The following is a 46,114-nucleotide window of genomic DNA, read 5'->3' as shown; positions in this document are numbered from 1 at the left end:
GCAGGTGCCAGAGTTCGTCGGGTGAGGTGATGCCGCCGGGGAGTCGGCAGGCCATCCCGACCACGGCGATCGGCTCCCGGGAGTCGGCGGGCCCACCGGTCCGCCCCGACGCCGCACCGGTGGCCACCGTGGCGTCAGCGCCCACAAGCCGTTCCAGCAGGTGGCCGACGAGCCGGTCCGCGGTGGGATGGTCGAACAGGATGCCCGCGGGCAGCCGCTGTCCGGTCACCGCGGCGAGCCGGTTACGCAGCTCCACCGACAGATGCGAGTCGAGCCCGAGATCCTTGAAGGTCCGGGTCAGGTCGGTCGCTTCCCCACCGCCGAGGACCGCCTCCACCTCGGCGCGGACCAGCCGCAGCAGATGGGCGTGCCGGTCGCCGCGGGGCAGCGCCGCGACCTGCGCCGCCAGCGAGTCGTCCGCCGGCGGATCGGCTACCGGCCCGCGGTCGGCGTCGACCGTCGCGGCTGTGCTGGCCGCGGGTGTGCTGGCCGGCGCGGTGCCGGGTGGCGCCGACGCGGCGTTGGTGGGCACGGCGGCGTCCAACCAGTGCCGGCGTCGCTGGAAGGCGTAGGTGGGCAGGTCGACGGGTCGCACGGGATGGCCGGCGAACGCCGGCTGCCAGTCCACGGTCAGGCCGGCGGCGAACGCGTCGCCCACCGCGCCGTGCCAGCGGGTCAGATCGCCGTCGTTGCGGCGCAGGGTCGCGAACGCGCGGCCGTCCACCCCGGCGTCGTCGAGGGTGTCCTGGACGGCGACGGTCAGCACGGGATGGGTGCTGGACTCGATGAACAGCCGATGCCCGTCGCGGGCGAGCGCACCGACAGCGTCGTGGAAACGCACGGCCTGGCGCAGGTTGGTGTACCAGTAGTCGGCGGTCAGGGTGGTGGTGTCGGCGATCAGGTCCCCGGTGACGGTCGAGTAGAAGGGCACCTGGGCCGGCTGGGCGGTGATGTCCGCCAGCGCCGCCAGCATGGGCTCACGGACGGGCTCGACGAACCGCGAATGCGAGGGATAGGCGATCGGGACCAGCCGGACGAAGATCCCGTCGGCCTGGGCGCGGGCGATCAGTGCCTGCAGCGCGTCGGGTGGGCCGGCCACGACGCAGGACCGGGGACCGTTGACGGCGGCGAGGGTCAGCTGGCCGTCCCACCGGGCGACGTACTCGGTCGCGTCGGCGGCGGGCAGTCCCAGGGTGGCCATGCCACCCAGTCCGACCAGCGTGGTCAGCGCCTTCCCGCGCAGCGCGACGACCTTCGCCGAGTCCGCCAGCGACAGGACGCCGGCCAGGTGTGCGGCGGCGATCTCACCCTGGGAGTGGCCGACCACCGCCGCGGGGATCACGCCGTAGGACTCCCAGAGCCTCGCCAGGGAGATCATCGCGGCCCAGAGCAGCGGCTGGACCACATCGCTGCGTTCCAGCAGCCGCGGGTCGTCGATCGCCTCGTCCGGGGACCAGTCCAGGTAGGGGGCCAACGCCTCCAGGCAACGGTCCCAGGCCGCGCGGAACCGGTCAGACCGTGCGCGCAGCTGCCGGGTCATGCCGACCCACTGCGAGCCCTGGCCTGGAAAGACGAGCACCGGACGGTCGGCGCCGGCCAGCGGCGGGCCGAAACCCGCGATCGTGCGGCCCTCGGCCAACGCGGCGAGCTCCGTGCGAAGCGTGTCACGGTCCGCCGTGACGATCGCGGCCCGATGTTCGAACGTCCGCCGGGTGGCGGCCAGCGAGTAGGCGACGTCGGCGAGGCCGGCGTCCGGGTGCGCCGCGAGATGCTCGTGCAGCCGAGCGGCCTGCCCGCGCAGCGCCTGGCGGCTGCGGCCCGACAGGGTGAACACCAGCGCGTCCGAGCCCGCCTCGGTGGCACCGCTGGTCGGCGCGGTCGACGGGGGTGCCTCGCCCAGCACCAGATGGCAGTTGGTGCCGCCCATGCCGAACGAGCTGACCCCCGCGATCAGGGGGCGTCCGGCCGTTCGGATCGGCTGGGTGCGGACGTTGACCCGCAGGTTCAGCTCGTCCAACGGGATGCGCGGGTTCGGGGACTCGAAGTGCAGGCTGGCCGGCAGCGTCCCGGCCGCGACGCTGAGAACCGCCTTGAGCAGCCCGGCGATGCCGGCGGCGCCCTCGAGATGACCGATGTTCGTCTTGACCGAACCGACGAGCAGAGGCTCGTCCTGGCCACGGTCGCGGCCAAGGACGGCGCCCAGCGCGGCGGCCTCGATCGGGTCGCCGACCGGGGTCCCGGTGCCGTGCAGCTCGACGAACCGGGCCGCGGATGGTGCTACCGCGGCGCGGGCGTAGGCGGCGTGCAGCACCTCCTCCTGCGCACCCTGACGGGGGACCGTCAGCCCCTGACCGCCGGCGTCGTTGTTCACGGCGCTGCCGCGGATGACCGCGTGGATCCGGTCGCCGTCGGCGATCGCGTCCCGCAGCGCCTTGAGGGCGACCAGGCCGCCGCCTTCGCCGCGGACGTACCCGTCGGCGCGGGCGTCGAAGGTGTGGCAGCGCCCGGTGGGCGACAACGCGCCGAACTTCTCGGCGGTCCGGAAGCCGGTGGCGTCCAGGTGCAGGTCGATGCCGCCGGCCAGGGCGAGCCGGCTCTCCCCGCGGCGGATGCTCTCGCAGGCGAGGTGCACGGCGACCAGGGACGAGGACTGGCCGGAGTCGACGACCAGGCTCGGCCCGGACAGCCCCAGCAGGTAGGAGACCCGGTTGGCCAGCAGACCGCGGCTCTGACCGGTCAGGGTGTGCGGGCCCACGGCGGCCTCGCCCTGGCCGAGGGCGAGGCGGGCGTAGTCGTCCGCGATCGCACCGAGGTACACCCCGACCGGGCCCACCGGCGCCGCCGGCGGCTGGGAGCGGGTGTCCTCCAGCACCTCCCAGGCCAGCTCCAGGGCGAGCCGCTGCTGCGGGTCGAGGCTTGCGGCCTCCCGGGCGGAGATGCCGAAGAAGTCGGCGTCGAACGTGTCCACCTCGGCCAGGAAGCCACCGCGCAGGGGCCAGCCGCCGCTCGCTCGAGCCGGCAGCGGGCCGGCCGGTGCCACCCGGGCCGCCGGGATGTCACCGACCGCCTCGACCTCGTCGACCAGCAGCCGCCAGAACGCCTCCGGCGAGGCGGCACCCGGCAGCCGGCAGGCCAGCCCGATGACGGCCACCGCCTCGTCGGCCACCGAGCGGTCGGCCACCGAGCGGTCGGTCACTGTCCTGTCGGTCACTGTTCTGTCGGGCACCGTCGACTCGGACGGCGGCCGCGGCGTGCTGGTGGGGTGTTCGATGCTCATCGCTGTCCCTTCGGGACGAGCCGGACCGGAAGGTCGACGACCACTGCGTGCTTGTTGCTCGGGGTCCAGGCCACCGGCCCGGTCAGCTCGATCCGCTCGACCCGGTCCAGCAGTTCCTCCAGCAGGACGCGCAGCTCCAGCCGGGCGAGTTCACCGGCGAGACAGCTGTGCTCACCGGCGCCGAAGCTCAGGTGCGGGTTCGGGTCGCGGCGCACGTCGAACCGGTCCGCGTGCGGGAACACGGACTCGTCCCGGTTCGCCGAGGCCCACCACAGGGTGACCTTCTGGCCGGCGCGGATGTGTGTGCCACCGAAGTCGACGTCGCGTCGGGCGGTGCGCCGGTTGTAGGGGTTCGGTGGGGCCCAGCGCAGGATCTCCTCGATCGCGCGGGGCAGCAGCGACCGGTCCGCACGCAGCAGGTTCCACTGGTCGGGATGCTCGGCCAGGGCCAGCACGCCGCTGGCGGCGGTGTTGCGCGGCTGTTCCACACCGGTCAGGAACAGCAGGTTGAGGTTCGCCGCCCGGTCGTACTCCGTCAGCGGTCGATCGGCCGCTCCCGCCGCGGCCGCCGCCGGCGTGCCGTCGGTCGCCAGCTCGCCGTTGGCCAGCCGCGAGACGACGTCGGCGCCGGGACATCCCCGCCGGCCGACCAGCAGCGTGCCGCAGTATTCGCCGACGCTGAGGCCGATGGCCTTGGACTGGTCGTCGACGACACCGGTGGTGCGGTTGACCAGTCCGGCCACCGCGTGTGTCCATCCGGTCAGGGTGGGCCAGTCGGTGCGGGGCGCGTCGAACAGCAGGCCCACGACCTCGGTCGCGAACGGTCCGGCGACCTCGGTCGCGAAGTTGCCCGTCTCACGTTCGACCGCCGCGTCCAGCAGCGCCGCCGCCCGTGCGCGGATCTCCGGTTCCAGTGCCCGCGCCGCCTCATGATCGAAAGCCGGCTGTAGCAGGTCGCGTAGCCGGGCATGGCGAGGATCGTCGGTCATCCCGATCAGGACGCCGGGGTGGACGCCCAGGGGCAGGTCGTCGAGATGGGTGCCGCCGCCGGAACGGCCACCGCCGCCCTGCGAGGAGAACACCGGGTCGGCGGCGACCGCGGCGATGTCGGCGTACCGGGTCAGGACCCAGAAGGCCTCCCCGTCCACCGAGGATCCCGGGGGGTGCAGCAGGATCGGTGCTTCGGCGCGCAGCCGGGCGAGCAGGTCGTAGGGGATGCCGTCGGCGAACCTGGTCCCATCGGTGAGATCGAGGTCGCCAGGCGTCGCCGGTGGTCCCGCGACCCCTGCGCCGCCGGGCGCGGACAGGGCGGTGGCGGTCGGTGCGCCCGTGCTGGGGGCGAGGTGTGCAGGTGTGCTCACGGGGCGAGCTCCTTCGGTCTGGGTCCGGGCAGCCGCAACCGGAGTGGTTCGCCTGCGCGGCTGGGCCGCCGTAACGCCGTGGGGGAGCGGCGCGGGAAAACAACGAGGGCCATGGTGCAGGCGATCAGCCGGACGAGCTGTGTGTGATCGGCGAACTGTGCGTGGGATCAGTGCGTCCGGTCCGTGCTGCGATCCCGACCCGCATTGCCAGAATGAGAATGCCGCCGCCAACGGTCATCATTGCCGTAGCTGCCAGCCGGATACGACGTTAGTCGGGGTACACCCCTAGCGCCAACCCCAAGAGGCCCGGATGGCACCCCTGTGACCTGGGGTCTATTAGGGTCGCCAGGCCGACACTGTCGTGTTCCTGAAACAATCTCGCCGAAGTTCGCTGGGGTGTGTGCCGTATCACAGAAGAGTCGGTTTCCGCCCTGAGTAGGTGCGGTTAAGCTCTGTGAACTGCCTGGCAGGCGGGGTTTCCCACCGCACCCTGACGCCTCGGCTCCGGCTTCGGAGACTCGGCTGTCACTCGTTTCCCGGTTTTTTCTGTGCTGCATTTCCGTGTCTCTGGAGCAGATGTATGCGCTTTTCTCGAAGTCGCCGTCGAATTTCGCTGTCCTTCGTTGTCGCCGCGACGCTGCTGGCCGCCTGCAGTTCAGGCGGTGGTTCGACCGTGGACCGGGCGACCACCCCGGTCCACGGTGGTTCCCTGACGTTCGCGACCGACACCGAGCCGATCAATTTCGACATCCACGTCAGTCCGCAGGACGTCACGGCGCTGATCCAGCGCAACGTGTTCGACTCACTCGTCTACCAGGACGCCAAGGGGGCCCTGCGGCCGTGGCTCGCCAGCTCCTGGGAGATCTCCCCGGACGTCCGCAGCTACACCTTCCACCTGCGCCAGGGCGTGAAGTTCAGCGACGGGACCAGCTTTGACGCGGCCGCGGTCAAGGCGAACTTCGACCACGTCGTGGCGAAGTCGACCAAGTCGCAGTACGCCGCCAGCCTGCTGGGCCCGTACGCGGGCACCGAGGTGATCGACCCACAGACGGTGAAGATCAGCTTCACCCGGGCGTTCGCCCCGTTCCTCCAGGCGGCCAGCACCGCCTACCTGGGTTTCTACTCACCCAGAACGCTCGCGGCCAATGCCGCCAAGCTCAGCGCCGGCGGGCCGACATCCGTCGGGACCGGGCCGTTCGTGTTCACCAGCTACACCAAGGGCCAGAGCGTGGTCCTCACCCGTAACCCGGCCTACGCCTGGGCCCCGCAGGGCGCCGGGCACACCGGCCCCGCCTACCTGAACACGCTGACCATCCGCTTCCTGCGGGAGAACTCCGTCCGGGTCGGCGCGCTGACCAGCGGGCAGATCGATGTGGCCGGCTCCCTGCCACCGGCGAACGTGCGGACCGTGAGCGCCAACAGCGGCCTGCAGGTCCTGCGCCGCGACGCGGCGGGCGGCAACTACAACATCTACCCGAACATCTCCCGCGCCCCGCTGAACGACGAGAAGCTGCGCAAGGCGCTGCAGCTGGGCATCAACCTGTCCACCGATGTGCAGACCGTGTACTTCGGCCAGTACAAGCGTGCGTGGAGCCCGATCGGGGCCCTCACCCCGTCCTATTCCTCGGCGGTCGAGAACAGCTGGCCCTACGACGCGGCCAGGGCCAACCAGCTGCTCGACCAGGCCGGCTGGACCGGGCACGACTCGGCCGGCTATCGGACGAAGGACGGTAAGCGACTCACCCTGCGCTGGCCGATCGTGCCGTCGCTGATCCGCGAGCAGCGTGACGTTCTCGGCCAGGCCATCCAGGCGGACCTGCGCAGGATCGGTGTCGAGGTGGTGCGGCCAAGCCTGGACCCGGGCACGTACATCGACGCCATCTACTCCGGTGACTACGACCTGCTCGACCTGAGCTGGGCCCGTTACGAACCGGACGTGCTGCGGCTCGCCTTCCACTCGAAGAGCACCGCCGCGAGCGGTGGGCAGAACATCTCCTTCCTGAACGATCCGCAGGTCGACACGTGGACCGAGACCGGCGAGGGAACGTTCGACCAGAAGGTGCGTGACCAGGTCTACGCGCAGACCCAGCAGCGGGTGATCGAACAGGCCGCGGTCATCCCGGTGTACACGCCGACCTACATCGTGGGGGCGGCGAAGTACGTGCGGGACCTGGGCTTCGACACGAACGCCTGGCCTCGTTTCTACGACGTGTGGCGGGACAAGAAGTGACTGCCCGGCTGCTGCTGTTCGGCTCCAGGCGACTGGCGGCCGCGCTGGTGGTGATGCTGGGGGCGGCGACGCTCGCCTTCGGCGCCCTGCATCTGATCCCCGGCGACCAGGTGGCGATCCTGCTGGGCCCGAACTCGGCGGCCTCGCCCGAGATCCGGGCCCAGATCAGGGCTGACTACGGCTTCGACCAGCCGGTCGTGGTGCAGTACGTCCACTATCTGGGCGATGTGGTCCGGGGTGACCTGGGGCAGTCGTACCAGCAGCAGCAGCCGGTGACCGCCCTGATCGGCGACCAGTTGTGGCCCACCGTCCAACTGGCGCTGGCCGCACTGGGCCTGGCCGTCCTGTTCGCGGTGGCCTCCGCGGTGCTGACAGCCGGACGGCGGCCGCCACTGCGCTCGGTGGCCTCGGCCTGGGAGCTGGTCGCGGTCTCCACACCGCCGTTCTGGATCGGCCTGCTGTTGCTGACCGCGTTCTCCTTCCAGCTCTCGCTGTTCCCGGTCGCCGGTGCCGGCGACCTGCGGTCGCTGGTGCTGCCGGCCCTGGCCCTGGCCCTGTCGCTGGCCGGGGTGCTCGGCCAGGTGCTGCGCGAGGGGCTGGAGGCCACGCTCACCCAGCCGTTCGTGATGACCGCACGGGCCCGCGGCCTGAGCCAGCTGGGGGTCACCACCCGGCATTCGCTGCGTCACGCCACGGTCCCGTTGCTCACCCTCGCCGGCTGGCTGACCGGCACGTTGATCGGTGGAGTGGTGCCCGTGGAGACGGTGTTCGGCCGGCCGGGGATCGGCGCGCTGATCCTTCAGGCGGTGTCGACCAAGGACATGCCGGTGGTGATGGGAGTGGTGCTGTTGTGCGCGCTGGCCTTCGTGGTCATCTCCACCCTGGTCGACCTGCTCGCGCTGGTGGTTGACCCCCGGCTGCGGGCCGAGGCGGTGGCGGTATGACCGTCCTGGACGCCACCGGGGCCGAGCGTTCCGGCCGGCTGCGCCGCGGTGCCGGTGCCGGCGCCGCCCGGGCCGCCCGGGCAGCCCGGTCCGGGCTCACCGGCGCGCCGGTGCCGGTGCTGATCGCCGCCGCGGTGCTGGTGCTGGCGGCCCTGCTGGTCGTGGCGCCGGGGCTGGTCGCCGGCTCGCCGACGCAGACGGACCCGGCCGCGGCGCTGCGCGGCCCGACCCCGCACCACCTGTTCGGCACCGACCAGCTTGGCCGGGACGTGTTCAGCCGGGTGGTGCACGGGGCCCGGCCCTCACTGCTGCTCGGCTGCGGCGCGACCGTCATCTCGGTGCTCGGTGGGGCGCTGCTCGGCCTGGTCGCCGGCCTCGGCGGCCGGTACGGCGACCAGGTCCTGATGCGGGTGATGGACATGTTGCTGGCCCTGCCCCCGCTGCTGGTCGCCCTGGTGGTGATCTCGGTGCTGGGTTCCGGCACGGTCAACGTGCTGATCGCGATCGGGGTGGCGTTCATCCCGCCCTACAGCCGGCTGGTGCGGGCGGAGGCGCTGCTGGTGCGGCGCTCCGGCTACCTGGAGGCGGCGGTGGGACTCGGCCTGTCACGCCGGGTGCTGACGGTGCGCCATGTGCTGCCGAACGCGCTCGGCCCGCTGCTGGTGCTGGCCAGCGTCGGTTTCGGTACGTCGCTGATCTACGCCTCGTCGCTGAGCTTCCTTGGCCTCGGCACCCGCCCACCGGCACCGGAATGGGGGGCGATGCTCTCCGACGGCCGTGACTTCCTGCAGACGTCCTGGTGGATCGCGCTCTTCCCGGGACTCGCGGTCACCGTGTCGGTGGTGTCCATCAACCTGGTCGGCCGCCACCTCCAGGGCCGCTACACCGGACGGACCGGCCGATGACCACCACCAGCGCATCCGACCCGTCCCTGACCGCCCGGACCGCCGCCGTCGGCGAGCCTCCCTCCGGCGGGGACAGCCGTGGCCTGGTCGTCGACGGGCTCGCGGTCACCTTCGACACCGGCGGGCAGTCGGTGCCGGCCGTGCGCGGGGTGTCGTTCGGCATCGAGGCCGGCCAGACCCTGGCGCTGGTGGGCGAATCCGGGTCGGGCAAGAGCGTCGTCGCCCGCACGATCATCGGACTGACCGGTGGACGCTCCACCGTCGCCGTGCGGGAACTGTCGTTCGACGGGCAGGACCTGACCGCGCTGCGTGAGGCGCAGTGGCGCACGGTCCGCGGCGGGCGGATCGCGCTGATCCTCCAGGACGCGCTGGTCTCCCTGGACCCGATGCGCACCATCGCGGCGGAGATCACCGAGGTGTTGCGCCTGCACCGCACGGTGCGGCGCGACCAGTACGACGAGCGGGTGCGCCAGCTGCTGGCCGACGTCGGCATCCCCGACCCGCGGCGGCGGGCCCGCCAGCGTCCGCACGAACTCTCCGGCGGGCTGCGGCAACGAGCACTGATCGCCGCCGCCCTCGCCGCCGGCCCGCGGCTGCTCATCGCGGACGAACCGACCACGGCCCTGGACGTCACACTGCAGGTGCAGGTGCTCGACCTGCTGGGCCGGCTGACCGACACCGGCCTGTCGCTGCTGCTGATCAGCCACGACCTGACCGTCGTCGCGCGCCTCGCCGACCGGATCGCCGTCATGTACGCCGGGCGGATCGTGGAGCACGGGCCGGCGGACCAGGTGCTCGGGGACGCCCGCCATCCCTACACCCGCGCCCTGCTCGGTGCCGTCCCCTCCGCCCGCACCCGGGGCACCCGGCTGTCGGTGGGCCGGGCGACGGACCTGACCCTCGCCGGGCCGGGCTGCCCCTACGCCGTCCGCTGCCCCGCGGCTGATGATCATTGCGGCACACACGAGCCGGCGCTGACCGAGATCGCCCCCGGACAGTCGGTGGCCTGCTGGCATCCGACGCCCGGTACGGCGCACCCGCCGCTCGTCGGGCTCCCCGCGCCGGCCGTCCCCGCGGCCTCCCCGCCGTCCCCGCCGTCCCCGCCCGCGCTGCCCTCGTCGCGGCCGGCCGTCCCAGCGGCTGTGGCGGCGACGGTGCCGCGTCCGGTTCCCACGGGGGAGGAGCCGTTGCTGCGCGCGGACGGGCTTGGCCGGCGGTTCCGCTCGCCGGACGGGACCTGGCAGTCGGCCGCCCGGGACGTGACGTTCGAGCTGCGGGCCGGGCAGACACTCGGCATCGTCGGTGAGTCCGGCTCCGGCAAGACGACCACCGCGCGGATCGTGCTCGGCGCCCTGCGACCGGACGAGGGCACCGTCCACTTCGCCGGACGCCTGTGGAACGGCCCGGACGTCGCCGAATCCGCCCGGCGCACCCACCGCCGCCGCATCCAGGCCGTCCACCAGGACCCGCTGAGCTCGTTCGACCCACGGTTCACGGTGGCGCGTCTGGTCGCGGAGGCCGTCGCGGTCGCCGGTGTGCCCCGCGGCGCCGCCCGGCGGGCCCGGGTCGTGGAGCTGCTCGACACCGTCGGGCTCAGCGCCCGGCTGCTCGAGCGGCGTCCCCTCGAGCTCTCCGGCGGCCAGCGGCAGCGGGTCGCCCTCGCCCGGGCGATGGCCCCCGGCCCGGACCTGCTGGTCTGCGACGAGCCCGTCTCCGCGCTGGACGTCTCCATCCAGGCGCAGATCCTCGACCTGCTGGCCGACCTTCAGGCCGAGTTCGGTCTCGCCCTGCTGTTCATCTCGCACGACCTGGGCGTGATCGGACATGTCAGCGAGCACATCCTGGTGATGCGCGGCGGCCTGGTCGTCGAGGCGGGGCCGGCCGAAGGGCTGCTCGCCGCGCCCGCCCATGACTACACCCGTGAACTGCTGGCCGCGGGCACCCCGCGGTGATCCCCGGACGATCACCGCGGAGTTCAGGGCCGCCGAAACGGCCGAGACTCGCGGAGGTGGGCGTCCCGATCGGTGGGAACCGGCTCAGAACAGGAAGTAGCGCTGGGCCATCGGGAGCTCGGTGGCGGGGTCGGCGTCCACAGGGTCACCGTCGATGCGGACGGTGAAGGTGTCCGGGTCGACGCGGATATCGGGGGTGGCGGTGTTCTCGGGCAGGTCGGCCTTGCCGCGGCGGCGGACGTCGGCGACCGCGACGACCGGGGTGGCCAGACCCAGCCGTTCGGCCAGGCCGTCCTCGACGGCGGCGGGGGCGACGAACGTCAGCGAGGTCGAGGCCGCCGGGCCACGCGCGGCTCCCCACATCGGGCGGGGCAACACCGGCTGCGGGGTGGGGATGGAGGCGTTGGCGTCACCCATCGCGGCCCAGGCGATCAGGCCACCCTTGAGCACGACCGACGGACGGACACCGAAGAACGCCGGGTCGTAGAGGACCAGATCGGCGAGTTTGCCGGGTTCGACCGAGCCGACGTGGGCGTCCAGACCGTGGGCGACCGCGGGGCAGATCGTGTACTTGGCGACGTAGCGGCGGGCCCGGGCGTTGTCCGCCGCGCCGTCACCGGGCAGGGCGCCGCGGCGGCGCTTCATCACATGGGCGGTCTGCCAGGTGCGCAGGACCACCTCGCCGATGCGGCCCATCGCCTGCGAGTCGGAGCCGATCATCGAGATGGCGCCGAGGTCGTGCAGGACGTCCTCGGCGGCGATCGTGGACGGACGGATGCGGCTCTCGGCGAAGGCCAGGTCCTCGGCGACGGCCGGGTTCAGGTGATGGCAGACCATCAGCATGTCGAGATGTTCGTCAAGGGTGTTGACGGTGTGCGGGCGGGTCGGGTTCGTCGAGCTCGGCAGCACGTTGCCGGCCGCGGCCACGGTGATGATGTCGGGCGCGTGCCCGCCGCCGGCACCCTCGGTGTGGTAGGCGTGGATGGCTCGTCCGGCGATGGCGGCGAGGGTGTCCTCGACGAAACCGGCCTCGTTGAGCGTGTCCGAGTGCAGCGCGACCTGCACACCGGCGGCGTCGGCCACCCGCAGGCAGGCGTCGATCGCGGCCGGGGTGGTGCCCCAGTCCTCGTGCAGCTTGAAGCCGGCCGCACCGGCCCGCAGCTGCTCCCACAACGAGTCCGGGTTGACCGTGTTGCCCTTGCCCAGCAGGACGATGTTGACCGGGTAGTCGTCCATCGCCGACAGCATCCGGGCGAGGTTCCACGAGCCGGGCGTCACGGTCGTCGCCTTCGTGCCCTCCGCCGGCCCGGTGCCGCCACCGATGAGCGTGGTGATGCCGGCGCCGAGTGCCTCGGGGATCTGCTGCGGGCAGATCAGGTGGACGTGGCAGTCGACCGCGCCCGCGGTGAGGATCTTCCCGTTCCCGGCGATGATCTCGGTGCCGGGGCCGATGACGAGATCCGGGTGGACGCCGTCCATCGTGTCGGGGTTGCCGGCCTTGCCGAGAGCGACGATCCGCCCGTCGCGCACACCGACGTCGGCCTTGACCACCCCCCAGTGGTCGAGCACGACCGCACCGGTGATGACCAGGTCGGGGGCGCCCTGGGCGCGGGTGGCCAGCGCCTGGCCCATCGACTCGCGGATCACCTTGCCGCCGCCGAACACCGCCTCGTCGCCGGTGCCGGCGAGCTCGGGGCCGCGGCTGCGGTCCTCGGTGACCTCGATGAACAGGTCGGTGTCGGCGAGTCGAATCCGGTCCCCGACCGTCGGCCCGTACAGCGATGCGTAACGGGCCCGGTCCAGTCGGCTCACGCGCGCTCCCGCGACTCGTCGATGCGGCTGCCAGGGCTACCAGGGCTACCAGGGCTACCAGGGCTGTCGGGGTCCTCTGGACGGCGGTCCAGGGGGCCGGCGGATTCCAGGCGCAGGCCCGGCACGATGCGGGCGCCGGCGAGCGGGACGAGATCGACCTCGCGTTCGACACCAGGTTCGAAACGGACGGCGGTGCCGGCGGGGACGGCCAGGCGATGACCCCAGGCGGCCGTCCGGTCGAAGTGCAGCGCCGGATTGGCGGCGGCGAAGTGGTAGTGCGAGCCGACCTGTACCGGCCGGTCGCCGGTGTTGCGCACGACCACGGTCAGCACCGGGCGTCCCGGGTTGGTCTCGATGCTCCCGGCGCCGGCCACGATCTCGCCGGGAACCATGCGTTCGCCGGTGTTCGTGGGCTCGCCGGTGTTCGTGGGCTCGGTGGCGCTCATGGGATCGGCTGGTGGACGGTGACGAGCTTGGTGCCGTCCGGGAAGGTCGCCTCGACCTGGACCTCGGCGAGCATCTCCGGCACCCCCTCCATCACGTCCTCGCGGGTCAGCACGGTACGCCCGGCGTGCATCAGATCGGCGACGCTGCGTCCGTCGCGGGCACCCTCGAGCAGGTACGAGGTGATGAGGGCGGTGGCCTCGGGATGGTTGAGACGTAGCCCGCGGGCACGTCGCTCCCGGGCGAGTCCGGCCGCGACATGGATGAGCAGCCGTTCCTGTTCATGGGGGCTCAGCAGCACGAAGGCGAAGCCTAGCAGTCGCCGGCCGCGGGCCGGCCAGGTTTCATCCGTGTTTCGTTCAGTGGTATTGCCGGGGGTCCCGGCGGACAGTGGACGGGTGGCCGGCGAGAATGGAGTTACTGGTAATTCACACGGGTGCGACTCGATCGATACTCCTCCTTTCTAACGTCCGGAGGATCGCCCACCGGTCCGGTGAGCCGGACGACGTCGGGAGTGTGGTGACAACAGGTCCGGATCGCGTCGGCGCGGGGGCCGGTTCGTGCGTGCGGCCGACTGTCCGGCGCTCGTGGCCGTGGCCGGCGTCGGACCGGGCGGACAGGCCCGGCCCGCCCTCCACCGCGAGGCTGTCTCCCGAGCCCGATCCGCGCCCGCCGGTCACCGACCCGGTGGACGGCCGGTTCTCGTTTGTGACGAACGAACCGAACGTGTTGTGGGTAAAAAGCTTCGACGTCACCACCTTTCTGCACGCCGACGCCAGTTGTCCGCGGGCGTCCGGGACATTCATGGCCGGCGGGGTGTGGGTGCCCGCCATGGTGGTGAGCGTGGCCGGCTTTCTCGAGGCGATCGTCCCCGTCCGGTACGAACCGAACCCGGCGGGAGGTCGCACCGGACGCTGATCGATCCGTTCGACCTACCTGGACCGTGGTGACCCTGATCCTTGTGACCCTGATCGTTATGACTCTGATCGTTGTGGCCCTGATCGTGACAGCAACCATTGTTGTGGCCCCCGTAGTGAGGGACGGCATGTGAACGTCGTACGCACCAGCCGCGGACCCCGGCTGATGTCGACACCCCCGCACGCCCCGGCGCGTACCCAGACGCCAGCCGTGATGCCCGGTGCCGATCGGGAGGATCCTCCCGCCCGGCCCGGGGGGCCGCCGATCAGATCGGCGCCGCCGTCCACCGTCAACGTGCAACGACATGTCGCGTCGCCGGCCCAGATCGCGCGGCTGCGCCGGGTGGCCGCCGGGGAGGAGGAGGCCGACCTGGTCGTGCGCGGCGGCCTCGTCATGGTCGCGCACGACCAGAGCGTCCCCGACCAGAGCGTGCTCGAACGGGACATCCTCATCGTCGGTCGGCACATCGCCGCGGTGACCAGGCCGGGGGCCCTCGGCGGGCGGCGTTCCCTGGACGCCGAGGGCCGGTACGTCCTGCCCGCCTACGTCGACGCGGGCCTGCGGATCGAGGACACGCTGCTGAGCCCGGGCGAACTCGCCCGCCTGCTGGTGCCGCGCGGCACGGGCACCCTGCTCATCGACCCGACGGCGCTGGTCGCCTTCGGCGGGCCGGCCGGTGCGCGGTTCGCGACCGAGTCGACGACGCCACTGCGGGTGCTGGCCCGAACGGGCCAGGTCGCACCGCCCACCTCCGGCGATCCCCGGACGGTCACCGAACTCGCAGCCCGCGGCCACCTCGACCACGACGTCCACCACGCCGTCGCCCGCGGCGCCACCCCGTGGGAGGCGATCCGGCAGGTCACCCTGCGACCCGCCCGCCGGCACGCCGTCGATCACATCCTGGGTTCGCTCGCTCCCACCCGACTCGCTGACCTTCAGGTCGTCACCAACCTGGCCAGCCCCGCACCACCCGACGTCGTGGTCCTGGGCGGTCGCATCGCCGCCGAGGCCGGTCGGCCGCTGTTCGACAACCTTGACCCGGCGCCGACCTGGGCCATCGGGCGCATCCGGCTCCCGGAGACCCTGTACGCCGGTTCCTTCCCCTGTCCTGCGCCGGACCCGGCCGGGTCCGCGGCGGTGAGCATCGAGTCCGGTGGTTCGGGTTCGTCGTCCCGCCCTGGGCTGCGGATCGTCCGGCTGGCGCCGACCGCACGCGGTGGACGTCCCGTCGCCGACCCGTCCCGTGATCTGCAGAAGGTCGCCGTCATCGGCGGCCCGCCGGAGGCGGTCACCGTCGATGTGGGGCTGGTCCGCGGCTGTGGGCTGGTCCGTGGCGCGCTCGGGTTCACCACGGCGCAGGCACCCGGGCAGCTGATCGTCATCGGTACCAGCGACGATGACCTGCTCACCGCGGCGCGGGCGGTGGAGGGCATGGGCGGCGGGTTCGTCGTGGTCGATCAGGGCTGGGTGCGGGCGGCCTGCCCGCTGCCGGTGCTTGGTCTGATGAGCGAGGCGCCCTGGGAGGCCGTGCTCGGGGAACTGGCCGCCGTCGACGCCGCCGCCGCCGATCTGGGTTGCCGTTTCGCGCAGCCGCTACGAACCCTGGCTGGCTTCGGCTGCCTGCTGCACACCCATCCCTGACCCCTGGCCGGACGTGAGCTGGGCGCGGACGTGGAGGGCACTGTCGTGCAGGTCCTGACGCAACCGTGTGCTGGCCTGCCAGGTACGCCCCGCGCCGTCAGCGTGGACGGTGACCAGGCCGGTGCGCAGCAGGCCGAACAGCTTCACGCGGGCCTGGGCGCGGTCGGTGGTGAGCAGCGCCGCCGCATCGGCGGTACGTAGCGCGCCGCGCTGCGTCACCGCGGTGAGCAGTTGCAGGTCGGCGCGGTCCAGCGGTTGACCGAGCCGGTCCCGCGCGACGACGAACCGGGCGAAGGCCAGGTCAGCGGGCCGTGCGGGCAGCTCCGCCACCACCCGCCGCTGGTCCGCGTGGTCGAACCGGGGGGCGGCGAGCCCGAGCCGCAGCTGGTCGGCGACGGCACGGCCGATGCCCGAACCGGTGCGCCGGGCGATCCCGGCCCGGCGGAAGGCGTCCACCAGCAGGGCGTTCGGGGCCTGGGGCAGGCCGGCCAGCGCCGCCCCGGGACGGGCCGTGACTCTCGGATCCACCGGATTGGCGATCGTGATGGTGGCGTCCTGCCAACGGACGTGCACCACGCCGGGTACCGCGTAGTCCCGATGGGTGAGGGAGTTGGCCAGCAGTTCCCGAAGCGCCGCCTGCGACCAGTCCGGCACACCCACCCGGACCAGTTCGAACCGGATGACCCGGCCGCCGTGTCCCGCCGCAGGGGCGTCCGGCGGACAGATGCCCTAAGCTCGCCCTTCAACCGGGCGAGTGAGGGATCAGGGTCATCGAGCAACGCACGGGTACCGACGAACGCGACGATGGTGAGGCCTTCCTCGCCGCGTGGCGGGAGTTGCTGCGCGCGGTGCAGCGAGCCCGTGGTCGAGCCACCCAACGCCAGGACAGCAGCGGTCTGTCGATCGCGCAGTACATCATCATGGCTCCGCTGCGCGGCGGTTCGCAGACCATGTCGGACCTCGCGATCAGCGCCGGTGTGAGTGGCCCGACGGCCACCCGCGCGGTGACGAACCTGGTCGGTTCGGGCCTGGTCGAGCGGGTTCCCTCCGGTCATGACCGGCGTCAGGTGGCGGTCCACCTGACACCCGCCGGCGAGCAGGCCCTCGCGCTCAAGGAGCAGGCGGTGCGCGCCTCCGAGGGTCAGTTCATCGCCAGTCTCACCCCGCAACAGCACGAGGAGGGCGCGATCCTGCTGGAGCGGATCGCCGAGCTGCTGGACGAGATCTCCACCTCCTGGTAGCCACCGAACTCCGGGTAGTCACCGAACTGCCTGCTGTCAGGTCGGGGTGGCCGCGGTATCGCCGCCCGGGCCGTCCACACCGGCCCGGGAGACCAGAGCCGCGAGTGTGCGGCGCAGTGCCACCCCGGCCGCGTCCGCCCGGATACTGACCTCCTCCGGCACCGAGGCCCGCACGGACACGGAGCCTGGGTCGGAGCTGGGGTGGGAGTCGGGGTCGGGCAGCGGCAGGCCCTCGAGGTCGAAACGTTCCTGCAGGGCGAGATCCTCGTCGAGCACCGCCTGCTCGAACGCGACGGCCTGGGCCATCCGGTCGGGGTCGGCGCCGAGGTCGTCCCGCAGCAGCAGGGTGTAGATCCGGGTGGCGCGCTCACCCTGCGGTTGCAGGCAGAACAGGATGGTGCTGGTCGTCGCGGCGTCGGGATACTCCAGGCGCAGCCGCAGCATGAACGGTGGCTGGTAGGCGTAGGTCGACCAGCGTCGCTGCACCAGCGGGTGCTCCCCGGTGGCCACCAGGGGATCCTCCGGATTGGCCACGTCCTGCTCCAGACGGACCAGGAAGCCCGCGCCGTCCGGCGCCACCCGGTAGGGGGCGACGAGGGTGTCCTCGCCGGCGCCGATCGTCGCGGCGTGCACGAACGGGAAGTGCGCGGTGTCGAGGAAGTTGTCGGCGAGCAGGCCGGCGCAGGCGCTGCTGTGCGCGGGGGGCAGCCACATCACGTCGAAGCCGGGCCGCGCCGCGTCGGGCAGGTCGATCAGGTCGGCCACCGGCGGCGCCGGGGCGATCCAGAGCAGACCGTGGCGCTCAGCCACCCCCCAGGCCGGGGTGGCCCTGGCCCGTCTGGGCGGTGGAACCCCGGGGCCGAGCGCCGGGATGGACGTGCACACCCCGTCCGGGCCGAACCGCCAGCCGTGGTAGCCACAGCGCAGCTCGCCGTCCTCGACCTGGCCGGCGGACAGTGGTGCGAACCGATGTGGGCACCGGTCGGTGAACGCCGTGAGCGCACCGCCCAACCGGACCACCACCCAGGCCTCGCCGAGCAGCAGCACCCGCAGCGGAGCGTCACCGAGTTCGGTCGCCAGAGCCACCGGATGCCAGCCGTGCCGCAGCGCCGGCTCGGTGTTACGAAGCAGCCATGCCATGATCACCTCGCGCTCGCCCGGTGCGGCGCTCGAGCCCACGCGGCGTCCGAGTCGCCGAACATCACTGTAACGTCGCGCCGCTAGGGTCGGCTGCCATGGGCTGGTCCACCTCTCCCACCAGCACGTCTCCCACCGGCACGTCGGTCGACCTGCCGGAGCGGGCGCAGGTGCTGCGCTCACACCGGGTGGTGCTGCCGGACGGCGAACGGCCCGCGGCGGTGCACGTCGTGGCCGGCCGGATCGCCGCGATCACCGGGTTCGACGAGGTACCCGCGGACGTGCTGGTCACCGACCTCGGCCCGTGGGCGCTGCTGCCCGGCGTGGTCGACAGCCATGTGCACGTCAACGAGCCCGGCCGGACCGAATGGGAGGGCTTCGCCACCGCGACCCGGGCCGCGGCCGCCGGCGGGGTCACCACGATCATCGACATGCCGCTGAACGCGATCCCGCCGACGACCTCGCTCGCGGCGCTCGAGACCAAGCGGGCGGTGGCGGCCGGTCAGATCGCGGTGGACGTCGGCTTCTGGGGCGGCATCATCGGCGCCGACACCCGCAGCCTGCGTGACCTGGCCGCGCTGCACGACGCCGGCGTGTTCGGTTTCAAGGCGTTCCTGGCCCCCTCGGGGGTGGAGGAGTTCCCGCACGTGTCCATGGACGTGCTCGCGGCCGCCACCCGCCACACCGCCCGGATGGGTGCCCTCACCGTGGTGCACGCCGAGGCACCGGCGGTGCTCGAGGCGGCGCCGCCGGTGGTGGGCCGGGCGTTCGCGAGCTGGCTCGCCTCCCGTCCCCCCGCCGCCGAGCGGCAGGCGGTGGCGGGCCTGGCCGCGCTGTCCGCGGCGACCGGCGCCCGACTGCACGTGCTGCACCTGTCCGCCGCCGACGCGCTGGACGACCTGCTCGCCGCCCGGGCGGAGGGGTTGGCGTTCACCGCCGAGACCTGCCCGCACTACCTGACCTTCACGGCCGAGGAGGTCCCCGACGGGGCCACCGTCTTCAAGTGCGCACCCCCCATTCGGGGGCGGGCGAACCTGGACCGGATGTGGGATGCGTTGGCCGAGGGGCTGCTCGCCGGCGTCGTCAGCGATCATTCCCCGTCGACCCCCGAGGTCAAGCGGATCGACACCGGCGACTTCGCCGCCGCCTGGGGCGGCATCGCATCCGTGCAGCTCGGGCTGTCCGCGGTCTGGACGCAGGCGCGCATCCGCGGGCACAGCCTCGCCGATGTGGTCGCCTGGATGTGCGCGGGACCCGCCGATCTCGCCGGTCTGCCGACCAAGGGACGCCTCGTGGTGGGTGCCGACGCGGACCTCGTGGTCCTCGACCCGGACGGGTCCTACCTGGTGGAGCCCAGCATGCTGCGTCACCGTCACCCGCTGACCCCCTACGCTGGTCGTAGCCTGGACGGACTGGTCCGGGCGACCTACCTGCGGGGGGTGCGCGCCGACGGCGATCGCCCGCCGCGGGGGCGTCTGCTGGCACGGTGACGGCCCCGGTCGACCCGGAAAGAGGGAATCTGATGAGTGACGAGCCCGACCTGACCAACCTCATCGATCTGGCCGCGTCCCGTTTCGGCGGTACGGTCGTCGCCGTCAACGACGAGTTCTTCGCGTTCGCCGAGCGGATGCTGCTGTCCGAGCCACCGACCGTGCGTCCGGGTGTGTTCACCGAACGCGGCCAGTGGACCGACGGCTGGGAGACCCGCCGCCGCCGTGACCTGCCCGGAGCCGACTGGGCCGTGGTCCGTCTCGGCGCCCCGGGTATCGCCCGGGCGATCACCGTCGACACCACCCACTTCACCGGCAACGCCCCCGAGGCGGTCGAGATCCACGGGGCGACGCTCGCCGGCTACCCGTCCGCCGCCGAGGCCGCCGACCCCGCGGTGGAGTGGGTCGAACTGGTGGGTCACACCCCCATCGCCGCGGACGCGGTGAACGTGCTGCCCGTGGCCGAGCCGGGCCAGACCCGCATCACCCATCTGCGCCTGACGATCCACCCCGACGGCGGCGTCGCCCGGCTGCGGGTGCATGGCACGGTCGTGCCGGATCCCCGCCTGTTCGACCGGGTCACCTCCGACCTCGCCGCCGCCTATCTGGGCGGGGTCGTCGTCGCCGCCAGCGACATGCACTACGGCGGACGGCACAACCTCAACGCCTCCGGCGACGCCCGCGCCATGGGCGAAGGCTGGGAGACCCGCCGCCGCCGCGGTACGGGGCACGACTGGGCCACGGTTCGCCTGGCCACCCAGGGCCAGATCGTGCGGGCCGAGGTCGACACCCGCCACTTCCGCGGCAACGCCCCCCGTGCTGTCGAACTGTGGGCCGCCGACTGCCCCGACCTGATCGACCCGGATGACGTCGACGCCGTCACCGGCTGGTTCCCGTTGCTGCCGCGTACCCGCGTCCAGCCCAACACCCGCCACCTGTTCGACCTGGAGGTGCCCGTCCAGGCCACCCATGTGCGCCTGGACGCCATCCCCGACGGCGGCCTGGCCCGGCTGCGCCTGACCGGTGCCCCGACCCTGGTCGGCCGGGAGGCGCTGGCGATGCGCTGGTTCGACGCGCTGTCCCCGGACGCCGCGCGCGAGGAGCTGCTGGCCTGCTGCGGTTCGGAGGACTGGGCCGAGGCGGTGGTGGCCCGCCGTCCGTTCGGCACGCTCGCGGCGCTGCTGCCCGCCGCCGAGCAGGAGTGGTGGCAGGTGCCCGAACCGGCCTGGTTCGAGGCGTTCACCGCGCACCCCCGGATCGGGGAGCGCCCGGCCCGCACCCCGGCGCCGCCGACGACCGCCCGGGCCTCCATCGTCTCCCTCGACGCCCCCCGTCGGGAGCAGGCGGCGATGGACGAGGCGTCCGAGGAGACCAAGGCCGCGTTCGCCGCCGGCAACGCCGCCTACGAGGAGCGTTTCGGCTATGTCTTCCTGGTCCGTGCGGCCGGCCGCACCGCGCCGGAGATGCTGGACCTGCTCCAGCAGCGGATGACCCACGACGCCGCCGAGGAGCTGCGTGTCGCCGCCGGCCAGCAGGCGGAGATCACCGCGCTGCGCATCCGCCACCTGATCACCGGGGCGTGACGGGATGGGCCTGTCCACCCATGTGCTGGACACGGCCCTCGGTCAGCCCGCGGCCGAGGTCCGTGTGCGGCTCGAACGCGGTGAACCCACCGCCGGCTGGACCCTGCTCGCCGAGGCCGTCACCGACCCCGACGGCCGGATCACCGGCCTGCCCCTGACCGCACCCGGACGCTTTCGGCTGGTGTTCGACACCAGCGCCCGTTCGGCGTTCTTCCCCGAGGTCACGATCGCCTTCGAGGTCAGCGACCCCGCCGACCCGCACCATGTCCCGCTGCTGCTGGCCCCCTTCGGCTACTCGACCTACCTGGGCAGCTGACCGCGGCGGTTCGCGCTCCGACGGTTCGCGCTCCGGCGGTTCATGTCGCTGGCGGTTCGGTCTCTGGCGGTTCGGTCTGTGGCGGTTCAGTCCGTGGCGGTGAACTCGGGCTGGTCGAGCAGGCGTAGCCAGGTGCCGTCCGGCTGCCGGCGCACGACCTGCGCGCGGGCGCCGGCGCCGTCGCGGGGTGCGGTGGACGTCAGCGCGATGTCCCCGCTGACCAGGGTGGGCAGCGGCTCCTCCGGCTCGAAACGGGGTGCGTGCGTGAGCACCCGCTCCCACAGGGCACGGATGGCGTCGCGGCCCACCGTCCGCCCGCCCGGCGGGTAGGCCATCACCGCGTCCGGCTCGTAGAGCTCGGCGATGCCGGCGGCGTCCCCGGCGTTGGCCCGTTCGACGAACAGCCTGGTCAGATCCTCCGGCACACGGGCACGTTCCCGGGCGGTCGACAGGTTCGGATGCGAGGTCAAGGGATTCCTCCTTGGTGCTTCCCGCTGGCTTGGTGCTTCCCGCCGGCTTCCTGCTGCGCTCGGCTCCACGTCCACACTGCGTCGGACGGAATCAGAAGTCCAACAGCTGGATCTGATGAGAACTAGAATCAGCGCTTATGGAGCTGCGCCAGTTGGAGTACTTCGTCGCGGTCGCCGAGGAGGCGAACTTCACCCGGGCGGCCGAGCGGGTGCACATCAGCCAGTCGGGGGTCAGCGCGCAGATCCGCGCGTTGGAGCACGAGCTCGGCGCCGCCCTGCTCGACCGCACGGGTCGCGCCGCCACCCTCACCACCGCCGGCGTGGCCGCCCTCGAGCATGCCCGGCAGGCCCTGGCCGCCGTCGCCGCGGTGCGCGGTGCCGTGGACGAGGTGCGCGGGCTCGTCCGGGGCCGCCTGAACGTCGGCATGGTCGCGTCCTGCCTGGTCCAGCCCTGGTTCGAGGCGCTCGCGGCCTTCCACGAGGCCCACCCCGGCATCGAGCTGAGCGTCGTCGAGGACGCCTCCGACCGGCTGATCGGACAGGTCCGCGCCGGCACCCTCGAACTGGCGCTGGTCGGCACCGCCGCGGACGACGCCGCCCGAGACCCACGGATGCTGCCCGTGCTCAGCGAACCGCTGGTCGCGGCGGTCGCCCCCGACCATCCGCTGGCCGCGCGGCCCAGTGTCACCCTCGCCGAGCTCACCGCCCACCCGCTGGCCTGCCTGCCGCCCGGCACCGGCGTGCGCACCGTGTTCGAACGCTGCTGTGCCGCGGCGGGCGTCCGGCCGCGTTTCGCCGTGCAGGCGGCCGCGCCGGCGGCCGTCGCGGATCTGGCCGCCCGCGGCCTCGGCGTCGCGATCCTGTCCACGTCCATGGTCGACGGTCGCGCGGACAGCCTGCGCGCCCTGCCCATCGAGGACGCCCCGGTCCGCGCGCTGCTCGCCCTCACCTGGACCGCCACCCCCAGCCCCGCCCTGCACGCCCTGCTGCGCCACTGCCGCCACACCTTCGCCCTGGACGATCAGGCGGGTCTGGCCGGGCGGCGCACCGGCAGCTCGACGGCCGGATGAGCTGGCCCGATCAGTCGGGGACGCGGCCCGAACCGAACCGTGTCATCAGGTCGGCGACGGCCTCGGCGGGCGGTGCGGTGGCCTCGCCTTCGCCCTCGTCCCGCAGGCCGGCGAGGACACCGTCGCGGTCGGCGGGGGAACGGTTCTGGCTGAGTTTCGCCTGCGCGACGATCGACTGGACGGCCATCTCGACGCCGACGATGGCCCGCAGCTGGCCGGTGACGAACTCCGCGGGGGCGTCGTCCACCGACCAGGGCCGCGGGCGGTGCCGCTCGTGCCGGTCGGTGAGACGGGTGACGACGTCATGCAGCCAGGCGGACTCGTGGTGGAACACGACCGGGCCGGTGAAGTGGACGGACAGGTGGTTCCAGGTCGGCACGACCCGGCCGTGCTCGGCCTTGGTGGCATACCAGGACGGTGAGACGTACGCCTGCGGCCCGCGCAGGATGGCGAGCGCCGCGACACCCGGTTCGCTCCCGCGCCACTGCCCGTTGGCGCGCGCGATATGCCCGAGCAGCCGCCCGTGCGGCGCCCCGCGACCCTCGGCCGCCCCACCGGCTGGATCCGCGTCGCCGGAGCGGGTGAGCGTGGGGTCGGTCTGGCCGGGGGTGCGGTCCCAGATCACGGGGACGAGGGTGGCGGCCAGACCCGTGCCGTCGAAGGTGACCAGGTCGACGGCACCGATCCGCTCGACCAGCTCGGCGACCTGGTCGAACTCGGTCAGCTCGAACGGGCGCGGCACGTACACGGCTGTGATCATACGACGGCGGTCGCGCGCGACCACCCCGTCACCGGTGTGGCTCGGCTACCGGTGTGGTTCGGTCACCGGTGTGGTTCGGCCAGCGGCCAACCGCCGGCGGCCAGGCGGGCGCTGACCCGGGCGATGTCCTGGTCGCGGGCGGCGCCGTTGGTGAGTTCGGAGATCGCGGTGCGGACCGCGTGCACCGAGGCGGAGTCGTCCGCCTCGGCCAGGGTCGTGGCGAGCTCGTCCACCTCGTCGGCGGTGAGCTTGCGGCGCAGCAACGCGAACAGCGGCAGATAGTCGTGGTCGGGAACGCCCTCGGGATAGCCGGCGCGCAGCCAGCCGACGATCGAGGCCAGGAACGGGGGTAGCGCCCTGCTGCTCATGGTGATGATGGTCCTGTCTGAGGTTTCGGCGGCTTCAGGTTCCGGCGACGACGGAGTAGATGCCCCAGCCGATCCCGGCGAGCACGATCGCGAAGCACAGGGCCCCGGCGGCGATCCCCGCCGGATTCGACCCGAGGATCCGGTCGTCGGCGCCGCTCGTGGTGGCGGTGCTGCCCCGGCCGGGGAGACTGATGGCACGCAGGCCGACGGCGAACAGCGCGGGCAGGCCGGCGCCGGCCAGCAGGCCGAGGACGACGATCTTCCACAGGGCGTCAAGGTCGATCCAGGAGTTCACGGCCAGCCCCTCCTCTCGTGATGGCGCGGCCTCAGGCGGCGATGCGCTCGTGGGTCTCGGCCGGGACCAGAGCGCCGTCCCATTCCGCGTTCACGTTGTGGTGGCTGACCGGGGTCTTGCGGGCCTGCCAGTACAGGACGCCGGAGGCGATCACCAGCACCGCGAAGACGACGACGATTCCGGCCGTCCCGCCGATGCCCTGGGCGATGCCGTAGCAGGCGGCGCCGACCAGCCCGGAGGCGGGTAGGGTGAGCAGCCAGGCGGTGGCCATCCGGCCGGCGACGTTCCAGCGCACCTCGGCGCCGCGCCGACCGAGACCGGTGCCAAGGATCGAGCCGGTGGCGACGTGCGTGGTCGACAGCGAGTACCCGAAGTGGCTGGACAGCAGGATCGTCGCGGCCGAGGACGACTCGGCCGCCATGCCCTGCGGTGAGTCGATCTCGACCAGGCCCTTGCCCAGGGTCCGGATGACCCGCCAACCGCCCAGGTAGGTGCCGGCGCTGATGGCGATCGCACAGCTGACGATGACCCAGGTCGGGGCCTGCGCACCGGCGTTGAGGGTGCCGTTGGCGATGAGCGCCAGGGTGATGACGCCCATGGTCTTCTGCGCGTCGTTCGTGCCGTGGGCGAGGGACACCAGCGAGGCGGAGCCGATCTGCCCGATGCGGAAGCCGTGGTTGCGGGTGCCGTCCGGGACGCTGCGGCTCAGCCGGTAGATCAGATAGGTGCCGGCGGTGGCGATAAGCGCGGCGATAACGGGCGACAGACCGGCCGGAATAATGACCTTCGAGACAACTCCGTGCCATTTGACGCCGTCGCTGCCGGCGGCGGCGATGGTCGAGCCGATCACCCCACCGATAAGCGCGTGGGAGGAACTGGACGGAATTCCGAAGAACCAGGTGAGCAGATTCCAGGTGATTCCGCCGACCAGGCCGGCAAAGACGACGGTGAGCGTCACGTCGCCGGTGTTGACCAGGCCACTCGCGATCGTGGCGGCCACGCTCAGCGACAGGAACGCGCCGACGAGATTCAGCGCCCCGGACAGGGCGACGGCCACCTTGGGTGGTAGTGCTCCGGTCGCGATCGATGTTGCCATCGCGTTGCCGGTGTCGTGGAAGCCATTTGTGAAGTCGAATGCCAGTGCGGTCACGACCACCAGGGCCAGTACGCCGTCGTTCACATCGACTGTTGTAACGGCATGGCCGGCGGATGTCGACCCGTCCGATGCTGTGTGTTTTCCGGGCGACGGTTTTGTCGTGCATCCTTTGCCTGACGTTCACTGCCTGCACCGGAGTCGTTCGGTTTGGAATCCGAAACGGCCTGGCGGTGGCCGACCGCGACCATCCGTGACCGATCGCGGGCGCCCTGGGCCAGGTGGCGTTGGGCACCGTCCGGCGTCCGGCGACGGTTGATTCGCCACCTTCGCGCTGGCAGGCTGAGCCCGGCATGGGGCCGATCACATGGGGCCGATCACGTGGGACGGGCCGATCACGTGGGACAGGGAGTGCTGGTCGATGACGCAACGGTTCGCCGGCCGGGTCGCCATGGTCACGGGAGCGTCGACGGGCATCGGTGCCGTCGTCGCGGGGCGTCTCGCCGAGGAGAGCGCCGCGGTGGTCGCCTGCGCCCGGTACGAACCGAAGGACCCCCTCCCCGCGGGGTGCATCGTCATGCTTTCCTCGCTGTCGGCGGTCATGGCCGTCGGTGAACACGAACTCACCCGCATGGGCGGCATCGTCGACGGTGGCGCGGTGGCGCGGTGGCCAAGCTGTAGTACCGCCCGGCCCAGGCCGGCCCTGCCGAGACGACCGAGGAGAATCGGCGATGCTCACCCCTTTCGACGACTACCCGATTCATTCGTCGGCCGATCCGATCGCCCATCCGGCCACCGGCGACCCCAACCACTACGACCGCTACTGGTTCAACGGCCATCAGAAGGACGGCCACTTCTACTTCGGTGCCGCGATGGGGCACTACCCGGTGCGGGGAGTCATCGACGCGGCGTTCAGCGTGGTGCTGGGGGGTGTCGAGCACTCCATCTTCGCGTCGGGAACGATGCCGCTCGACCGCTCCACCACGGTCGGTCCCATCCGGATCGAGGTCGTGGAACCGATGCGGACGATCCGCTACGTCGTGGCGCCGAACGAACAGGGCATCTCCTGTGACCTGACTTTTCGCGCGACCACCGTCGCCGTGGAGGAACCGCGCCAGCGGCGGATCTCGCCCGCCGGCATCCTCACCTCCGACCACACCCGGCTGACCCAGTGGGGCACCTGGGAGGGCACCGTCACCGTCGACGGCGAGCAGCTGCGCATCGATGCGGCGGACGTCTCCGGCACCCGCGACCGTTCCTGGGGAACCCGCCCGGTCGGCCAGCAGCTGACGATGAACATCCCGCGTCCGGAGTTGCAGATCTTCTGGTTGTGGGCGCCGCTGCACTTCGGTGACCGGTTCACGCATTTCGCCGTGCACGAGTACTCCGATGGCACCCGCTGGCTGGAGACGGCACTCGTGCTCGACCCCGTTCCCGGGAACGTGGCCCCCTGGCAGGGCACGCCGGCCGGCGGGGTCCGGGAGGGCCGCAACATCCGCCACCAGCTGGAGTTCGAGCCGGGCCGCCGCGAGATCAGACGGGCCGACCTGTGGTTCGACGACCCGGCCGAGGGTGAGGTGCACATCGAGCTGGAGAAGGTCCTGACCTTCCGGATGCGTGGCCTGGGCTACTGGCACCCGTACTGGACCCACGGTGCCAACCACGGTGAACTGGAGGTCGGCCGGGAGTCGATCGCCCTCGCCGATTTCGATCCCGTCGCCCGTACCTCACTGCACCTGCAGAATCTGGTGATCGCGAAAATGGGCGACCGCACCGGCATCGGGGTGCTCGAACAGATCCACCTCGGTCCGCACACCCCGACCGGACTGACCGGAACCGTGGACGGCTTCGGCAGCTGACCCCGACCGGCCGCGGCTAACCCACCAGCCGGAGCACCTGGTCGCGGCGTAGCCCGGCGGAGCCGAGCGCCGCGTCGTCGACAAGGCCGGCTTCCAACGCCCGCAGGACGTGTCCGGCGAGCGCCCGCCCGGTCGCCGGCTCGTCCGCGACGGCCCCGCCACCACCGTCACCATCGCCAGCCCCGCTGTCAGCGGCGTTCTCGTTCCCGGCGTGGGTGCGCTGGGTGGCGACGTACGCGCCGAGTCGGGCCAGGGTGTCGTCCAGTCCGCTGAGCAGGCAGCCGGCGACGGCGGCGTGCCGGCTCACCAGCTGCCCCGGATGCAGGTCCCAGCCCTGGTAGAGCCCGCGGTGCCAGGCACGGCGGACCAGATCGGCGTGCCGACGCCAGACCCGGTGCACGTCGGGGTCGACGGGCAGCAGGTTCGACGAGCCATCGGAGATGTCAATGCCGGTACCTGCCGCCACGAGCTGCATCATCGTCGTCGCGTACTCGACCGCCGGATGATCGCTGGCCTGGTCGGCACCACCGATTCCCAGCGCCGCGGAGTAGTCGTAGGTACCGACGTGCAGGCCGACGAGCCGGCTGGCCCGCCCCGTCACGCTCAGCGCCAGACCGGTCCGGACGAGCTCGGGCAGGGCCAGGACGGCGGCCGGGGTCTCCACCTGGATCTCGATGTCGACCGGCCCCGGCAACCCGAGCTGGTCGGTCAGCGCGGTGAGCACGTCGGCGAACACCCGTAGCTGCGCGGGTGCGCTCACCTTCGGCACGGTGATCACCAGACCCGGCGGTGGGCCGTCGTGCGCGCACAGGGCGGTCAGGAACAGGTCGAGGCTGCGCAGCCCCCGTGAGCGCACCGCGGGGTCCAGCGACTTCGGACGCAGACCGTAACGGGCCGGCAGCAGGCCGGCGGCGGCCGCGGCCCGCAGCGCCTCGGCCGCCCGCACCGCGTCGGCGTCCTCGGCGTCGTCGGCGCGCAGGCCGTAGCCGTCCTCGAGGTCGACCCGCAGGTCCTGCACCGGCTCGGTGGCGAGCACCCGCGTCACCTGGGCGTGGACCGCGGCGGCGATGGCCTCCGCCGGATCGCCACCGGTGGCGGCGGCGAGCGTGGCCGGGTCCGGCGCGTGCCGCGCCAGCAGCCGCTGGGCCCGCGCGCCCCAGATCGCCATGATGTCCGCCCGCATGTGGTCGGCTGGCAGGTAGCAGGTGTGCACCGGCTGCCGGCCGGCCCCGCCGGACGCCCCGGGATGGCGCGCGGCCAGCGCCGCGTCGACCGGTTCGAGAGCGGCGCTCAGCCGTGCGATCATCGCGGCCGGCAACGTCGTGCGCCTCATCCGACCGCGTCCCGCACGGCGATGCCGACCCGACGGTCTGCGTGGCCAGCGTGGCCTGGGTGGTCAGGGAGTGTGGTGAGGGCCGAGGCCGTCGCCGGCGCTGTGCACACCGATCGGGGGGGTCGATGCGCGGCGCCGACGACGGCGGTTCGGGAGGGCCCGTCCAAGGCCCCACGGGAGTGCGCTCCGGGCGTTCCGGCGCGGCACCCCCTTGCTTTGTACCAAATTTCCCTGCGGACGCACCTGATCGGTCTCAATTGCCGAGAGTGACCGATCGTGTTAACGCCTTCCGTGAACGAGAAACCACCCGATTGTACCCACAGGACGCTGACCTCGGCATCTCGATCGATCCAAGGGATGCCAGGCGCGTCGATGCGACCATCGGTGATTGCACCGCGTGATGTGATCTTGGCAAAAGCGTCCTGCGGCCCGCCGTCGACCGCGCACATCGTCGAGGCCGTCTCGGTCAGCGACCACACGAAGCCCTCTGTGCTGAACGGGCTCATGAGGCTGTGCCGCTCGTGGGCTGTGCTTGTCGCATGGCTGGACGCGCTCCGTTCCGGGCTGGACGAAGGTGGGCAGGCCCGCCGCCTGAGCCGGGGGGCGTCACCGCCAGACGATAGGAGCTGGCCGCCCGGCGAGGGAGCGCGTTGGACACCGCGGCATCCTGGCGCGTGGGCTGGCGCACAGGTGCGGCCGGGGTTCTGGTAGACCTGAGCCTGTGTGTCGCGACCCGGCCACCGCGGATGACGGCACGCGATCCGTCCCGGTGCGGCCCGATCCCCTCGTGATCGACGATGCCGCCGACCCGCGGGTGGACGACTTCGTCGCGCTCACCGACGTGGCGCTGCGTCGCCGGCGGGAGCCTGCTGACGGTCTGTTCATCGCCGAAGGTGAGCGGGTGATCGGACGTGCCCTGCGGGCCGGTTACCGGCCGCGGTCCGTGCTGGTGGCACCGGCACGGCTCGCCGCGGTGCCGGCGGACCTGCCCGCGGACGTCCCGATCTACGTCGCCGGGCCGGACGTCCTCGCCGCCATCACCGGGTTCGAGGTGCACCGCGGGGCGCTCGCGTCCATGTGCCGACGTCCGCCGCGCTCACCGGCCGACCTGCTCGCCACCGCCCGGCGCGTCCTGGTCTGCGAGGACATCGTCAGCCACACCAACCTGGGTGCGATCTTCCGGTCCGCGGCCGGTCTCGGGATGGACTCGGTGCTGCTCAGCCCGCGCTGCGCCGACCCGCTCTACCGACGATCCGTACGTGTGTCGATGGGGGAGGTGTTCGCCGTCCCGTACGCCCGGCTCGACCCATGGCCCGCGGCCCTCACCGATCTGCGCACCGCCGGGTTCGACCTGCTTGCCCTTACCCCCGCCGCGGACGCCGACGACCTCGCCACCTACGCCGCGCGCCTGGCCGACCTGCCGGCTCGGGTGGCGTTGCTGCTCGGCACCGAGGGGCCGGGGCTGTCCGCGTCGGCCCAGGCGGCGGCGAGCGCCCGGGTACGGATTCCGATGGCCCACGGTGTGGACTCCCTGAACGTGGCCGCGACCGCCGCGATCGCCTGCTACCTGCTCGGCCAACGCTGAGCCACCCGCGCGCTCCGGATGGCCAGGCCGCTCCGGATGGTCAGGGCATCCTGGACGGTCAGGTGGAGCCGGAGGGTCAGGCCGCAAGCCAGGTGCAGCCGGGCAGCGGCAGGTTGCGCAGCACCCAGAAGGCGATCACCAGCACCGGGATCACCGGCAGCAGGCGGGCCGGGACGCGGGGCGGCGGGCGCCGCCAGCCGGCGGCCCGGGCGACCGCCACGAGCCAGCCGGCGCCCAGAACCGGCGCGACCACGACGAAGAAGAGATTGAAGTTCGCCGCCTCGCCGGGATGGCCGTGGAGAAGCTGGTGTGCGGCGCGCAGAGACCCGCATCCAGGGCAGTCCAGCGACGTCGCCCAGCGAAACGGGCAGACCGGATAGTGCCCCGGATGAGCCGGATCCACCAGGTACACCCGCACGGCGGCGGCGACCGCGATCACCCCGAGTGTCGTGAACCCAGCGAGCCGCGCCCGCGGCCCCCAGATCCGCGGCCCCCAGATCCGCGGCCCCCGGACCCGGGGCTGTGTCGCCCGGCCCCCCGGCGCCGTCCCCGGGTCAGGCGCGCAGCCCGCCCGGGCCGGCGGTTGTGGCTGCGGGTCGTCCATCGTGGAGGCCACGGCTGAGAGCGTAACCGGGGTGGCGGGGCGCCGGAGCGGCGGTCATTCGAGGTGCAGAGCACGCTCCTCGGCGGTTCCGGTGCGCCGGACCCGTCCGTCCCGGTCACCGGAATAGCCGTTCTCCTCGCCGTCGCCGACGTCCTCCCGGCCGGCGTCGCGACGCTCGGCCTCCAGGTAGGGATCGGGGTCGGGCACCTCGGCGGACAGCAGCCGGTCGAGGGACGCGCCGCGGCGTTCCTCCCGTGGGGTGGCCGGGAAACGCAGGTTGTCGCTGGGGCGATCAGGTGCGTCCCAGGTGTCGTCGAGGGGGTCCCGGCCGGCCTCGGTCGAACCGAGCTCGTCACTGTCCAGGATCTCCGCGGGCTCGAGCGGGTCGTCCTGGACGCTCCACTCTCCGGACTGCGCGGCTGGCTGTGTCATGGCGGCCTCCCTGGCCGGCCACCCCAGCACGAGGTCCCGGCGTCGGTGTCGGTGCGTTCGGGCCTTTCCCGGCACGCTCTGCTGCTCCACCTTCCCGTGGTCAGCCCGGTCAACCACGGGCTGCCCGCACCGCGGACGAGGCGTCCGGCTCGGTCCGTCCGGCCGGCGAAAACACCGGCCGGACGGACTGTCGAGGTGCGTCGTCGCCGGCCGCCAATTGTGGGGAATCGCTCTTGTCGTGTGTCATGATGCGGCGGTGTCGCAGCCCATGAACATAACTTCCACTACCACGGCGAAAGCCTGGATGTATCTGGCTGTGGTGGCCGGTTTCGGCCCCTATGTGGCGGGTGGAATACGTACGGAACAGGTTGTCGTCTACGGCGGTATGCTCCTTTTCCTGCCGGCGGGTGGAATGTATCGGGGGCTCTCCTCACGACACCTGCTGATGGTGGTTCTCTGGGGGTCCTTCGCCGCGTTCGTCACCCTCGACGCGATCGGTGTGACGGTTCTCGGTGACTTCGCGCCGGGTTCGCTGCTGGCCGGTATGGACAACTATCTCTATCCGGTCGCCGTGCTGCTCATGGTCGGCCGCTGGCTGGGCTGCGGCTATGACCGGACGGAGGCACTCGACCGGTTCTGTCGGGTGTTCGTCGTACTCATGGTGCTCAACGCCTGTGTGGCGATGCTCGGTCTGGTCACCGACCTGACTCCGGTACTGAGCGCCTTCTGGGGCGGGGTCGCGCTGGACGGGCAGAGCGTGGCGTTGCTGGCCCTGAACAACGGTCGGCTCTCCGGAATCTTCAACCAGCCGGTGGAGGCCGGGATCGCCTACTCCCTGGCGCTGTTCGCCGTGATCTATCTCCTCGCCCGGCCCGGGCGGGAGGACCGTCCGATGCTGCTGGCGCTGGCGGCGGTTCCCATCCTGATCGGTGGCGTGCTGAGCGTCTCGAAGATCTTTCTGTTGTGCGGGGTGCCGGTCGCCGTGTGGCAGGCGGCCCGGCTGGGCCGGCCGCTTCGCCGGGTCTTCGCCCTCGGCGGTGTGCTGATGGTGGGGGCGTTCGGGGCGTCCCACACCGGGGTGACCCACTGGAACGGCTCCTGGATGCTGCGGATGCTGGTTCCGGGCGCCGGTTCCAACGGACTTTTCGCTCAGTACACGGCCGATCGTTTCCATTCGGTGGGCGCGTCGGCGCGGGCGTGGGGATACGTCCTGGGCAGCCGACCGTGGCTTGGTTACGGCGTCAGCGGCCTCGCCGTGCCGTATGACTCCGCCTGGGCGGAGGCGGTGGTCGTCGGTGGGCTCGTCGGTGTCGCTCTGCTGGCTCTGGTGCTGGTCGTCGTGGTCCTGTCCTGGCGGCGGGTGCGTCGGGCGCGCCCACCCGCGCAGCGCCGCTTCGCCACGTCCGTCACCGTGCTGAGCGTTGTCGGGACGATCGGACTACCCATGATGACCGCCAACCGGGTCGGCCTTTTCCTGTGGGTTCTGCTCGCCCTGCTGCTGTTCGCCGATGATCCCGCCACCTCCTGCGTCCCGGCCGCGTTGGACGGGGATGACCGCGGTGGTGTCCCGGGCGGTGCGCCGGCCGGACACCGGGAGTGGGCGTCCACGCCGCACCGCCGCCAGCACGGCGACCGGTCCGGCAAGGACGTCGTTCTTGTGCCGTAGCGCCGGTGCCTCGACGAACCGCCAGCTGGCCAGCGCCACCAGCAGCGTGCCCGCGAGCGAGAGGAGCACCCATGCCGCGACCCCCAGCCGGTACAGGCCGTAGACGGCCAGCAGCTGCTGCACCGGCGCGGAGTAGATGTAGACGCCGTAGGACAGATCGGTGCTGACGCCGACCCGGTGCGGCGCGAGGGTCCGTCCTCCCGGCAGCGGCACCAGTGGCGCCCGCAGCGCCGCCCAGACGCAGGCGTAGGCCATCGGCAGGCTGGCCGCGGCATGCCCGTCCGGGAGCGCGAGCGCGCCGAGGGCCAGAGCGGCGGCCAGCGGGCCGAGCCAGACCCGGTCCGGGATGCGATCGGCGTACACGCACAGCGCCGCACCCGCCAGAAACAGCGACCCGAGCCGGACGGCCGCGGCCACGAACTCGTTGTTCAGCGCGGTCGGCAGCACCGCGGGATCGAACCAGCGCACCACCCACAGCAGCCACAGCGAACCGGCCAGCGCCCACAGCACCCAGGGCCGACGACGCAGCAGCCCGGTCGCGCCGAGCACGGCGACGCCCAGATAGCACAGCGCCTCCCAGAAAAGGCTCCACAACGACCCGTCCCACGCCACCGGACCGTTCGGCAGCGCCGTGATCGGAACGTTGTCGGGGGTGCCGGCGATGTCGTAGAAGTGCATCAGAAGCAGGCAGTTGGCGCGAAGATAGGAGAAGGGCCCGTGGACGTCGGCGGTGAAATATCCGTGCAGCGTTCCACGCGTATACAGCCAGCCCAGTGGAGCTATGACCAGGGCCGTGACGACGAGGCAGGCCCAGAATGCCGGAAGAATACGCAGAAAACGGTGCCACAGGAAGCGCCAGGACGACCTGATGCGCAGCCGGCTTCGGGTGATGAGGAAACCGCTGATCGCGAAGAAGCAGTCGACCGCGATCGCGGCCAGGTCGGTGTGGGAGTGCGCGCCCGGAGCCGGTGCGAACCCACCCGCGATCAACCCGTGCTGAAAGAAGACCAGCAGCGCGAGGACGATCCGCAGGAACCCGAAGGAGTTGCGTCGCGGGTCGAAGCTCGATCCCAGCGTGGGCCGCGGATCACAGGTGGTCATGCAGGCATCCCCTCGGCATTCGGCAGGCGGCACCTCCCGGCGAAATATAGCTCTCCGTGGTCTACCAGTCATTGAAGGTGAACAGCGATGGCGTGGGTCCGCGGACCGCCGCGCGGACGCCCGTCGCGCCGGGACGGACACCCTGCCGTCGCTGGAGACCCCGCTTGCCGCCGATCCTCAGATGGCGTATAGCGTCCGCTTTGTGGCTACTGTTGCTGACCGGATCCTCGACCAGCTTGCCCAGGTCCCCGAGGGAATGGACGACGGCCGGCTGGCCGCCGCGATCGGGGCGAACCGGGGCACGGTGAACCAGGTCTGCCGGCGACTGGTGCAGTCCGGCCAGCTCAGCCGCACCCTGGGCGACGGCGGCCGGATCGTGAACCGACTGGTCGTAGCCCCGGTGACCCCCGCGGCCACCCCCGTGCTCCCGGCCCCGACGACGGACCCGTCCGCCCCCATCGGTCCGGACGGGCTCACTGGTCCGGACGGGCTCACTGGTCCGGACGGGCCGACAGCCCCCCAGGCGGCGGCGCCCACATCCGTTGAACCAGCGGCGCCCACGTCCGCCGACCTGGACGTCGCCCCCGTCGCCCCCGAGCTCTCCGAGGCCCTGGCCCTGGCCGAGGCGCTGGAAGAAGCGGCACCTCAAGCTCCGATCCTGCCGGTTGAGCCGGTCGTGCCGGTTGAACCCCTGAACGAAGTGGCCGCACCCGACCTGCCGCAACCCGCGTCCGAGCTGTCCGAGCCGTCCGAGGCCGACCTGCCGGAACCCGCGTTCGAGCCAGCCGAGCCAGCCCAGCCGTTCGAGTCCGACCTGCTGGACACCGACGCGGCCGCATCCGAGCAACCGAAGACCACCGAACTCGACACCGTCGATGCCGATACCGACGTTGACACCGGCCCCGACGTTGACGCCGCCACCGAGGTCGATGGCCAGGTGGCGGTTCCCGCGCCGGTCGTGGCCGAGCTGGAAGCGGTCGAGTCGGCCGTGGCGGAGCTGGCCGCCGCCGCTGCGGCCAGGCCGGTCGTAGCCGCGCCGGAAGCAGCCGTAGCGCCTGTCGCCGAGCCGTCCGCAACCGAGCCTCGGGTGGCCGAGCCGTCCGTCGCCGAATCGGCCGTGGCCGAGCCGCCCGTCGCCGAATCGGCCGTGGCGAAGGCCGGGCAGGTCGTGGCGTTGCCAGCCCAGGACGCTGGGACGGGTCCCTCGCAGGACACGGTCGCCGCGATCGGGCAGGCGCTCGCAGCTCTCGACGAGGCGATGGCGAAGCTCGGCGTTCCGGCCTCCACGCCGAGGTCGCCAAAGGTCACCGATAGGTTGCCTGAAGCGACGGCGTCCCCGTCGGTGGCACCGTCCGTGATGGCGGCTGCGGGTTCGGCACCGTCGGGTGCCGCGCCAGCACGGACGACCGAGGTCGGCGGTACGGTGTCCGAGCCCGTCGACCGGACCAGAGTCACGCCCACGAATCCGGTCACCGACAGTGACGTCGGACCGGAGGACGGCGGGCCGGTGAACGTTGGATCGAACGGTGTCGGCACGATCGGCACCGGGTCGAGCAGCGCCGGGCCGAGCACCAGCAGGTCGACCGGCGGCGGGGTGAACGGCGCCTCACCGTCGGACGCCGAGCGCAGCAGCAGCGCCATCGGGAGCCAGCGCACCGTGAACAGCGACGCCGGGTACGGGGAGCCCGCGGCTCTGGACGACGGACCGGTGGGTACCGGCGCGGACGCTCCGTCCGGCCACGGCGCCCCCGCGGACAACGGGAGCGTTCCCCCGGTGCGTCGAAGCTGGTGGCGCCGGATGTTTGTCCGCAACACAGGATGATGTAACTGTGCGTAGTCTACGGTGGCATCGGCGCCGCCGTCAGGACGACGTGTCGAGGACGTCGACCCGGTTGTGCAGGTCGCGCGTCACCGATCTACCAGGGGAGATCATGTCCATGCGAGCGAAGTCGCTCGTCGCCGTCGTTGCCCTGTCGTCGTTGGCGCTCGTCGCCTGCGGCAGCCGGGCCGGCAGCTCCGGCTCCGGTACAACGGCTTCCAACGCACCGACGAGTGCGTCAAACAACACCGCATCCGATGTGGGAGTGACGCCCACGGAGATAAAGGTCGGGTCGATCGCTGGTCTGAGCAGCGGTTTCGGCCCGGACACATTCTCGGCGTCGCTGTACGGGGCGCGGGCCTACTTCAAGGCGCTCAACGCCGCAGGCGGGGTCAACGGTCGCCAGATCAACCTCATCGAATGCGACGACAAGGGCTCGGGCGACAAGAACGCCGAGTGCGCCCACAAGCTCGTTGACGACGACAAGGTCTTCGCGCTGGCAGGTGTGACCGCCTTCAGCTACGGGGGCGCGCAGTACATCAACTCCAAGGGCGTCCCGGACATCGGCGGCCAGCCCGTCGACAACTCCTACGACCAGTACCCGCACCTGTACTCGATCTACGGCAGCTCCTACCCGCGCGACGGCCAGCGTCCCGGCTACAACGGCACGTTGTACGCGGGCACCGAGATCTACCGCTGGTTCAAGGAGAAGCTGCAGGCGAAGGTCGCCGGCGTCGTGTACTACAACGTCGCCCAGTCGCAGCGGTACGCCACGTCGATCGTGAACGGCCTGGAGAAGGAGGGCTACACGGTCGTCAAGGAGGAGATCAACCTCGGCGCTCCGGCGTGGGACTCCGCGGTGCTCGACCTCAAGCGCCGCGGCGTTCAGGTGGTCTTCGACGCGATGGACGACGGTGGCAACGCCCAGCTGTGCAACTCGATCGAAAGCCAGCGGATGCCGTTGCAGGCCAAGGTCGCCACGGCCCAGGGCATGGCGAACAACATCCGTCAGATCTACAACGCGTCACCGAACTGCCGTAACGTCATCTACGGGACGAGCCAGTCCGCGAACTACTCGGACACCTCCATTCCGCAGGTCGCCCAGTACCAGAAGGACCTTCAGGCCGCGGCACCCGACCGGGTCGCCAAGGAGAACCTGTGGATGATGGAGGGTTACGCGTCGGCCCAGTGGCTGACCGATGCCATCCGCTCCTGCGGTGCGGATGTGACCCGTAAGTGCGTCGAGGCCTTCATGAACAGCGGCAAGGCCTACAACGGTGACGGCCTGCTGATCAACCGCTCGTTCACGCATGCCGCGACGCCGTCGACGCAGTCCCGTGCCTGCCTGAACGTCACCCGCTGGCAGGACTCGGCGAACGGCGGCAAGGGTGGCTGGGTCAGCCAGGTCAAGGACATGAACACCAACTGCTTCGACGTCCCGTACCTGCCGTACTCCGCCGGCTGACCGATTCCACCGCACCACCGCACCACGAGCTTCAGCGGGCCTCGTCTCCACCGGGCCTGATCACCGGGCCCCGACCGGACCCCGCGCCTCGGCGCGGTGGCAACCGGTCGGGGCCCGCTGTCGTGTGTGGCGTACCTGGCCCAGCCATGGAACGTCGACCTCAGCTGACCGAGAGCGACGGACGCCATGGCACGGACGCCATGGCGAGGACACCAACGGCCGTGGCCGCAGCGTGAGTCCATGGCCGGGCCGGACTCGGGTCGGGTCGGGTCGCGAGCCGCGGGTCGGGTCGCGAGCCGGTGGGGGGAGCCGGGCCGTGAGCCGTGCGGGGGTCAGACCGAGGCGGTGGTGGCCGTGGCGGTGTAGGTGGCGAACTCCGCGGGAGCGCCGAGGAAGGACCGTTCGCCGCGGTGCAGCACGTAGACCAGGTCGGCCATGGCCAGCGCCTGCTCGGTGTACTGGTCGGCGAGCAGCACGGTGGTGCCGGAGGCGGCGACGGTGGCCAGCCAGCCGAACAGGTCGGCGGCGATCTTGGGGGACAGGCCGAGTGAGAGCTCGTCCACCATGAGCACCGACGGGCGGGCGAGCAGGGCCCGGGCGAGGGCCAGCATCCGGCGTTCCCCACCGGACATCGAACCGGCCCGCTGGGAGAGCCGCTCCTTCAACCGGGGGAACGACTCCAACGCGGGGCTGATGTCCGGATGGCCGCTGGCCTCGGCGATGATCTGCAGGTTGTCGCGGACGGACAGGGTGGCGAACACGGCCCGCTCGTCCGGCACCAGCATCAGCCCACGCCGTGCCCGGTCGACGGTGGACATCCGGGTGATGTCCTCACCGCGCCAGGTCAGGGTGCCCGAGCGCAGCGGGATCAGCCCGGCCAGCACCCGCAGGGTGGTGGACTTGCCGGCGCCGTTGGTGCCCAGCAGCGCGGTCACCTTGCCGGCGGGCAGGGCCAGGTCGATGCCGTGCAGCACCTCGATGGTGCCGTAGCCGGCGCGGGCGCCGGAGAGTTCGAGCTCCGCGGTGACCGAGGTCATGATTTCTCCTGAGCCTGCCCGGCGGCGGCGAGCGGCGCCTGGGCGAGGTACACCGACCGCACGGTCGGGTCGTCGCGGACGGTCTGCGGGTCCCCGGAGGCGACGACCTTGCCGCCGACCATCGCGTACACCTGGTCGACGACCGAGAAGACCAGGTCGACGTCATGGTCGACGATGAGGATGCCGACACCGCGGGCGGCGGTCTGGCGCAGCAGCTGGGCGAGTTTCGCGGTCTCGGCGTTGTCCAGGCCGCTGGCCGGCTCGTCGAGCAGCAGGACGTCCGGCTGGGCGCACAGGGCCCGGGCGAACTCGACCAGCCGCAACGCGCCGGTCGGCAGCGTACCGGCGACCGTGTCCCGGATGTCGGACAGACCCAGCGACGCGAGGACCTCCTCGACGACCTGGTCCACCGGGCCCTTCGGGGAGAGCCCGGTGCGTTCGAGCAGGCCGGCCAGCGTCCGGCCGACCCGGCCGCGGCCCTGCGCGGACAGGCCCAGCAGGCCGCCGGCGTAGTCGCGGCGACGGTTCTCGGCCCCGACGAGCAGGTTGTCCGCCACGGTGAGGGTGGGGAACAGCGACGGCACCTGGAAGGTCTGCACCAGACCGCGCCGGGAACGGATGTCCGGGCGCATCCGGGAGATGTCGGTCGTGCCCAGCAGCACCTGGCCCTCGTCGGGCTGTTCAACGCCGGTGAGCAGGCTGAACAGGGTCGACTTGCCGGCGCCGTTCGGGCCGATCAGGCCCGTGATCATTCCGGGTGGGGCGACGAGGTCGACATGATCGACCGCGGTCAGGCCGCCGTAGCGGCGAACCAGGCCCACACCCTGCAGAACACCACGGCTCATCGCCGAACCCCCGTCCCAGCATCTGAACCAGCACCTGAACCGCCACCCGTACCTGTACCCGACGCCGTGCTCGGCCCCGCGACGGTGCCGGCGGCGGCGGGTGCGGAGCCCGTGGCGGCGGCCGAGCCGACGAGCGCCCCGCCCGACCCCGACCCGTTGGTCGACCCGGAGACGCGGGTGGCCTGGTCGGCCTGGGCGGCGTACCGCGCCACGGCGGCCACCAGGGCGGCGCCGAACGGGGTCGGCGCCGGTGCGCCGGCGAGCGGCCCGAGGGCCCCTTCGGACAGGGGCCAGCGCGTGACATGGCCTGATCGGGCCGCGCCGAGCGTCGCCCCGATGCCGGGCAGTCCGGTGTTGCCCACGATGCCGGCGGTCGCCGGCAGATGGCCGACAGCCGAGATGCGCACCGGCACCGGCCGGGGGGCACGCTGGTTGGGGTCGACGAAGCTGTCGGCGAGGTACTGGGCGAGCAGCCGCAGCACACCGCGCACCGCGGAGGCCAGACCCCCCGGCATCCAGCCCAGTGCCAGCGCCAGGATGCCGATGGCCAGCGTCGAGCTGCCGGCGGGGGCGAGCACGTCGATCGTGACGATGAACGCGGCGGCGACGATCGCGCCGATGGCGCTGTCGGCGCCGAACACCACCACCGCGGTGAACCACAGCAGGCTCTGCAGCGGCGCGAAGTCGTCGGCGGCGAACGAGTAGCTGGAGTGCACCAGCAGTGCCCCGCCCAGCCCCGCGACCACCGAGGAGACGGTGAACGCGAGCAGCTTGAGGTTGCGGACGTCGACGCCGACCGCGGCCGCACCGCTGGAGTGGTCACGCACCGCGAGCAGCGCCCGGCCGAGCCGGCCGTGGTGCAGGTTGCGCACCACCAGCAGGCCAAGCCCGAGGCTCAGCAGTTCGAGGATGTAGAAGGCCTTGTCCGACAGGGCGTGCCCGAACACGGTCAGCGGGTCGATGTACAGGCCGCTGGCGAACGTCGGCTGCTCGAAGACGAACCGGCTGACCACCGCGCCGACCGCGAACGTGGTCAGCGCGAGGGTCAGCCCGCGGCGGCGGATCGCCGGATAGCCGGTGATCAGGCCGACCGGGGCGACCAGCAGCGCGCCGACGAGCATCGCCCAGATACCCGGCAACGCCGGCAGGCCGAACAGCTCGCCGTTGGCGAGCTTGAGCGACAGCAGCGCGCCCAGCCCGGCGAAACCGGCGACGCCGAGCGAGATCTGCCCGCTGTACCCGGTGACGATCACCATCGACAGGAAGATCAGCGCCAGGGCCGGCACCTGGAACGCCGAGCGCAGGTCCGAAGGCGCGAACGTCAGGGGGGCGAGCAGCAGCGCGAAACCACCGAGCTTGCCGAGGTAGTCGCGGCGGTACCGCGCCTCACCGACCCGCCCGGACGGCGGCGCGCCCCGGCTGGAGAAGCTCGAGGTCGCCCCCGAGTCACCACCACCGAGCTCCCGCAGTTTCGGCACGGCCAGCAGCAGGATCAGCAGCGCGACGATGAACAGGTTCGACTGCAGGACGGTCAGGATCTGCCCGGCGTCGCCGTCCAGGGTGAACTGGCGCAGCTCGCTCTGCAGGATCGAGATGCCCAGCGCCGTGAGCACCGCGACCGGCATGCTCGAGAGCCGGGCCGCGACGACGACCGCGAAGGTCTCCAGCACCAGCAGTGTGAGGCCGTAGGGGTTGAGCTGGAAGCGGGGTGCCAGCAGCACACCGGTCAGGCCGGCGAGCGTGGTGCCGGCGGCCCAGCCCGCGGCGGCCACCCGGTCGGCGGGAACGCCGGAGAGCTCGGCGAGCTGCCGGTCGTCGACGACGGCGCGGATCTGGCGGCCGAACGAGGTGCGCGCGCTGATCAGGCCGAGCACGATCGCGAACACCACGACCATGGCCAGTTCGGCGAGGGCGTCGACGCCGATGCGGGTCTGACCGAACAGCCGCACCGAATCCGCCGGGAAGATGCTCGGTGCGTCGCTTCGCGAACCCAGCCCCCACAGCCCGGCGGTGATGCCGAGGATCAGCACCAGCACGCCGAGGCTCGCGACCAGCGATTCGGCGGCTGAGGCGCGCCGACGAGCCAGCGGCCGAAAGACCAGCCGTTCCAGCAGCAGGCCGATGCCCGGAGACAGCACCCCCAGGGCGAGGACGGCGGCCAGCCAGATCGGCAGGCCCCACTCGACGACCATCTCCCGAAAGACATAGGCGACCAGCGTGGCGATCCCGCCCTGGGCGAGGTTGAGGACGCCGTTCGTGCGGTAGGTCACCAGCAGGCCGATGCCGGACAGCGCGGCGATCGCGCCCAGGGAGATGCCGGCTAGCCCCAGGTCGATGCTGGTCACCGGTTAGCCGTGCCGGGCGGGTGCGGTGCCGGGTGCGCTGGCGTAGGCGTTCTGCTGCGGGTAGGCCTCCGCCCCGGGCTGGGCGGTGCCGCCCTCGGCCTCGAGGCCGGTGGTGGCCGCGGCGATGATCAGCGAGTGCAGGTCGTCCACCTGGGCGGAGGCGCGAGCCTGCGCGGCCTGGGTGGCCTCGACCCGGTCGGCGACCAGCAGCGCACTGCCGATGAGCACCAGGGCCAGGCCGCCGAAGCCGCCCGAGACCACGTACGGCAGCTGCATGGCGACATCCGTCTGCTTGGAGACACCGAGGTAGCAGCCCAGGAGAAGCACACCGCCGGCCGCTGCCACCACCCATCCCCGCAGCGCACGGACCACATCAACCACCAGGCGGGTGGTAGGCCGCGCCTTGCCGGGCCCAGCGGTCTGCTCGTCCACTTTCGTCTCCCCCAAGGAGCGTTTCGTCGTCGGTCGTGCGGACGTCCCCCGCTGGCGCCCGTCCCGGTTGAGGAGCCGGGTCTCGACAGACGTCAGATTAGTGCGCCCAGCTGCACAGGCATGCCGTCGGGTGGCCCGTGGCCGGACCCGTCGAGCTCCGGTGGCACGGGAAGCTTCGTCGCGTTCGGTTTCAGAGGATAGGTCAACCGTCGCGACGAGCCGGACGCTATGTCCGCTCGCGGACAGTCTGCGGCGCAACCGCCGTGATGTCGACCCAGTCGACCCGGGAGGCCGCTGATGCCCTGGTCGGATGGTCGGGTCAGGCCGGAGGGTACCGGCCCGGTCAGCCGGGGCGGCGGGTCTGGGCGGGGATGTGGGTCGCGGAGTCGAGAACGTCACACAGCTGCGCGGCCGCGGCCTGGCCGACGTCGGCGCAGCGGTCCACCCAGACCTGACGATGTTCACCGGCGTGCCGGTCCTCGACCTCCAGGGGTCCCAGGACGCCGCCCATCGCCGCCTGCAGATGGGCCCACTCGTGCGCGGCCGACCAGCTCGTGAAGGAACCGAGGTGCTCGCCGTCGTAGTCGTAGACATGGCAGGGCCGTGGGCCTGCCGGTAGGTCCGCCCTCATCACAGCCAGCCCTTCGGGGTCGGGGAAGCCATTCATGATCATAGGGTGGGGCGGGCGGGTTGATCAGGTGATGATCGGCACGTTGCGCTGCCGAGGCGGCACGCCGGTGCTACCGGCGGCCCGGCCGTGGTGCCACGCGTCGGCGACGATCCGTTCAATGCTGGAACACGGTGAGTTCCAACCAAGCTCCGCGCGGATGCGCCGGCTGTCCCCGATGAGCGCCTGCGGTTCGGCGACCGGTGGGCAGTGCACCCGGCGGACCGGACGTCCACTGGCCCGGCCGACGGCGGCCAGCACGTCGATGACGCTCACCCCCACCCCGCTGCCCACGTTGTAGGTCGCGCAGCGTCCGGGCGCGGCCATCGTGAGCGCGGTGAGGTAGGCGGCGGCCATGTCCCCGACGTGCACGTACTCACGTAGCGCCCGGCCGTCCCCGTTGACCCGGAAGACGTCGCGCCGGCCGCTGGCGACCGCGACCGCCGCGGGGATGATGCGGCTGTCATCGGAGTCGAAATGCCCCAGTGCCGCCCCGGCCACGTTGAACGACCGCAGGATCACCCCGCCCAGCAGCCCCGTGCCGGCCTGGTGGCCCAGCAGCCGTTCGGCGGCGAGCTTGGACGCCCCATAGGGGTTGGACGGGTCGGGCCGGCGGCTTTCCGGCACACCGGTGAGGTCCATGTCGCCGTAGACGGCACAGCTGGAACCGAACACGAACGCGGGTGCCACGCCGGTCCGCTCGGTACCGGCCTCCAGCGCCGTGAGCAGGTTGGCGGTGCCGGTGAGATTGGCCTGGAAGTACCGCAGGGGCGCGGTGCGGGACTCCCGGACCCGGGTCAGCGCGGCCAGATGGCACACCCCGTCGAAGCCGCGGGTGACGCCGGCCCTGGCCAGGGTCGCCGGCTGCAGCAGATCCGCGACGATGACCTCGACCCCCGGCGCGAAGGTGGGGGCCGCGGCCGGGTCGCGGACCATCGCCGTCACCGTGTGGCCCGCGGCGGCCAGGGCGTCCGTGACCACCGCACCGATGAAGCCGGACGCGCCGGTGACGAGTACGCGCATGGTGCGGATCAGCCCGTCCCGGCTCAGGCGCCGGCCCGCACCCGAAGGCCGGGCAGCAGGGTCTCCCGGTGGCGCCAGGCGAGTTCGAGACAGGCCGCCGCGGACGGGGCGATCGGCTCGGTGTCGACCAGGCGCCGCAGTGCCGCATGGGTGAACGGGATGCCCTCGGTCACCGCCCGGTTGGGGCCCGCGGTGACGACGGATCCCTCCGTGTTGCTCTGCACCATTCCACCGAAGAGCTTGTCGAAGGCGTCCGCGTCGATGACCACGACGGTGAGTATCTCGCCGAACAAGGTCAACGCATCGAGGCCGAGGCCGAAGTACGACACGCGCATCGTCCCGGCCCGCCGGGCCTGCTCGAACGAGCGGAACGGTTCGTCCGTCTCGTAGGTGATCGGGCGGGACGAGCTGCCGTCGTGCTCGGGGTTGCCGAGCAGCTCCTCGCTGAGTTCACGCATGATGTTGTGCCACAGGTCGAAGTCGGCCTGATGGTGCACGGCGGTGATCCCGGACGGCTGGAACACCCCGGCGGGGATCACGTGATAGACCCCACCGGCGGTGGCCACCGAGCCGGCGCTGCGCCGATGCAGGAAGAAGCTGGCCTGCCCGCCCCGGTCATGGCGGATCGTCAGCGTGTTGATGGACGGCAGCGCCACCCGACGGGCGAAGTCGAACGGGCTGCCGATCCGGGCCCGGAACGGCAGCGCCGGCCACGACAGACCGGAACCCGCCATCGCCGCGGCCGCCTCGTGGGCCACCGTCTCGCACACGTCCACCGCGTCGAAGTAGGTGGTGTGGCCGAAACCGAGGGTGGGGCGGTTGGTCGCGCTCGTCGGCGCGGTGCCGTCCCCGCTGACGTCGACCAGCCGGAAGCTCAGCCGGTTCTCGAACAGGGTCGGCCGGTCCAGATCCCGCATCGCCCGGGTGTAGCGCTGGTAGCGGGTCTGCGCGTTCGCGCCGCCGAGCAGCGGACGGCTGCCGGCGGTCTCCGGCTCGTCGCCCTTGATCAGTGGCGGTTCGACGTCGTCGCGCCAGTGCAGCTGGACGTCGTCGATGTCGACCGGCCGGTCCCACACCCAGCCCGGCCGGGACAGCAGCCCGCTGCCGAGCCGGTCGGTCTCCGGATAGAGCCGCACGGCCGCGCGGGCCAGGCTGATCCGGTGGTGGTTGAGGTGGTCACGGGTCAGCCGCCAGGCCCGCTGGCTCGCGGCGATCTGCTCGGCGGCGGCGCTGCGGGGGACGGCCTCGCGGCGCCGGTCGTTCATCGCCCCGGGGGCCAGACCCACGTCCTCGGGGGACAGCGACAGGTTCCGGGCGATGTGACGCAGCGTCGAGATGTCGTGGATCGCCCGCCGACCGCTCTCGACCTTGGAGACGTACGACTGGTCGAAACCGAGTCGATCGGCCAACTGCTGTTGGGTCAGCCCGTGGGCCTGTCGATAGGCCCTCAGGAGCTGGCCGACACCGACGCTGGCCGGAGTGGCCCGCGGCGGAGTCCAGAGCCAGGTGTGACCAGTCACCTGCAGTCCTCTCGTCCGACAAACGTGTTACGCGAAGTGAGCATAACGAGTCGGGCATCTGCGAGCGCAGTGACATAAATCGACCACTCCCCTTCGGGGCGGTCTGGTGGCGTCCCGTGACCCCGCCGGATGGGTCTCATCCGTTTGACAGGCCGTCGTGAAGATCCCAGATGATCACAACAACGATCGCCACCAGTATCCAGCGCAGGAAGCGCACCCGACCCCAGAAGTCACCCGCAATCCCACGTCCCGCCCGCGCGCCGAACACCAGCAGCGCAAGGAGTGCGCCGCCGACCACGACAAGGAAGATGCCCGCATTGCTGTGGTCCACAGTGAAGACCATCGCATAGTGGCCCGCCGCGCTCTTACCGTCCCCGGTAATCCATCCGCTGCCTCCGTTCTTCTCATGCGCCTGGTTGTCGATGTGGGCGATGTGTGCCGTGTGGTGTCGACCCGGTGGGCGCGGGGCCGGCTGCCTGGTGGGCGACCGGCCGACGGCCACCCCGGCGGCCCGCCCGGCCGTCACCGCGCGCCGCGCGGTGACCGCTCGGCGCGCATCTGACGGGCATCGTCCCTACCCTGTTCGGGTGTCCACGGCACTTATGACCGATCGCTACGAGCTGACCATGCTGCGGGCCGCTCTGCAGTCCGGCGCGGCCCACCGCCATGTGGTCTTCGAGGTCTTCACTCGCGCGTTGCCGCCTGGCCGCCGCTTCGGTGTGCTCGCCGGCACCGGACGGCTGCTCGAGGCCCTGGCCGACTTCCACTTCGGACCGGCCGAACTCGACGTCCTGCGGGCCGACGGGGTCGTCGACGAGGCCACGGCGGCGTGGCTGGCCGACTACCGCTTCCACGGCGACATCCACGCGTTCGCCGAGGGCGAGCCGTTCTTCGCCGGCACCCCCGTCCTCGTCGTCGAGGGCACCTTCGGGGAGGCGGTCCTGCTGGAGACGCTGGTGCTCTCGATCCTCAACCACGACAGCGCCATCGCCGCCGCGGCCGCCCGGATGGTCGCGGGCCCCGCGCGGCCGCCCCCCCGGGGGATTGGGTTGCGGGCGCCCCCCCACCCCGCCG

The 46,114-nt window shown here is 72.1% G+C and carries 41 protein-coding genes and 1 pseudogene; 16 read left to right on the top strand and 26 right to left on the bottom strand.

Annotated features, from left to right (window positions below; translation table 11 throughout):
• Positions 1 to 3,277 (bottom strand): type I polyketide synthase (locus tag MXD61_RS14915; protein WP_248813750.1); only part of this gene is annotated, 3,277 nt, incomplete at its 3' end.
• Positions 3,274 to 4,638 carry a cytochrome P450 gene (locus tag MXD61_RS14910; protein WP_248813749.1) on the bottom strand — a complete coding sequence of 455 codons (1,365 nt, stop codon included), beginning with the start codon at positions 4,636 to 4,638 and terminating at the stop codon, positions 3,274 to 3,276. The genes MXD61_RS14915 and MXD61_RS14910, both read right to left, overlap by 4 nt.
• A gap of 673 nt (positions 4,639 to 5,311) precedes the next feature.
• Here MXD61_RS14910 and MXD61_RS14905 point away from each other — a divergent pair.
• From MXD61_RS14905 to MXD61_RS14890, 4 genes are read left to right on the top strand one after another with little or no spacing between them, the layout of a single operon-like run.
• On the top strand, positions 5,312 to 6,868 hold the full coding sequence (locus MXD61_RS14905) for an ABC transporter substrate-binding protein (RefSeq protein WP_248813748.1): 1,557 nt from the start codon (positions 5,312 to 5,314) through the stop codon (positions 6,866 to 6,868).
• Positions 6,865 to 7,812: an ABC transporter permease gene (locus MXD61_RS14900; protein ID WP_308222757.1), complete on the top strand. Its 948-nt coding sequence runs from the start codon at positions 6,865 to 6,867 to the stop codon at positions 7,810 to 7,812. The genes MXD61_RS14905 and MXD61_RS14900 overlap by 4 nt, the downstream gene beginning before the upstream one ends.
• Positions 7,809 to 8,717: an ABC transporter permease gene (locus tag MXD61_RS14895; protein WP_248813747.1), complete on the top strand. Its 909-nt coding sequence runs from the start codon at positions 7,809 to 7,811 to the stop codon at positions 8,715 to 8,717. Before MXD61_RS14900 ends, MXD61_RS14895 begins: the two co-directional genes overlap by 4 nt.
• Positions 8,714 to 10,669, top strand: coding sequence for an ABC transporter ATP-binding protein (locus tag MXD61_RS14890; protein WP_248813746.1), 1,956 nt, complete (start codon positions 8,714 to 8,716; stop codon positions 10,667 to 10,669). Before MXD61_RS14895 ends, MXD61_RS14890 begins: the two co-directional genes overlap by 4 nt.
• An 84-nt stretch (positions 10,670 to 10,753) precedes the next feature.
• Here MXD61_RS14890 and MXD61_RS14885 read toward each other — a convergent pair whose 3' ends face one another.
• From MXD61_RS14885 to MXD61_RS14875, 3 genes are read right to left on the bottom strand one after another with little or no spacing between them, the layout of a single operon-like run.
• Positions 10,754 to 12,481, bottom strand: coding sequence for an urease subunit alpha (locus tag MXD61_RS14885; protein ID WP_248813745.1), 1,728 nt, complete (start codon positions 12,479 to 12,481; stop codon positions 10,754 to 10,756).
• Positions 12,478 to 12,873 (bottom strand): urease subunit beta, encoded by a 396-nt coding sequence (locus MXD61_RS14880; RefSeq protein WP_248813757.1) that lies wholly within the window; start codon positions 12,871 to 12,873, stop codon positions 12,478 to 12,480. Before MXD61_RS14880 ends, MXD61_RS14885 begins: the two co-directional genes overlap by 4 nt.
• A gap of 50 nt (positions 12,874 to 12,923) precedes the next feature.
• Positions 12,924 to 13,226, bottom strand: a complete 303-nt coding sequence (locus tag MXD61_RS14875; RefSeq protein WP_248813744.1) for an urease subunit gamma — start codon at positions 13,224 to 13,226, stop codon at positions 12,924 to 12,926.
• Positions 13,227 to 13,651: 425 nt separating this feature from the next.
• Between MXD61_RS14875 and MXD61_RS14870 the strand changes: the two genes are divergently transcribed.
• Together MXD61_RS14870 and MXD61_RS14865 are read left to right on the top strand one after the other, a co-directional pair.
• Positions 13,652 to 13,843, top strand: coding sequence for a hypothetical protein (locus tag MXD61_RS14870; RefSeq protein WP_248813742.1), 192 nt, complete (start codon positions 13,652 to 13,654; stop codon positions 13,841 to 13,843).
• A gap of 129 nt (positions 13,844 to 13,972) precedes the next feature.
• Positions 13,973 to 15,484 (top strand): adenine deaminase C-terminal domain-containing protein, encoded by a 1,512-nt coding sequence (locus tag MXD61_RS14865; protein WP_248813740.1) that lies wholly within the window; start codon positions 13,973 to 13,975, stop codon positions 15,482 to 15,484.
• On the opposite strand, the gene MXD61_RS14860 is transcribed toward MXD61_RS14865, so the two are convergent.
• A complete protein-coding gene (locus MXD61_RS14860; RefSeq protein ID WP_248813738.1) occupies positions 15,437 to 16,144 on the bottom strand; it encodes an ATP-binding protein in 708 nt (235 codons plus the stop codon). The two genes, MXD61_RS14865 and MXD61_RS14860, sit on opposite strands and share 48 nt — an antisense overlap.
• 188 nt (positions 16,145 to 16,332) lie before the next feature.
• On the opposite strand from MXD61_RS14860, the gene MXD61_RS14855 reads away from it, so the two are divergent.
• Positions 16,333 to 16,725, top strand: coding sequence for a MarR family winged helix-turn-helix transcriptional regulator (locus tag MXD61_RS14855; protein WP_248813736.1), 393 nt, complete (start codon positions 16,333 to 16,335; stop codon positions 16,723 to 16,725).
• A gap of 36 nt (positions 16,726 to 16,761) precedes the next feature.
• Here MXD61_RS14855 and MXD61_RS14850 read toward each other — a convergent pair whose 3' ends face one another.
• Entirely contained in the window at positions 16,762 to 17,865 is a 1,104-nt protein-coding gene (locus MXD61_RS14850; protein WP_248813734.1) for an aromatic ring-hydroxylating dioxygenase subunit alpha, read from the bottom strand.
• A 95-nt stretch (positions 17,866 to 17,960) separates the two neighbouring features.
• On the opposite strand from MXD61_RS14850, the gene allB reads away from it, so the two are divergent.
• Genes allB through uraH form a run of 3 tightly spaced genes read left to right on the top strand, consistent with a single transcriptional unit; the run spans position 17,961 to position 21,251 of the window.
• Entirely contained in the window at positions 17,961 to 19,352 is a 1,392-nt protein-coding gene (gene allB, locus MXD61_RS14845; RefSeq protein WP_248813733.1) for an allantoinase AllB, read from the top strand.
• Positions 19,353 to 19,384: 32 nt separating this feature from the next.
• Entirely contained in the window at positions 19,385 to 20,935 is a 1,551-nt protein-coding gene (locus tag MXD61_RS14840; protein ID WP_248813732.1) for an allantoicase, read from the top strand.
• A 4-nt stretch (positions 20,936 to 20,939) separates the two neighbouring features.
• Positions 20,940 to 21,251 (top strand): hydroxyisourate hydrolase, encoded by a 312-nt coding sequence (gene uraH / locus MXD61_RS14835; RefSeq protein WP_248813731.1) that lies wholly within the window; start codon positions 20,940 to 20,942, stop codon positions 21,249 to 21,251.
• An 86-nt stretch (positions 21,252 to 21,337) separates the two neighbouring features.
• Here the strand turns inward: uraH and MXD61_RS14830 are convergent, their stop codons facing one another.
• The gene (locus MXD61_RS14830; RefSeq protein ID WP_225437951.1) at positions 21,338 to 21,721 is read right to left on the bottom strand and encodes a nuclear transport factor 2 family protein; all 384 of its coding nucleotides are present in this window, start codon (positions 21,719 to 21,721) and stop codon (positions 21,338 to 21,340) included.
• 137 nt (positions 21,722 to 21,858) lie between these two features.
• On the opposite strand from MXD61_RS14830, the gene MXD61_RS14825 reads away from it, so the two are divergent.
• A complete protein-coding gene (locus MXD61_RS14825; RefSeq protein ID WP_248813730.1) occupies positions 21,859 to 22,791 on the top strand; it encodes a LysR family transcriptional regulator in 933 nt (310 codons plus the stop codon).
• A gap of 10 nt (positions 22,792 to 22,801) precedes the next feature.
• Here the strand turns inward: MXD61_RS14825 and MXD61_RS14820 are convergent, their stop codons facing one another.
• From MXD61_RS14820 to MXD61_RS28100, 5 genes are all read right to left on the bottom strand, one after another.
• The gene (locus MXD61_RS14820; protein ID WP_248813729.1) at positions 22,802 to 23,539 is read right to left on the bottom strand and encodes an FMN-binding negative transcriptional regulator; all 738 of its coding nucleotides are present in this window, start codon (positions 23,537 to 23,539) and stop codon (positions 22,802 to 22,804) included.
• 74 nt (positions 23,540 to 23,613) lie between these two features.
• A complete protein-coding gene (locus MXD61_RS14815) occupies positions 23,614 to 23,919 on the bottom strand; it encodes a DUF3349 domain-containing protein (protein WP_248813728.1) in 306 nt (101 codons plus the stop codon).
• A gap of 34 nt (positions 23,920 to 23,953) precedes the next feature.
• Positions 23,954 to 24,214, bottom strand: a complete 261-nt coding sequence (locus tag MXD61_RS14810) for a hypothetical protein (RefSeq protein WP_248813726.1) — start codon at positions 24,212 to 24,214, stop codon at positions 23,954 to 23,956.
• A 31-nt stretch (positions 24,215 to 24,245) separates the two neighbouring features.
• Positions 24,246 to 25,394, bottom strand: a complete 1,149-nt coding sequence (locus tag MXD61_RS14805) for an inorganic phosphate transporter (RefSeq protein WP_248813724.1) — start codon at positions 25,392 to 25,394, stop codon at positions 24,246 to 24,248.
• 276 nt (positions 25,395 to 25,670) lie between these two features.
• Positions 25,671 to 25,940, bottom strand: a complete 270-nt coding sequence (locus MXD61_RS28100) for a hypothetical protein (RefSeq protein WP_285223270.1) — start codon at positions 25,938 to 25,940, stop codon at positions 25,671 to 25,673.
• 98 nt (positions 25,941 to 26,038) lie between these two features.
• On the opposite strand from MXD61_RS28100, the gene MXD61_RS14795 reads away from it, so the two are divergent.
• A complete protein-coding gene (locus MXD61_RS14795; RefSeq protein WP_248813722.1) occupies positions 26,039 to 27,166 on the top strand; it encodes a hypothetical protein in 1,128 nt (375 codons plus the stop codon).
• 16 nt (positions 27,167 to 27,182) lie between these two features.
• Here MXD61_RS14795 and MXD61_RS14790 read toward each other — a convergent pair whose 3' ends face one another.
• Positions 27,183 to 28,499 carry an aldolase/citrate lyase family protein gene (locus tag MXD61_RS14790; RefSeq protein ID WP_248813720.1) on the bottom strand — a complete coding sequence of 439 codons (1,317 nt, stop codon included), beginning with the start codon at positions 28,497 to 28,499 and terminating at the stop codon, positions 27,183 to 27,185.
• 769 nt (positions 28,500 to 29,268) lie between these two features.
• Between MXD61_RS14790 and MXD61_RS14785 the strand changes: the two genes are divergently transcribed.
• Entirely contained in the window at positions 29,269 to 30,084 is an 816-nt protein-coding gene (locus tag MXD61_RS14785) for an RNA methyltransferase (protein WP_248813719.1), read from the top strand.
• A 76-nt stretch (positions 30,085 to 30,160) separates the two neighbouring features.
• On the opposite strand, the gene MXD61_RS14780 is transcribed toward MXD61_RS14785, so the two are convergent.
• From MXD61_RS14780 to MXD61_RS14770, 3 genes are all read right to left on the bottom strand, one after another.
• Complete coding sequence (locus MXD61_RS14780) at positions 30,161 to 30,700, bottom strand: DUF2752 domain-containing protein (protein WP_248813718.1); 540 nt, start codon at positions 30,698 to 30,700, stop codon at positions 30,161 to 30,163.
• A gap of 42 nt (positions 30,701 to 30,742) precedes the next feature.
• Positions 30,743 to 31,120 carry a hypothetical protein gene (locus tag MXD61_RS14775; protein WP_248813717.1) on the bottom strand — a complete coding sequence of 126 codons (378 nt, stop codon included), beginning with the start codon at positions 31,118 to 31,120 and terminating at the stop codon, positions 30,743 to 30,745.
• 1,438 nt (positions 31,121 to 32,558) lie between these two features.
• Positions 32,559 to 33,887, bottom strand: a complete 1,329-nt coding sequence (locus tag MXD61_RS14770; RefSeq protein WP_248813716.1) for an acyltransferase — start codon at positions 33,885 to 33,887, stop codon at positions 32,559 to 32,561.
• 202 nt (positions 33,888 to 34,089) lie between these two features.
• Between MXD61_RS14770 and MXD61_RS14765 the strand changes: the two genes are divergently transcribed.
• Complete coding sequence (locus tag MXD61_RS14765) at positions 34,090 to 35,709, top strand: hypothetical protein (protein WP_248813714.1); 1,620 nt, start codon at positions 34,090 to 34,092, stop codon at positions 35,707 to 35,709.
• Between the two features lie 39 nt (positions 35,710 to 35,748).
• Here MXD61_RS14765 and MXD61_RS14760 read toward each other — a convergent pair whose 3' ends face one another.
• Positions 35,749 to 35,952, bottom strand: a complete 204-nt coding sequence (locus MXD61_RS14760) for a hypothetical protein (RefSeq protein ID WP_248813712.1) — start codon at positions 35,950 to 35,952, stop codon at positions 35,749 to 35,751.
• Between the two features lie 19 nt (positions 35,953 to 35,971).
• Here MXD61_RS14760 and MXD61_RS14755 point away from each other — a divergent pair, with 19 nt between their 5' ends.
• A complete protein-coding gene (locus MXD61_RS14755) occupies positions 35,972 to 37,171 on the top strand; it encodes an ABC transporter substrate-binding protein (RefSeq protein WP_248813710.1) in 1,200 nt (399 codons plus the stop codon).
• A 332-nt stretch (positions 37,172 to 37,503) separates the two neighbouring features.
• Here the strand turns inward: MXD61_RS14755 and MXD61_RS14750 are convergent, their stop codons facing one another.
• The 8 genes from MXD61_RS14750 to MXD61_RS14715 all read right to left on the bottom strand — a co-directional run bounded on the left by MXD61_RS14750 (position 37,504) and on the right by MXD61_RS14715 (position 45,371).
• Entirely contained in the window at positions 37,504 to 38,208 is a 705-nt protein-coding gene (locus tag MXD61_RS14750) for an ABC transporter ATP-binding protein (RefSeq protein WP_248813708.1), read from the bottom strand.
• Positions 38,205 to 39,053, bottom strand: a complete 849-nt coding sequence (locus MXD61_RS14745; protein WP_248813705.1) for an ABC transporter ATP-binding protein — start codon at positions 39,051 to 39,053, stop codon at positions 38,205 to 38,207. Before MXD61_RS14745 ends, MXD61_RS14750 begins: the two co-directional genes overlap by 4 nt.
• Positions 39,050 to 41,398: an ABC transporter permease gene (locus MXD61_RS14740; protein ID WP_248813702.1), complete on the bottom strand. Its 2,349-nt coding sequence runs from the start codon at positions 41,396 to 41,398 to the stop codon at positions 39,050 to 39,052. Before MXD61_RS14740 ends, MXD61_RS14745 begins: the two co-directional genes overlap by 4 nt.
• Before the next feature lie 3 nt (positions 41,399 to 41,401).
• A complete protein-coding gene (locus MXD61_RS14735) occupies positions 41,402 to 41,830 on the bottom strand; it encodes a transporter (protein WP_248813756.1) in 429 nt (142 codons plus the stop codon).
• A gap of 343 nt (positions 41,831 to 42,173) precedes the next feature.
• Positions 42,174 to 42,461, bottom strand: a complete 288-nt coding sequence (locus tag MXD61_RS14730) for a hypothetical protein (protein ID WP_248813753.1) — start codon at positions 42,459 to 42,461, stop codon at positions 42,174 to 42,176.
• 63 nt (positions 42,462 to 42,524) lie between these two features.
• Positions 42,525 to 43,520 carry an NAD-dependent epimerase/dehydratase family protein gene (locus tag MXD61_RS14725; protein WP_248813700.1) on the bottom strand — a complete coding sequence of 332 codons (996 nt, stop codon included), beginning with the start codon at positions 43,518 to 43,520 and terminating at the stop codon, positions 42,525 to 42,527.
• A 23-nt stretch (positions 43,521 to 43,543) separates the two neighbouring features.
• Positions 43,544 to 45,040 carry a helix-turn-helix domain-containing protein gene (locus tag MXD61_RS14720; protein ID WP_163547287.1) on the bottom strand — a complete coding sequence of 499 codons (1,497 nt, stop codon included), beginning with the start codon at positions 45,038 to 45,040 and terminating at the stop codon, positions 43,544 to 43,546.
• A 136-nt stretch (positions 45,041 to 45,176) separates the two neighbouring features.
• Positions 45,177 to 45,371, bottom strand: coding sequence for a hypothetical protein (locus tag MXD61_RS14715; RefSeq protein WP_248813698.1), 195 nt, complete (start codon positions 45,369 to 45,371; stop codon positions 45,177 to 45,179).
• A 271-nt stretch (positions 45,372 to 45,642) separates the two neighbouring features.
• Here MXD61_RS14715 and MXD61_RS14710 point away from each other — a divergent pair.
• A pseudogene (locus tag MXD61_RS14710) lies at positions 45,643 to 46,114 on the top strand (nicotinate phosphoribosyltransferase); the annotation flags it as partial.

This window comes from Frankia sp. AgPm24, from assembly GCF_023243055.1.
GTDB classification, from domain to species: Bacteria; Actinomycetota; Actinomycetes; order Frankiales; family Frankiaceae; genus Frankia; species Frankia umida.
This window is presented reverse-complemented; position numbering and strand designations above follow the sequence as displayed.

Excerpts from the sequence above, each read along its gene's own strand:
- MXD61_RS14895 (WP_248813747.1), top strand. The coding sequence starts at position 7,809 with ATGACCGTCCTGGACGCCACCGGGGCCGAGCGTTCCGGCCGGCTGCGC.
- MXD61_RS14745 (WP_248813705.1), bottom strand. The coding sequence starts at position 39,053 with ATGAGCCGTGGTGTTCTGCAGGGTGTGGGCCTGGTTCGCCGCTACGGC.
- MXD61_RS14825 (WP_248813730.1), top strand. The coding sequence starts at position 21,859 with ATGGAGCTGCGCCAGTTGGAGTACTTCGTCGCGGTCGCCGAGGAGGCG.
- MXD61_RS14770 (WP_248813716.1), bottom strand. The coding sequence starts at position 33,887 with ATGACCACCTGTGATCCGCGGCCCACGCTGGGATCGAGCTTCGACCCG.
- MXD61_RS14750 (WP_248813708.1), bottom strand. The coding sequence starts at position 38,208 with ATGACCTCGGTCACCGCGGAGCTCGAACTCTCCGGCGCCCGCGCCGGC.
- MXD61_RS14850 (WP_248813734.1), bottom strand. The coding sequence starts at position 17,865 with ATGGCATGGCTGCTTCGTAACACCGAGCCGGCGCTGCGGCACGGCTGG.
- MXD61_RS14790 (WP_248813720.1), bottom strand. The coding sequence starts at position 28,499 with ATGAGGCGCACGACGTTGCCGGCCGCGATGATCGCACGGCTGAGCGCC.
- MXD61_RS14880 (WP_248813757.1), bottom strand. The coding sequence starts at position 12,873 with ATGGTTCCCGGCGAGATCGTGGCCGGCGCCGGGAGCATCGAGACCAAC.
- MXD61_RS14890 (WP_248813746.1), top strand. The coding sequence starts at position 8,714 with ATGACCACCACCAGCGCATCCGACCCGTCCCTGACCGCCCGGACCGCC.
- MXD61_RS14775 (WP_248813717.1), bottom strand. The coding sequence starts at position 31,120 with ATGACACAGCCAGCCGCGCAGTCCGGAGAGTGGAGCGTCCAGGACGAC.
- allB (WP_248813733.1), top strand. The coding sequence starts at position 17,961 with ATGGGCTGGTCCACCTCTCCCACCAGCACGTCTCCCACCGGCACGTCG.
- MXD61_RS28100 (WP_285223270.1), bottom strand. The coding sequence starts at position 25,940 with ATGCGGGTGAGTTCGTGTTCACCGACGGCCATGACCGCCGACAGCGAG.
- MXD61_RS14730 (WP_248813753.1), bottom strand. The coding sequence starts at position 42,461 with ATGAGGGCGGACCTACCGGCAGGCCCACGGCCCTGCCATGTCTACGAC.
- MXD61_RS14815 (WP_248813728.1), bottom strand. The coding sequence starts at position 23,919 with ATGAGCAGCAGGGCGCTACCCCCGTTCCTGGCCTCGATCGTCGGCTGG.
- MXD61_RS14840 (WP_248813732.1), top strand. The coding sequence starts at position 19,385 with ATGAGTGACGAGCCCGACCTGACCAACCTCATCGATCTGGCCGCGTCC.
- MXD61_RS14725 (WP_248813700.1), bottom strand. The coding sequence starts at position 43,520 with ATGCGCGTACTCGTCACCGGCGCGTCCGGCTTCATCGGTGCGGTGGTC.
- MXD61_RS14795 (WP_248813722.1), top strand. The coding sequence starts at position 26,039 with ATGCTCACCCCTTTCGACGACTACCCGATTCATTCGTCGGCCGATCCG.
- uraH (WP_248813731.1), top strand. The coding sequence starts at position 20,940 with ATGGGCCTGTCCACCCATGTGCTGGACACGGCCCTCGGTCAGCCCGCG.